We start from the raw sequence: 57,671 nt of genomic DNA, 5'->3' as shown, positions 1-57,671 counted from the left end.
CGGGGGAATCAGGCAGGCTCATGCCGCAGCTCACGCGGACCTACCCCCGCGCCGTCGGATTCGTGGAGCAGGCAGCCCGCGAGGGCGAGGCAGGGCGGACAGTAACCACGCGGTTGGGCCGGAGCAGCCCGCCGCCGTCCGCCGGTTGGTTGCGGAGCCAGCAATCCACCACCGCCGAAGAACAGCGCCGCGCCGACAACCTGGCCAGGTCCCGTGGCCGGTTCACCCGCAACTTCGTAGTCCAGGGCTCGGCTGCTGAATGGGCAGCCTGCTGGCTGGCAGAATTACGACGACGGCTGCGGGCTTCGCGCGCCGAAGGCTCACCTATTGGTGAACTGGTCTTCTTCCTGCACGACGAAGTGATGGTCCACGCCCCGGACGACGCGGTTGATGCCTGTATCCAAGCCATCGAAGAGGCGGCCGCCGCGGCCAAGGAGCTCATGTTCGGGCGCATCCCGGTCGAATTTCCGGTGACCGTCGCCGTCGTCGAGTCCTACGACAAAGCGAAGTAGCCGCACAGTACCCACAACCTCGTGGACTATCCAGTCATATGCCGCCATATGAGCCGGAATGACCGGTACCGCCAAGTAACTTTTGTTCTCCCCCGGTTCTGGCTACTTTCACTATGTGGATACGTTGCTGGTCCACATATGTGTGCGAGGAAGCATCAAGGGGGAGCATCAATGGCTGGCAGGTTTGAAATTCTTCAGGACAACGACGAAATGTACCGGTTCCGCCTGACCGCGGCCGACGGAACCGTCGTGGCCGAATCACCGACGTTCAGACACCTGGAGGGTGTCATTGCAGGCATCAACGCCGTCCGAGAAAACGCTGCCACCGGACTGGTAGTGGATCGTTCGACGGCGGCGCGCAAGGCCGCCTGACAGCGAACCAGCGCTGCTGTCATTTTCAAAGTCGGCCGCGTTCGCTCCCTCGGAGGCTGCCATTGCTTCGCGACATGGTTGCAGTAATTCCCGTCACCGTGCACGTCATCGTGCGGGTTCTTACGTACATGGCCTTGGCCAGCAAGCGCGCGGAACATGACGGCGGGATTCCCAGACACGGAGATCGACCGGCTTACGGGCAGCCATTCTAGGGCGTGTAATAGCCACGCTCGCCTGCGCTCCCGGTAGGGTGAGTTCATTTATGGGGGCCTGTGCTGTGCGCGCACTGATGCATCCAGGACACACTCCATTGGAGGAAAAACTGTGCATCGACGGGAAGAACCGGACACCTTGATCAACTCGGAATCCCAAGGTTCAGGGAGCCACTGGGTACAGATAACTGAGCAGAGACGCCTTCAAGCCTCTCCCCTGCCCGACCGCGAACAGCCAGTCTGGGAAGGCAGTCGACTTCGCAGAAGGCTTTTGATAAAGCGCTCCGCAGCCATACTGGTCATCGGAACCGTCACCGCATTGCTAGGTTGGAGCGTAATTGCTGGCATCAATCATGCAACGGCCACCTACACCACCATCGAGGGAACCGTTACGGCACAAACGGAAAGTCCGCGTAGCCGCACGGCCTCCTGCCAACTCGACATGAGCTACACCGTAGATGGGCAAGAGCTGCACAGCGTCGCCCAAAACTAATGCTTACTGCAACACCCTGCCACCGGTTGGATCGAACGCCAGGATCAACGTCGCCTAATCTGATCCTCACGATATCTGGCTCGACGGTATCGATGATGCGGGCCATCCAAACCCCATACTCTTTGCGGTGTTTCTTGTGGTGGCACCGCTCGCCATCGCTTTCGCGCTCTGGACGGAACTCACCGATTTTGGTGCAGCCCGCCGTCTCGTCGCCTCAGGTGTTCAATGGCGGAAAATTAGAGCCACGGTTGTAAGTAAGTCCGGTGGCCAAGCTGGCGTTATTCTCTGGCTAAAGGCAGACAGCGTCTCAGGAGAACCCAGCACCTTTGGTATTTTCTACCGATTCTTTAGCCCCGTTGGACCCGTACGCAAAGGGGACATCGTGGAGTTGAGCATAATCGCCGATGGACAAAGGCATGCACTCCTTTGGAGACCAGAAATCCAAGACGTCGACCTTATACATACAAACCAACCACCTGCGTTTGTGGCCTAGCGGACTCTTCCACTCGCGCTGGCACCTCCATAGTTGCTTCGACGCAGTTGCTTCGACGCTACTGTCCGGAAGAGGATCGGCTTACGGGCGCTCAATCGGCAGCCGAGAGATTTTCGATCCAAGAGCTGTGCGACAGGGATATCCAAAAGTTGGCTGCTGCACCTCGCCCCGTTGCGCAATATGCAGAACTTGTCTCGATACTAGGCAGGTTCGGGCTGCGGCTCTGGGTAAACTCGCAGTCAACGGAAGGAGCCTCGCATGACAAAGCGGAAAATTCACGGCGTCTGGGTGTTGTACCTAATGCCGATCTTCCTGCTCTTCGGCTTGGTCATGTGGCTCATGAAAGATGTCCTGAATTGGTTCTGAGAGTCCGATAACGGATCGGAACCACAGCGGACACCTGCTGCTAGAGGTCGATGTCCCGCAGTTTGTCCGTGTCCCAGGGAACGGTCCAGCCCAGTTCATCAAAGAGCCCGCTGAGGACCATCCCCGTGAAGCCCCACACCAGCACGCCATTGACCGTGAACCCGGGACTGGTATACGTGCGGCCGAAGCGGGTGATGGTGGCGGTGACGCGGTTGGCAGGATCCAGGAGATCGCGCACCGGCACCCTGAAGACCTGCGCGGATTCGGCGTAGTCCACCACGCGGACGGGCGATGGCGCATCCCACCAGCCCAGCACAGGTGTCACCCGGAAGTTGCTGCGGATCAATCCGAGCTCGGGGATGACGCCGAGGACGCGAACGCCGCTGGCGTCCAGTCCGGTTTCCTCTACGGCTTCGCGCAATGCGGCGGCCACTACCGATTCATCCTCCGGGTCCACCATTCCACCAGGGAAAGCTACCTGGCCGGGGTGGTCGTCGAGGGTGTGTGCGCGCTCCAACAGCAGGACGTCAAGGTCTGCAGGAGCTATGGGCCGCCCGGACTCAGCCGGTACGTCATCCAGCACGCCGAACAGCATCAGGACAGCGGCCGGCCGGTTGGTCTCCGGTATGACGGGCAACTTCTCCCAGAGAGCCGAATGCTGTTGCTGACCTTCTTCAAAGCGGGTGACCAGCGCGGACAGTTCCTCAAGCGCGGTCACCCGGGCCTCCTTTGTGATTCCATGCGGATCTCCGCGGCCCTGTGTGTCTCGGCCAGCAGCTTCTCCAGCAAAGCTTCGTTGCCTGGCGCGAGCTCGTACTTCAGCAGCTTGGCTGCCTTGACGGGATCCGTTTCGCCCTCGCCGTAGCTCGGGCAGAGACTCGCGACTGGGCAGGCACCACAGGCCGGCTTCCTGGAATGGCAAACCCTGCGTCCGTGAAACACCACCCGGTGGGAGAGCATGGTCCAGTCGCGGGGTTCGAACAATTCAGCGACGTCGAACTCGGTCTTCACGGGATCGTCCGACGCCGTCCATCCAAAGCGGCGGGCCAGCCTGCCGAAGTGAGTATCCACCGTGATCCCGGGAATCCCGAACGCATTGCCCAAAACCACGTTCGCGGTCTTTCGCCCAACACCCGGGAGCGTCACCAAATCTTCGAGGCGTCCCGGGACCACGCCGTCGTACTCATCCACAAGCCGGGTGCTAAGCGCCAGTACGTTCCGCGCTTTTGCCCGGAAGAAGCCCGTGGGCTGAAGGATGGTCTCAAGCTCCAAGGGATCCGCTTCAGCCATGGCACGGGCATCCGGATAGCGCGCAAACAGGACTTTAGTGACCTGGTTGACCGCCACGTCAGTGGTTTGGGCGGAGAGGACCGTGGCCACCACCAGCTCAAAGGGGTTCCTGAAATCCAACTCCGCATGGGCGTAGGGGTACTTTTCAGCGAGAACCCTGTTGATCTTGCGTGCCCGGCGCTTGAGCGCGAGCAGCGAACCAGCTTCAGCGATGGCCACGACGTCCCTGCCTAGCCGCGTTCGATGTTGCTGAGCTCCCGGAGAACCCCAACCTTGCCGTCGGTGTCCTGCACCAGGAACTCATGGCCGCGGTCCTCCAGTGCCAGCACCCACCCGCCGGGCTCGATGGTGAAGGCCGGAGCGCCAGTGTGTTCGTCGTACGCAGTCCTGGGCTGGGCCACCGCGAACCAGAAAGCCTCGTACTGCGGGGAATCGGAGTCCTCCGGACGGCTGGCCGGGTCCACGGTTGCACCAATCGACTCACTCACTCGCCGGGTGTCGCCGGAGACAATGGGGGTGGCCATCGTGGCGGCCCATGGCTGCTGGGCGGCCGGCTGCTGGGCTGCAGGCTGCTGGGCTGCAGGCTGTGTTGCGTGCTGGGTCGTGGCAGGCTCAGAAGCAGCGGGCTCAGCGGCCGCCGGGGTCTTACCGGCTTCCGTCCCTGCCTCAGCACCCTTTGCAACCTCCTGCGCCGGAGTGGGCGCTGAAGTACCAGCGCTTGCCCCGGCTGATGTCTGGCCTGCCGGAGCGCTGGCGGCCGGAGTGCTGCCCGTTGAGGTCACGTCTGCTGAATGCACGACGGCGGGAGCCTCCGTTGCGGCCGGCGCTGCAGCTCCGTGGCTGGCTGGCGGAGCGAACGGACTGGCACCAGCACCAGCACCAGCGGCGGAAGCACCAGCGGAAGCGCCGGCCCCTGAAGTAGCCGCGCCGGTCGCTCCGGTAGAGGCCGCAGCAGCCGCCGCCCCGGGAACGGCAGCGCCCGGAGCCTGGTATCCGGACGTCGATCCTTGGAACCCGTGCCCCGGAGCAGCCGTGGCCGTTCCTGCGGTCGGCTTGGAAGCTGTGGGTTCCTTCGGTGTTTTGGGAGCAGCAGGCTTGCGGCTTGGTACTGCGGCTTCGCGGGCAATCACGTGGGCCGGTGTTTCGGCGCGGCCCTTGAAGTCAGCGGACAACCACGGGAGATGCGGGGCCAGGACGGTTGCAGCCAGGAGGCCCACTGAACCGATCAAACCCAGCAGCACGCCGCCATTGAACGAGTTGGCGATGGTCAGGAAGAAGAGTGGAAACGCGAAGGACGCCGTGACGGACGCGAACTGGTCAACGGACAGCGAACCAACCCGGACGATGGTTCCAGGCTGCAATCTGCGGGCTACGAAGAGGGCCACCACCACCAAAGGCAGGATGATGCCCAGCAGGAGGAAGAAAAGGTTGCCGAGGTTCCATAGGTTGTAGCGCTCCCCGAACATCGGCAGCAAGGACGCAACAAACATCAACAGCGTGGAGCCGAATACAGTGAGGTCCCGGATGGTGAAGGGCCCCGCGACGGCGTCGTACTTGCTGGTATCTTTCCCGGCAGCGTCAGAAGTTCCAGCGGCGTTGCCACGTGGTGCGGTGGCCGTTCCAGCCGTGGTCTCCGGTCCCGTTCGTGGTGAGTCGTGCGGGCCTGGGCTCAGCTGGTTCATCTATTTCTCCTTCGTACGGCGGCGTCTTGGGCAGTCCGGACAGGTGACCCCCGCAGGATTCCGCGGAAAACCGGTCACGCTCAAGGTGAGTCCCAAGACTTCTTCAGCCTATGCCACCCCACTGACAGGGTTCTAGCTGAAAACGGCCATCCGGCTTCGCCCACAGCAAACTCCAAGGTCCCTTACAGATAGTGACCGGCTTCGGCAGCGCATACTACGGCGGGAGGGCGCCGCCGTCGTGCGTCATGTAAACGGTTCCCGGACGCCGGTGATGCCATTCGTCGCTAAATCAGCGCCGCTCGCTGGCGCGTTTGTGACCACGCACACGTAGGACCTTCCAAAGCGATAGTGTTGATGGCGGACAGCACTCTGCGGACCTTTGAGGGACGCGCTCGACGCCGACGACGGCCCGGGCGGGTACCTCATGGCAGGATCCGCGCAGCAAAGATCGATGAATGATGAGGTTCACCATGTCCCAGGACACCACCGGATCCACGGCCACCGCTGCAGCTTCAACTGCTCAGAACGGTCCGGCCGCACACGTGGAGGCGCTTGAAAACCTTCTCCACGAGAACCGTAAATTCGCGCCATCGGCAGAGTTCGCCGCGAACGCCGTGACAAGTGCTGACGCCTACGCAGCGGCTGAAGCTGATCGTCCTGCTTTTTGGGCCAAGCAGGCCCGCGAGCTGTTGACGTGGGACAAGGACTTCACCGAGGCCCTCGATTGGTCCAACCCGCCGTTCGCCAAATGGTTCGTCGGCGGCGAGGTCAACGCTGCGTACAACGCGCTGGACCGCCATGTTGAAAATGGCTTGGGCGACCGCGTTGCCATCTACTTCGAAGGCGAACCCGGGGACACCCGCACCTACACGTACGCTGAACTGACCGAAGAGGTCAAGAAGGCAGCGAACGCTTTCGAGTCCCTCGGCGTGGCCAAGGGCGACCGCGTGGCCGTCTACCTGCCCATGATCCCCGAGGCCGTCATCACGCTCCTTGCCTGCGCCAGAATCGGTGCCGTGCACTCGGTAGTGTTCGGTGGCTTCTCCGCCGATGCCCTGCGTTCCCGGATCGAGGATGCCGAAGCCAAGCTGGTGGTCACCGCCGATGGCACCTACCGCCGCGGCAAGCCGAGCGCCCTGAAGCCGGCAGTGGACGAAGCCCTCTCCAAAGAGGGTCATACTGTCCAGAACGTCGTGGTGGTCAAGCGCAACGGCGAGGACGTCAACTGGGTTGAAGGCCGCGACCTCTGGTGGTCCGACACCGTGGATAAGGCATCAACCGAACACACCGCCGTCGGCCATGACTCCGAGCACCCGCTGTTCATCCTCTACACCTCGGGCACCACCGGTAAGCCCAAGGGCATCCTGCACACCACCGGCGGCTACCTCACCCAGGGCGCCTACACGCACAAAGCCGTGTTTGACCTCCACCCCGAAACGGACGTGTACTGGTGCACGGCCGACGTCGGATGGGTCACCGGCCACTCGTACGTCACCTACGCCCCGCTCATCAACGGCGCTACGCAGGTCATGTATGAAGGCACCCCGGACTCCCCGCATCAGGGCCGCTGGTGGGAAATCGTGGAGAAGTACAAGGTTTCCATCCTGTACACCGCACCCACGGCGATCCGGACGTTCATGAAGTGGGGCCGGGACATCCCGGACAAGTACGATCTCTCCTCCATCCGCGTCCTGGGTTCGGTGGGCGAATCCATCAACCCGGAAGCATGGATGTGGTACCGCGACGTCATTGGTGCCAACGCCGGCAAGAACGGTGAGAAGAAGGAAAACCCCGCGCCGATCGTGGACACCTGGTGGCAGACCGAAACCGGCGCCCAGATGATCGCGCCGCTGCCCGGCGTCACGGCCACCAAGCCCGGCTCGGCGCAGGTTCCGCTGCCCGGAATCGCCGTGGACGTCGTGGACGAAGCCGGCCAGCCCGTGGCCAACGGTGAAGGCGGCTACCTGGTGGTCCGCGAACCGTGGCCGTCCATGCTGCGCGGCATCTGGGGCGACCCCGACCGTTTCAAGGACACGTACTGGTCCCGGTTCGAGGCCATGTACTTCGCCGGCGACGGTGCGAAGAAGGACGAGGACGGCGACGTCTGGCTCCTGGGCCGCGTGGACGATGTCATGAACGTCTCCGGCCACCGCCTCTCCACCACGGAAATCGAATCGGCACTGGTCTCTCACCCCTCCGTTGCCGAAGCAGCCGTTGTGGGCGCGGCGGACGACACCACCGGCCAGGCCGTCGTCGCGTTCGTCATCCTTCGCGGTGACGCCGTGAACAACGGCGACGAAACCGTCCTGGAACTGCGCAACCATGTGGGCAAGGAAATCGGCCCGATTGCCAAGCCCAAGCAGCTGCTGATCGTTCCGGAACTGCCCAAGACACGATCCGGCAAGATCGTCCGGCGCCTCCTGAAGGACATCGCGGAAGGTCGCGATACCGGTGACGCCACCACCCTGGCAGACCCCGGCATCATGCAGCAGATTGCTGATTCGCTCCGCAAGTAGATAACGCACGACGGCGCCGCTCACCTCCCGGGGTGGGCGGCGCCGTCGTGCTTTAAGCAGTGGTATGACGGCCGGGTGACGACGCCGCGATCCAATGAGCCGCCGGGCGGAGGGCCCCCGCCCTAGACTGGAGCCAGACTCAGCCCCATGTTTGACGAGGTTCCCCAGAAAGGCCCCGATGCTTCAGGCAGCACGCCACACCGCCATCATCGACGCCGTCCAGCGCGAGCGCGTCGTCCGGGTCTCGGACCTCGCACAATTGCTGGGGGTCTCCCCCATGACCGTCCGGCGGGACATCGAAGCCCTTGAGGAAGCGGGCCGGGTAGAGCGCATCCACGGCGGAGCCAAGCTTCCCGGCGATGCGAGCACCCACGAACCTGGCTTTGAGCTCAAGTCCACGCAGCTCACCGCGGAGAAGCACGCCATCGCCGTCGAGGCCGCCTCGATGGTCCAGGAAGGCATGGCGATCGGTCTCAGCGCTGGAACCACCACCTGGGCCCTGGCCCAGGAACTGGTTCACGGCCCCCGCATCACTGTGGTCACCAACTCCGTGCGGATCGCTGACCTCTTCCATCACGGATCGTCATCGGGACCCGCCCGGTTCGGATCTACCGTGATCCTGATTGGCGGCGAGCGCACACCGTCCGATGCTTTGGTGGGGCCGATTGCCACTTCTTCCCTCAAGCAACTCCACCTCGATGTCCTGTTCCTGGGGGTGCACGGCATGGATGCACAGGCCGGTTTCACTACGCCCAACCTGCTGGAAGCCGAAACCGACCGCGCGTTCATGACGTCAGCGCGAAGCACCGTGGTGCTGGCTGATCACAGCAAATGGGGCGTGGTGGGCATCGCGTCGATCGCCCAGTTGGAGGAGGCCGACGAACTGATCACCGATTCGATGCTCGGCGAAGATGCCCGCCGTGTCCTGGCCGAGAATGTGGCCAAGCTGAGGATCGCAGGCGCCTAAAAGGCTAGGCGGCCGCACCCACGCGGGACGAGATAGCCGAACCCAACAGCAGTACCCGGAAGGTGCGCTCCGTAGCTTCCTGCAACAAGGTGGCTCCTTCGGCAACGGCCCTGTCCAGGTCCATGGGAATCGGGATGATCCCGGCAATGGCGTCGATGCCGGCGGCGTGGACGTCCGCTGCGTCCTTGCCAATGGAACCTGCGAAAGCCAGCACGGGGACTCCTGCCCGTTGTGCGCGCCGCGCAACTTCCGCCGGGACCTTGCCCCGCGGCGTTTGGAAATCGATAGCGCCCTCAGCCGTGACCACCAGGTCGGCGTTGGCAATGTGGGCGTCGAGGTCTATCCCGGCCAGCCCTGAATCCAGCAAGAGTTCGAATCGTGGAACCAACCGGCCACCTACCGCAGCGAGTCCGGCGCCAAGCCCGCCCGAGGCTCCTGTTCCCGGGCCGGTCCTGAGGAATTCCTCCGGGGTGCCGGTGGCTTCGGCCAACAGGGCAGCCCAATGATCCAGGCCTTGGGACAGTTGTTCCACCTGATCCGGCGTGGCACCCTTCTGCGGGCCGAACACCCGGGCCACGCCTTGCGGACCACAGAGGACATTGAACGGGTTCAGCGCCAACTCCAGTTGGCACGCGGCCAGCCGGGGATCCAGCCCCGAGAAGTCCACACTCCCGGCATCTGCCAAGGCAGCACCGCCCTCCGGCAGGTCTTTGCCGTTCGCGTCCAGGATCCTGACGCCCAAGGCGCGCAAGGCGCCCGCACCGCCGTCGGACGTTCCTGAATCCCCGCAGCCCACCACGATGCGTTCCACGCCTTGGTCCAAGGCCGCCAGGATCAACTCCCCCACCCCTCGGGTAGTGGTCAGCCCGGGGTTGCGCATGGTGCCCGGGACCAGGCGCAGGCCGGCCGCGGCAGCCATCTCCACCACCGCTGTTGGCCGGTCCACCGTGCCGAGGACCGCAAAGTGGGAATCAACCGGCAGGCCTACCGGACCGGTGACCCGGGTGCGGATGATCTTGCCGCCGGTGGCGCTGGCAAGCGCTGCCGCCGTGCCTTCGCCGCCGTCGGCCATGGGGACGGAGTTGATGCTGACGCCCGGAATGACCCGGCGGATTCCGGCAGAAATCGCGGCGGCGACTTCAACGGCGTCGAGGCTTTCCTTGAAACCGGAGGGCGCAACCAGAATGCGTTGCGGAATGGACATGACCATGAGGACACCTTTTTCTTGTGGGTTATGGCGAGGTGATGAGCGGCAGGCCCAACAGGGGCCACACCGTGAAAGCGAACAGCAGAACGACGACGACGCTCAGGGGTGCCAGCCAGGCAGAGAGCCGGAGGAGATCCGCCGGCTGGTAGTTGGCCTTGCCGTCTGTTTCGGCAAAGATGGCCACCGGTTTAGCGGAACTGGTGAGCGTATGGCAGAAGCCTGCTGCGGCGGTGGAGGCAAAAGCTGCTGCCATGGGTTCCACTCCCATGGGCGCTGCCGAAGCCACCACGATGGGGATGAGGACTGCAGAACGGGCTGATCGTGACTGGATGACCAGGTGCGCGGCAGTGGACACCACCACAACAACCACCACAAAGATGTAAGGCTTCGCCACGCCGAACACAGCCACAGGTCCCAACAGGGAATGTGCCAGCCATGCAGCCGCTCCCGTCGTCACCAGGCTCGATCCCAGCGCCAGGGTGGCAGCCATGAAGATCAGCATGGACCAGGGCACCTTCTTCAGCGCGGAGCCCAGCGTGACGGATCCGTAGGACGGCAGTGAAACCACCAGGGCTCCCATGAGGGCCACCAGGGCGGGATCGAGCCCGTGGATCGGTTCGGTGCACCACAGTGTCACCACCGCGCCGAGCAGCAACAGCGACCGTTGCTCGTCCAGGTCCAGTGGTCCCGAGATCCGTTGGGGGCTGTCCTTCTGCAGCTCGGCCATGTTGATCCCGAGGGGTTTGGTCCTGTCCGGGGCTGCCGTGAACAGCCTGACCACCAGTTCTGTGGCCATGAAGGAGGTGGCCAGACCCAACGGCAGGCCCAGCAACAGCCAGGAGGCAAAGTCGAAGCCCGGAAACCCCGCGGATTGCAGGATCTGGCTGGTAATCAGGTGAGCTCCGGCACCGAGGAAGGAGCTGACCGCGGACAGCAGAATCACCGTAGGAAACAGCACCGCCAACATCTTCACCACGGCAGGACGGTCCTGAAGGACTTTCCGCAACGTCAGGAAAATGGGCAGGACCAGCGCTGCCCTGCCGGACGTCGCAGGGATGGCGAAAGCCGTCACTACCAAGCCAAGGCAGGACAAGTGCGCCAATTGCCGGACAGAACGCGCACCGGAAATGATGAAGGCTGCACCCCTCGCCGCCAGGCCAGTGGAAGCCACCGCACTGGCAATGACGAATGCCGCCATCAGCAACCAGATGGTGTCCTCACCCAAGGCGGCAAAGAGACTCTGCGTGGGAAGGGTCCCGCTGATCACCAGTGCGACGGCGGCACCCAAGGCTACATAGGTGTCCTCCACCGGGGAGAAGATCCAGAACCAGATGGCTGCAACAAAGATGCAAAGGGTCACCGCTGCGTGACCGTCCAGGCCCCACCCGTTCACCGAGTTCACGGCAAACGCCGTCATCAGGGCCAGTGCCGCCACCATGGCGATCGCTGCTGCGGGACGGAGGACTCCAAGGATTTTCCTGCCGCCATCACCCTCCGCCGGCTGCGTCACCGGGGTGGGCGCTGAGCTGTAATAGACCTCTCTCATGTCAACCGGTACCCCGCGCCACGGACGGTCTCCAGCCGTTCCGCCCCGATCTTTGCCCGGAGCGCGCGGACATAGACATCCACCACGTTCGACGCAGGATCGAAATCCATGTTCCAGGCGTGGGAGATCAACTGTTCCCGGGTGAGCACCTGGCCGGGGTGGCGCAGGAAGACCTCCAGGAGCGAGAACTCGCGGGCCGTAAGATCAGCTCCGGAGTCCCCCACCCGGACCCTCCGGCTCCGAAGGTCCAGGACCATGTCGCCGTGGGTGAGGTTCAGCACCGGCGAGCTGTCAGCGTCATCGTTGAGCCGCAACCGGATCCGGGCCAGCAACTCCGCGAACTGGAACGGCTTTGTCATGTAATCGTTGGCTCCGCTTTCCAGCCCATACACGGTGTCAGCCACGGAGTCGCTGGCCGTCAACACGATCACCGGGGTCTTGGAGCCTTCGCTGCGCAGGCGTTCCAGGACTTCGAAGCCGCTGAGCATAGGCAGTCCGATGTCCAGGATGATCATGCCGAACTCGCCCGAACGTGCCAGCAACAAGGCGCTGGCACCGTCGTCCACCACCAAGCACGTATAGCCGGCGGCCCTCAGGCCTTTTTCGATGAAGTCGGCGATCCGACGGTCATCCTCTGCGATCAGGATCCTGCTCACTTGTGGTGCTCCTTCACTTCATCCAGGCGTTCGGTGACGTCGCCGCCCGAGCCGGGATCGCCGTCGTCGTAAATCGGTGATGGCACGGTAATGCCGAACGTTGCGCCGTTGCCGTGCGTGCTCCGAACCCAGGCAGAACCCTGGTGCGCCTCGGCGATGCTGCGGACAATGGCCAGCCCCAGTCCAGCGCCCGGCCTGGCGCGCTCGGTGTCCTGAGCCGCTTGGCCACGGTGGAAGCGGCCAAAGATGCGCGCCGCTTCTTCTTCCTCCACACCGCGTCCCTGGTCCGAGACCCAGATGGTGAACCGGCGGGCGCCGCCTTCCCCTTCAAAACGTGACCCGAGGCTGACGGTGCTGTCCTCCGGCGAGTACTGGCAGGCGTTCGTGGCCAACTGCAGCACGGCCTGCGTCATCCGCTGGGTGTCCACGCTGATGCTTCCCTCGGCGATCTCCAGGATGGGCCAACCCCGCGGTCCCAGTACTTGCGCCTTCGCCTCAATATCCAGCAGGAGCGTTGCGGCGTCCGTGCGACGGGGCTGCGCGAAACCTGGACGGTCCACTTTGGCCAGCAGCAGCAGATCCGAGACGATCCTGCCCATCCTGGCGAGCTCATCATCCACCAAGGCAAGGGTGCGTGCCCTGTCCGCCTCGTCGTCTTCCATGAGTTCAAGGTGCCCGCGGATCACGGTGATGGGCGTGCGCAGCTCGTGCGACGCGTCATCCACGAAGGCCCGCTGAGTCCGGTATGCCGATTCAATGCGGTCCAGCATGGTGTTGAACGTGACCGCGAGCGCCGAAATGTCATCGCTGCCCCGAACCGGCACGCGGGCGGTCAGGTCGCTCTCGGAAATATCCTCGGCGACGCGGCGGACCTCGCGTACCGGCGACAGGATCTGACCTGCCACCAGCCAGGCGATGCCAGCTGTCACTGCCAGCCCGCCCAGGGACACGAAGAAGATGGTGAGCACCGTTCCTGCTACCTGCGCTTCACGCGGGGCCATGTAAATGCCCACGATCAGGTGGCCTGTCTCCTGGCCGGAAACCACCGGCAGGCGGACCCAGTGCATCTCGCCCTCACTGGTATGCGCGATTCCCGACGAAGCGTCGCCGGTGCGGATCGAGTCCATCAATGCCTGGTCCCGCGGAAGGTCGTGGCCGTTGGCCTGCGAGCTGAGCGCTCCCGTGGGGGTGTAAAGGATGCGTTGGCCTACGGTCCCCACAATCACCTCGCCTTGGGCTGCGGACTGGCGGCTCAGGAAAATCTCCAGCATCTTCTCAATGGACGTGAACGGCTTGGCCGTGGTGGGATCAACACCCTCCGCGGCGAAAGCACGGAACTCCTGGAGCTCTTGGGCAATATCCTGATGAGCCTGCGTTTGCGCACCGTTCAGCAGCAGGGAACGCATGGTCAACATGACCGCCAGCAACGTCAGTGCCGTGGTGAGCAGGATCCAGCCCGCGATCCTCCAACGGGCAGGAACCTTGGAGCCGGACCGGGCCCGCGGGCTGCCGTTGCGTGGATGCCGTTCCGGCGCTGCAGGCAAGGTTGCGGTGGCTGTGGTGGTGTCCGTCATGGTCATCAGTCCTCCACCTCTCCAGCATCGTCGTCATCATCAATCACTACCGGCGGCACCACCGGAACAGGGACAACCGGCTCAGGCGATGGTGCAGGGGGCGCAGGCGCGGGCGGCGGGGCCACCGGCGGAGGCGTTGGTGCCGGGGGCGTCGGTGTCGGGGACGGTGACGGGGTCTGCGTTGGTTCCAGGCCGGGGGCCGGCTTGCCGTCCGGCCCGGGTCCCAACTCGATCGGATTCGCATCCACCGCCGGCGGTCCCGAAGGAGCCGCCAGCAAGGTCCCGGCAACTGCAAGAAGCACCGGAATGACCAGCAGCGCCCCCAGCAGGAGGACTCGTCGCATTGTTTGCATGCGTTCATCGTTGCAGGCCACTATGAGGGGTTGATGAAACGGGAATGAAGAAGTCTTCATCCGGGGCCCCACCCATGTAGGTAGCACTTGAGTCTCATACCCCGGGTGGAGGCGCGTCCGCAGAGTTCAGCCGCGGGACTGACGCGGCAGGACGGGGCCGGCGGGGATGCTGGATGTATGAACGCCATCCTCCACGCCCAGCAACTCACCAAGCATTACCCCGGCAGCATTGCCCTGGACCACGTCGACTTCACCGCGAATGCGGGCGAGTCCATTGCGATCATCGGACCGTCCGGTTCGGGGAAGACCACCCTGCTGCATTGCCTCGCCGGGATTTTGAGGCCCGACGCCGGTTCGATCACCTTGAGTACGCAATCGGCCCCCTTGCGCCTGGATACTTTGGGCGACGCCGCGTTGTCCCGCCTGCGCAGGGAAGAATTCGGCTTCGTGTTCCAGCAAGGCATGCTCCTGCCGGAACTGACTGCCGTGGAGAACGTTGCCATGGCACTGATGCTCAACGGCACCGACCGTGCAACGTCCGAATCAAGGGCCGCGGAGTGGCTCGGCGCGTTGGGCCTTGCCGGCATGGAGCAACGCCGCTTGGGCGAGCTGTCCGGTGGGCAGGTCCAACGCGTGGCCATCGCCCGGGCCCAGGTCACGGGCGCGCGGGTTGTTTTCGCGGACGAGCCCACCGGCGCCCTGGACTCAGCCACGTCAACGGAAGTCTTGGACGTTCTGCTGCGCTCCGTGGCAGCCAATGGGCGGACGTTGCTGGTGGTCACCCACGATCCCAACGTGGCAGCCCGATGCCAGCGCGTGGTGGAGCTGCGCGACGGCAGGATCGTGGCGGACAGCGCCGGACCGGTTTCCCCAGCCGTCCCGGGGACCCCGGCCACCAGCTTCAAAGGTGCCTTCAATGTCTAGTCTCGCCATGGCCCTTCGGCTCACCCCTTACCTGGCACGAAGCAACGGCAGCAGCCTCCGCGAGACTGGTTTGCGCGACGCCGGGCTGCCGGTCCTCGCGTTCGGCACCGTCACCGCACTGCTCCTGACCGTGGCCGGCGGCTCGCAGGTCTTCTGGTCCTGGTCGGACGACATCGCAGGCACTTACCAAGCGCTCGCCGTCGTCGCCATGGTCTTGCTCATCATCCCGCTCCTGACGCTGGGCGCCTCGGCCGCCAGACTCGCCGCGCGTCGTCGTGATGACCGCTTGGCATCCTTGCGTTTGTTGGGCGCCGACAGCGCAACCGTGGTCTGGATGACCGTGATCGAATCCACGGTGCTCGCTGCGGTGGGTGCGCTGGCGGGTGCGGGTCTGTACGCCTGTGCGGCACCGTTCCTGGGGCTGATCCAGTTCCGAGGCCAGGCCATTGCCGGCCACGCCTGGCTGTCCGTACCCTCCATCCTGGGCTGCATCCTGGCCATCTGCGTGCTGGCTGCGGCGAGTGCTGCCTTGGGACTTCGCAAGGTGGTGGTTACGCCGTTGGGTGTCCGGACCAGGCAGACGGCCGACGGCGTCCATTGGGTTCGCGGTCTCATCGCGGCTCTGGTGGTGGTTGTGGGAGTGGTGGCGATGGGCATGCTCAGCAGCTTTGGCGCGTTCGTTGTGATCGTCGCAGTGATGGGAGGGTGCTTTGGCCTGGCGTTGTTGGCGTTGAACCTGATGGGTCCTTGGATCCTGCGCCTGCGGGCGTCCTCGCAGCTCAAGCGGGCCAAGCGTCCCGAGCAGCTGCTGGCCGCGCGGACGGTGCTGGAGAGCCCCAAGGAATCGTGGCGGCAAGTTGGGGGCGTCGCGATGACCAGCTTTGTGGGCGTTTTTGTGGGTGTCGGCATGGCCGTGGCGGACACCATGGGTGGAAGCGCCGGGGATGAGACGGCCCTGTTGGTCCGCGACATCAACACCGGGGTGATGATTACCCTGTTGGGTTCGTTCCTGATGGTGGCTTGTTCAGCGGGTGTGAACCAGGCAGCCGCGGTGCTTGACCGGGCATCCATGCTGGTTGCCTTGGACCGTGTGGGCATGCCGCGCAAGCTGATGGTGGCCTCGCGGGTCAAGGCCGTGATGTCGCCGCTGTTCCTGGTGGCCGGCATTTCCGCGGCTGCCGCGTCCGCGCTGGTCCTGCCGCTGACGGGCATGGTGCTGCTGACCCGGCCCGTGGTGTTCCTGACCATCGGTGGAGTGTTCGCGGCCGGTTTCCTTTTGGTCCGGCTGGCCGTCGCGGCGGGTACGGCCCAGATCGGCCAGGTGCTGGCCCGGCCGGAGCGCTACGCGAGCATGGACTCCTGACTCGGCCATCCGCCGTCGTAACCTCCCGCGGGCTATTTGCAGCCGCAGGACTGCCGGATGATCAGCTCGGTGGGCAGGATGTGATGCTGCAGCTCTTCGCCGCGGCTCTTGCCGACCAGTGCCTGCACGGCCGCTTGGGCCATCGCTTCAACGGGCTGGGCAACAGTAGTGAGCGCAGGCCAGCTGTATTCGGAGTCCAGGGAGCCGTCGAAGGAGACCAACGCCAGGTCCTCGGGCACCCGCACGCCGGCCTCATGAAGGGCCCGGAGGATGCCGATTGCTTGCATGTCATTGCTGGCGAAGATCGCGGTGGGGCGGTTGGCCATGGAGAGGAAGCGCTTGCCAACTTCATATCCGCCCGGTCGGCTGAAGGGACCGTGCAGCATGGGCCCGTCCGGCAACCCGGCGTCCCGCAAGGTGGCCAGCCAGCCAACCTCGCGGCCATCCATCTGGTTGCCGGTATTGGTGCCGATCGCCAAGCCGATGTTCGTGTGCCCATGGCCGATCAGGTGTTCCACGGCAGCCCGCGCTCCAGCCTGGAGATCAACACCCACGCTGTTGAATTCCGGCGGCGAGCCTGCATTGTTCAGGAGCACTGCGGGGATTTCCGAGGCTTCCAGTTCCGAGACATCGGGATCGAACACGCAACTGGCCAGGAACACACCGTCCACCTGACGGGCGGCCAGGGTGCGGATATTCTTGCGCTCGCGCGTCAGGCTGCCGTCCGAGTTGGTGAGCACCATGCCGAAGCCAAGTTCCGCTGCGGCGTCTTCCACGGCGTGGGCCAGATGCGTGAAAAACGGGTTGGTGTTGTCCGGAACCACCACGCCGATCGTCTCACTTGACCCCAGCTTCAACGCCCGGGCAGCTGCGTTGGGTCGGTATCCGAGGACACGGATGGCATCGCGCACTTTGGCTTCCGTCGCCGGGGCCACATTCTTGGGTCCACCGTTCACTACATAACTCACGACGGCGGTACTCACCCCGGCGTACCGGGCCACGTCTTTGCGTGTAACCGGGCCGCGCGAGGTTTGTACCGCCGAAGTTGTCATGAGGTAAATGCTAGCTACTCCACGGGAGCATCACCGAAGTCGCGGATGGGAAGACGCTCCCCGCCACGCAGCGCGGACTCGTGGGCGACGATGCCCGGCAACGTAAACCGGGCAGCCACCCAGGCGTTGACGGGAGGAAGGCTGCGGTTGTTCACGGCCGTCACAAAGTCATCTACCAGGAACTGGTGGCTTCCCTCATGGCCGTTGGGTGCTCCCAGGAACTCCTGCGGGAGCCTGGACTGATCATGCACCGGGGCCAGTCCGGAAATGAAGGCATCCCGCAATTCGGGCGCAACATCTGCCAGTGAGGGATCGTCCAGGGACATGGTGGGCTTGGTTTCCACCTGATCGGAGACGTCTTCAACCGTGGTTTTGTCCTGCCACACGGTAGTGGTGGCAAGTTGCTCGAAGCTGGCGTCGGTGCCGAAGAAACGGAAGCGGGATTCGCGGATGTGTGAGGGGTACCCGACCCGGCGCATCTCATTGGTGCGCATCGCACCGCCGTCGTTCATTTCAAACAGTGCCGTGGCGTTGGAGAAGTCGTTGGCGAACATGCTCACGTCCTTGTCGAAGACGCCGTCACCGCGCTGGTCCTTCACACCGATGCAGCTGACGCTGACCGCGTGGCCGGGGACGGCGCCCAGGACTCCGCCGATGGCGTGGGTGGGGTAGAGCATGGGAGGGTAGCTGGCGGTTTCCTTCCATCGTTCTCCGCCGCTGTACTGATACGCCTCATAGAACCCAAGGTCCATGTCATGGACGTAATCGCCCTCGGTGTAGAAGATGCGGCCGAACTTACCGGCAGCGTGTTGCTGCCGGGCGAAGACGGTGGCGGGGTTGTAATAGCTGGTCTCCCCCATGGCGTAGACCAGTTTCGTCTCGCGCACGGCCTCGATGATCCGTTCAATTTCCTCTTCGGAAATGGCCATGGGCACGGCTGAGTAGACGTGCTTTCCGGCCCTGAGGGCGCGCTCGACCAAGGGGCCGTGAGTCCACCGCTGCGTGAAGATGGCGACAGCATCGACGTCGGACTCCAACAGTTCCTCGAAGCTGCCCATCACTCCATCCAGCCCCCAACGCTCCTGCGCTGCAGCTGCCCGCTCAGGGAGTTCGTCGATTGCGTAGACCGCGCTGACACCCGGGTGGATCTTGAACAAGTGGGCGAATTGGCTGCCGAACTGTCCGGCACCCACAACACCGATCGAAAACGTCATTGTTTACCTTTCCTGGGGCCGTCGAAGCAGCCTCCGCTGTGTACTCACTGATTTCCCGTCGAGTCTTGCACCGCGATCTACTCGAGTCAACAGAAACAACATATGTGAACATTTTTCACCAAAACTTTGCGGCTGCTCTTGCTATGCTCTGATCTACTCGTGTAGATTCTGGTCCAGTTGTTACGCATATCACAGTCAGGAAAGGGTCGACGATGACCACGATAACCAAACAACCAGATCCCGGGCTCGCCGCCGGGGCGCCGCGGAAATCACGGAAGCGGGGAAAACCATCCGACGGGTTCCGCGGCATCGGGGACCTGAAGGTCGCACTCTTCTTCATCGCTCCGGCAATGGTCGGACTGATCCTCTTCTACCTCGTCCCGACCATCCGGGGCATCTACCTCAGCTTCACCGAGTACAGCATCCTCGGCGACCCCGAATGGATCGGCACGCGGAACTACGAACGCATAGCCAAGGACCCGCTGTTTTGGAACGCCCTGGGCGTCACCACGGAATACGTGATCATCAACATCGTCCTTCAAACGGCGTTGGCCCTGGGCCTTGCCATCCTGATGCACCGCGTCGCCAAGTCGACCCTCATCCGCGGCGCGCTCCTGATGCCGTATCTGATGGCAAACGTCATCGCGGCCCTGCTCTGGTTTTGGATGCTTGACTACCAGATCGGCATCATCAACCAGATCATCGAATGGACCGGACTGCCACGGGTGGCCTTCTTCGGCAGTGAGCAATGGGCCATCCCCACCCAGGCGCTGATCAACACCTGGCGGCACATGGGTTACACGGCGCTCCTGATCTTCGCCGGCCTCCAAGCCATCCCGAACAGCGTCTACGAGGCCGCCAGTATCGACGGTTCCAAGGCAGCGAGCACTTTTTGGCGGATCACTTTGCCGTTGCTGCGACCGGTCCTGGTATTGGTCCTGGTAGTGACCGTCATCGGTTCCTTCCAGGTCTTTGACACCGTCGCCGTCACCACGGCCGGCGGCCCGGTCAACGCAACCCGCGTGCTGCAGTTCTACATCTACCAGCGCGCCTTCAATGAGCAGGATTTCGGCTATGGATCCGCCCTGGCCGTCATCCTCTTCCTCATCCTCGCAATCGTCGCTTTCATCCAGATGAAATTCCTCCGCGGCAACCAGTCGGACCTGGACTAAGGACACGCCATGACCACCCTTGCATCCACAAAGAACGGCAGCCGCCGCGGGCCGCTCCGCCGGCCCTTCAACTGGCGCCGCGCCATCGCCCTGACCCTGCTCACCCTGGCCGTTGCCGTGAGCATCCTGCCCTTCTATTGGGTTTTGCGTACGGCGCTGTCCTCCAACGGCTCCCTCGCCGCGAACTCCGCCAACCTGCTGCCGGCAGACTTCAACCTAGGCGCGTTCAAGCGTGTCTTCGGCCTCCAGAGTGCCTCCGAAGCCATCGCCGAAGGCGGCTCGGGCGCTTCGATCAACTTCTGGCAGTACCTTTGGAACTCGCTGCTCTTCTCCGGCATCACCACAGCCTGCGCCGTGTTCTTCAGCTCAATGGCCGCCTATGCCTTCTCCCGGCTGAGGTGGAAAGGCCGCGACGCGGTCTTCTCCCTGTTCCTCGCCACCATGCTCGTCCCGCCGATCTTCACCGCGCTGCCCAACTTCCTGCTCATCAAGAACCTGGGCTTGCTCAATTCCATGCTCGGGCTCGTGCTGCCCTACCTGTTCATGACCCCGTTCGCGATCTTCTTCATGCGGCAGTTCTTCCTGAACATGTCCAGGGAAGTTGAAGAAGCCGCCATGCTGGACGGCGCCAAGCACTGGCGGATCTTCTTCCAGATCATCATGCCCAACGCCGCTGCCCCGATCGCGACCCTGGCGCTGCTGACCTTCATGGGTCAGTGGAACGAGTACTTTTGGCCCCTGCTGGTGGGCACTTCGGAGGAATCCCGGGTACTCACCGTGGGTCTGGGAGTCTTCAAATCCCAGTCCCCGCAAGGCGCGCCGGACTGGTCCGGGCTCATGGCCGCAACACTCGTCTCCGCCACGCCCGTGCTGATCCTCTTCGCCATCTTCGGCAAACGAATCGTCAACTCCATCGGCTTCAACGGCACCAAATAACCTCCTCCCTCCCGCAGAAACCGGCATGTACCGGCACGCACCCCACCCCGTCCTGAAAGGACCAACCATGATGAACAAGAAGGCATTAGGCGCCGTCGCCGCAGCCGCTATCCTCTCACTGTCCGCCTGCTCGGGCGGAGCCTCCGGAGCAGAGGCTGCCAAGGGCGAGATCAGCTACTGGCTCTGGGACGCCAACCAGCTCCCGGCCTACCAGCAGTGCGCCACGGATTTCACCAAGGCCAACCCTGACATCACCGTCAAGATCACCCAGACCGGTTGGGACGACTACTGGTCCAAGCTCACCAACGGCATGGCCGCCGGCACTGCACCGGATGTCTTTACGGACCACCTGTCCAAGTACCCGGACTTCCTCAAGACCAAGCAGTTGGTGGCCCTTGACGAGCAGATCGCGCAGGACAAGGTAGACCTGTCCCAGTACAACGAAGGCCTTGCGGACCTCTGGGTGGGCCAGGATGGCAAGCGCTACGGGCTGCCCAAAGACTGGGACACCATTGCCCTGTTCTACAACCAGAAGATGGCCACAGACGCCGGCATCACTCCGGAACAGATGGGTTCCCTGACCTGGAACCCGCAGGACGGTGGAACGTACGAGAAAGCAATCGCCCGCCTCACCGTGGACAAGAACGGCAAACGCGGCGACGAAGCGGGCTTCGACAAGAACAACGTTGCCGTCTACGGGTTGGGCCTGCCGGGCTCCGATGCCGAGAACGCCGGCCAGACCCAATGGAGCTACCTTTCCGCCACCACTGGCTGGACCACCACAGACAAGAACCCCTGGGGCACCCGCTTCAACTACGACGACAAGAAGCTCCAGGACACCATCGACTGGTGGGCCTCGCTCGCCGCGAAGGGCTACATGCCCAAGCTTGAAACCACCGTTGGCGCCAATGCCGCCGATAACTTCGGTGCAGGGAAGGCCGCCATAAACAGCAATGGCTCCTGGATGATCGGCCAGTACACCGGCTACAAGGGCATCGACGTCGGGATCGCCCCCACACCCCAGGGCCCCGAAGGTAAGCGTGCCTCCATGTTCAACGGCTTGGCCGACTCCGTATGGGCCGGCACCAAAAAGAAGGACGCCGCCATCAAGTGGGTCGAATACCTGGGCTCGGCAGCCTGCCAGGATGTCGTGGCTTCCAAAGCCGTGGTGTTCCCGGCCATCAGCACCTCCTCCGATAAAGCCGCAGAAGCCTTCAAGGCCAAGAACGTGGACGTCAGCGCCTTCACCCAGCACGTGAAGGACAAGACCACCTTCATGCTCCCGATCACGGACAACGCCTCCAAGGTTTCAGGAATCATGAAGCCGGCAATGGACGCTGTGATCGCCGGCAAGTCCCCGGCCAGTTCGCTGACGGCCGCCAACGAACAGGTCAACGCCCTCTTCGCGAAGTAACACCCCCACCCGTTGTGGGGCCCGCTTTGCGCGCTATTTTCATTGCGAAGCGCGCAGAGCGGGCCCCACAACACCTCCCTACCGGTTCACAGCCCACCCGATTGAAAGTGACTTCATACATGCACCCGCTCCATCTCCGTTCCGCAGGTACCAGCCTGGTGATCAGCACCCACCGTGGCGAGGCTGAGATAACCCACTGGGGAGCCGACCTGGGCGAGACCCTGCCTGACCTGGCCATTCTCAACGAGCCAATTCCGCCTTCCGCCATCGACGCCAACGTCCCCGCAGGGCTCCTGCCGCAGGCTTCCTCGAGTTGGCAAGGACGGCCCGGACTGCGTGGCCACCGCATTACCGACAGCGTACCCGGCTTCGATTTCTCCCTGCGCCTTCGCGTGGTGAGCGCGACGGCGGACGGTGCTGCCGCCGTCGTGGTTCAGTCCGATCCCGACGCCGGCATCACCGTGACCAGCAACCTCACCTTGCACCCGGGCGGGCTTCTCGAACTGCGGCACACGGCTACCAACGACGGCACCTCGCCTTTCCAGATTGATGAGCTGGCGACGATGCTCCCGGTGGCGCCTGACGCCGTCGAACTTTTGGACCTGACAGGTCGCTGGTGCCGTGAACGGCACCCGCAGCGCCGGGCCATCCAGCAGGGAACCTGGGTACGGACCGGACGCCACGGACGCACCGGGCACGATTCCTCGTTGCTGCTGGCTGCGGGGACCGCCGGATTCGGCAACCGCCACGGCAAGGTCTGGGCCACGCACCTGGCCTGGAGCGGCAACCACGAGCAATTTGCGGACAGCGTCGCCGATGGCCGGACCATGGTGGGTGGCTCCGAGTTTCTGGGGCCGGCCGAAGTAGTCCTGCAGCCCGGCGGGAGTTACACCACGCCCGCACTGTTTGCGGCGTACTCGGACCGTGGTTTGGATGGGATCTCGGAAGCGTTCTACTCCTGGTTCCGCTCACGACCGCACCACGTGGGTGCAGCTTCCGGAAAAGCCCGCCCGGTAGTCCTCAACACCTGGGAAGCGGTGTACTTCGACCACAACCTGGACACCCTGATCGAGCTCGCGGAGTCCGCTGCCGACCTTGGGGTTGAGCGTTTTGTGCTCGACGACGGCTGGTTCCGCGGGCGCCGCGGCGACCACGCCGGCCTGGGCGACTGGTATGTGGACGAAACCCTCTGGCCTGATGGGCTGACGCCTTTGATTGATGCCGTGACCAGCCGCGGTATGGAGTTCGGGCTGTGGGTTGAGCCGGAAATGGTCAACCTGGACTCGGACATCGCCAGGGCGCATCCCGAATGGCTCGTGGGTCCGTCCGCGCTTTCCCACAAAGACGGCGGGCGACTCCCGCTGGGGTGGCGGCAGCAGCACGTGATCGATCTGGTGAACCCGGACGCATGGCAGTACATTTACGACCGCATCGACGCGCTGCTGAGCGAGAACACCATCAGCTACCTCAAGTGGGACCAGAACCGCGACCTCCTGGAACACGGGCATGCCGGCCGGGCTTCGGTGCACGAGCAAACGTTGGCGGCCTACCGGCTCTTTGATGCACTGCGTACAGCCCATCCCGGGGTCGAGATTGAAAGCTGCTCCTCCGGTGGCGCCCGTGTGGACCTTGGGATCCTGGAACGGACCGACCGTATCTGGGCCTCGGACTGCAACGACGCCTTGGAACGGCAGACCATTCAACGATGGACCGGGTTGGTGCTTCCGCCCGAGCTGGTGGGCGGCCACATTGGACCCACCACATCGCACACCACTGGCCGCACCCACGACCTCTCCTTCCGCGCCATCACGGCGTTGTTCGGACACTTCGGCATGGAGTGGGATGTCCGCTCCGTCACCGGCGCCGAACGCGAGGAGCTCAAGCGCTTCATTGGCCTGTACAAGGAACACCGCGGCCTGATCCACAGCGGCCGGATGGTGCGGGCCGATGTGCCGGACGAGTCACTGATGGTGCACGGCGTTGTTGCGGACACTGAAACGTCCGACGCCGGCACCCCGGCCGGCTTCACTGCGGCACTTTTCGCTGTGGTGAAGACGCGTACAGGTTTTGCCGAACTGCCCGGACGGGTGGCGATTCCGGGGCTGGACCCGTTACGTACATACCGGGTGGAGGCTATCTTCCCTGCCCCCGGCGATGCCGACTACGGGCACACGTTCACTGAGGCCAGGCCGGCACCGTGGGTGGCTTCGGGAGCGGAGGCCAGCGGGCGCTTCCTGGGCGAGGTAGGTCTGCCCATGCCGGTCCTGAACCCGGAGCACGCCATCCTGCTGCGGTTCACGGCCCTCTGACGCTCTCCCACATCCTGAACTGGTCCCCGATTGTTGGACTGGCTATTGGGATTTTAGGCTGCGAGGGTCTGGGCCCGGTATTGGATCGGGCTCTGGCCTTCGAGTTTGGTGGAGATCCTTTCGTTGTTGTACCAGCGGATGTACTCGTGCAGTGCTGTTGCCAGGGCGTCGGTGCTGAGAAACCGGACGTGGTGGAAGAGTTCTTCCTTGAGATGTCCGAAGAAGTTCTCCATGACCGCGTTGTCGTAGCAGTTGCCCTTGCGGGACATTGACTGGGTGGCGCCGGCTTCGCTGAGCAGTTGCCGCCAGAACACGTGCTGGTATTGGAAACCTTGGTCCGAGTGCACCAACGGTTTTTGACCCGGTTCCAGGCAGGTGATGGCCTGACGCAGCGAGGTGTTGGCCAGTTCCAGGTTCGGGGAGTTACCGATGGAATAGGAGATGATTTGCCGGTCGAAAAGGTCCATGACGGGTGAAAGGTAGAGCTTCCGGTCCCCGACGCGGAACTCGGTGACGTCGGTGACCCACTTCTGGTTCGGAGCATCGGCGTCGAATTCCCGGTTCAGCAGGTTCGGTGCAATCACGCCCTGTTCGCCTTGGTAGGAGTTATAGCGTTTCCGCTGCCGAACCTTGCAGCGCAGGGCCAGGGCGCGCATCAGTTTCAGCACGGTCTTCTTCGCCACCGTCCAGCCGTGCTTCACCAGCTCGGTGTGGATGCGGCGATGTCCGTAACGGCCGTGGTTGGTCGTGAAGATCGTTGTGATGGCGCTCTTGAGAGCTTCCTTCGGGTCCGGGGACAGGAGCCGGGCCTGATGGTAGAAGAACGTCGAGCGGGCCAGCCCCGCGACCCGCAGCAGAACCGGGAGCGGGTAATCAGCCTTGAGAGCAACGAGGGCTTGAACCTTCACCGTCGTTCCTGAGCCCTCAAGGCCCGCAATTTTCCCAAGTAGGCCACCTCAGCCCGCAACAGTTCGTTCTCCCGACGCAGTTGCTCAAGCTCCGAAACCTCCGCAGACCGCGGAGCTGCCCCGGACTTCACGGACGGCACGGCACCAGGCTTCCGCGAGGGCACGGCCCCGGGTTCCCGAGAAGGTGCGACCTTCGGCTTCGCTGGCGTGCCGTTGCGTTTTGGCCGCAACCCATCCTCACCCGCCAATCGATAAGCCCTGACCCATTTCTGCAGCAGTTGACGTGAAGACAGGCCCGCTTCAACAGCCAAGTCCGGCCCGGTTTCGCCCGCCAGGAACCGCTGCACCAGCGCCAGCTTGACCTCGAAAGAGTATGACTTCGGCGCCTTGGTCACCAACACTCCTCGCCCATGAATCCTCCATAACCCATACAGTCCCCTGACCGGCACAGGCGGCGCATCCAAGTACCGGGCCGCCGCCCGATACCCCAGACCCCTTTCAAAACACGCTACAGCCGAGACCCGCTGCACCACAGACAAAGAACTACGCGAACACATAAAAACTGCTCCCCTCAAATCGGAACTGAAATTCTCAGTCCAACTTCAGGGGAGCAGTTCATCCCAAGGGCTTCCCGGGAACCCTCTCCCACGTCCCGGCTGGTTAGACCACGTCTGCCAGGTAATCGATGGCCAGCTTGTAGCCAAGGACACCGGCGCCCACGATAATCGCGGTGCAAACACCAGACAGGTATGAGTGGTGCCGGAACTCTTCGCGCTGGTGGACGTTGGTGATGTGGACCTCGACGGCGGGCAGCTGCACAGCCGCCAGGGCGTCACGAAGTGCCACGGACGTATGCGTGTAGGCGCCGGCGTTGATCACAATTCCGACGGCGGTGCCTCGCGCTGCGTGGATGGCGTCCAGAAGATCGCCTTCATGGTTCGATTGCACGCAGTCCACAGTGAAGCCATGGGCTGCAGCCGCGGAGATAGCGAGTTGCTCGACGTCGGCCAGTGTTGACGTGCCGTATTTCTCCGGCTCGCGGGTGCCCAAAAGGTTGAGGTTGGGTCCATTGATCACAAGGATGGTGCCGCGACCGGCTTCGGTGGCGGGAGTGGCTTCAGTCATGGCTCCCAATCTATAGCGGCGCGGGAAGGCAGGGGAACCGTGCCCGCTCCGTGAGAGGTGAGAGCCCTAAAACACCCACCATGTGGGAGAAGTCCTACTTACGGGTGCATTGACCGGGCGACACCGGGTTGCTGAGCCCCGAAGCCTGCGCCGCTACTGGCTCCAGGTCCGCCATGGTGAGGGCGAAGCCCAAGGCGGCATCGGTGGTTGTTTTGGCGAAGATGAGCCCGGCCACTTCGCCCTGCATGGTGAGCAGCGGACCGCCGGAGTTGCCCGGCTGAACGTCACCGGCCAGCTTATAGACCAGCTCCGGAGAAGGATTGCTCCCGTAGATGTCCGGGACAATGATGGTCGAAATCCCTTGGACGGTGGCCGGCTTTGATTGGAAAGGACCGCCGTGCGGGTACCCGGCAAAGGCCGCGGGGCTGCCTTCGGGCAGGTCGGCACTCATCGGCAGCGGACTGGACTGCAGTCCATCCACGGCCAGGACTGCGATGTCACGCTGGGGGTCGAAGTACACCACCCGACCCGGCAACGCGCCGCCGTCGGGCACTTCCACCACCGGCTGCGACACGCCCGCCACAACGTGCGCATTGGTCACGACGCGCCCGGGCGAGACGACAAATCCGGATCCGGTCTGGTTCTGGCCGCATTCAAAGGCTGTGCCCGCGATCTTGAGGACTGACTCGGCAGCCTGGTTGAGGGCCGGGGTGTCCGTGGAGGCGTTGGGGACGGGCACCGGAGTCACGGGCCCGATGCCCTCGATGAGTTTGGGGATGCCGTCGCCGATCACAGTGGACCGCAGCTGTGCCATGGTGCTCTTGACCGGCGTTGGAGTGATGTTGTCGATGTAGCGGATCACACGGGAACCGGCCAGCTGCTGGGAAACAAAAGGCACGCCCAGCGAACTGATGCTGAACGCCAACATGGACATGACCAGCGCAGCCACCACCACACTCACCACGCCACCGATCAACCGGTCAGCGGCATGCAGCGGCTTGATCCGCACGGCATGGCGGATTCTGCGCCCGATCATGGTCCCCAGCCCGTGGCCCAAAGCTATAAGCACGACGGCGGCACCCACCGTAGCGGTCAGCCTCCAACCACTGTCCGTCACCCAGCCACTCACAAGCGGCACCGCGATGAACGCAGCAACGGCACCCACCACGAATCCGGCAATTCCACCGAGTGTGACCATAAAGCCGTTGCGCAGGCCATAGATCAGGTAGGACAGCAGCATCAAGATCAATGCCAAATCCAATATCGTCAAGCCAAACACCAATGCTCCTCATAGCCGGGTAGCTCCAATTCTAGGTGTGGACCCTGACAACCAACCGTTAGTCGCATCACCACGGCGCCCCGTGAATGCTGCTCTTAGCCTGTTCCGAGGCCCCCATTTAGGGCGTTCCATGGCTGAAACCCGCGTCGTTTCAGCGTTTCGCGTGCCAAGTACGTCACAGAAGCTTGAAAATTCTGAAACAATGGCCTGAGCGCCACGACCGAAACTTATATTCAGGAGATTTCATGGACATCGAGGTATTGCGCCGCGCACCCCTCTTCGCCACCCTTGACGACGACGCATTCCGCTTGCTGACGGACGAACTCACCGAGGTGGACCTTTCACGCGGAGCCTCCGTGTTCCGCGAAGGCGACCAGGGTGACCAGCTCTACTTCATCGTTTCCGGCAAGGTAAAGCTCGGCCGCACCTCCCCCGATGGCCGCGAGTCCCTGCTGGCCATCCTTGGCCCGGGCGAACTCTTCGGCGAAATGGCGTTGTTCGACCCCAGCCCGCGTACCGCCACGGCCACCGCCGTTTCAGAGACCCGCCTGGCCGGCCTCAAGAACGAGAGCCTCAACGCATTGCTCCGCACGCGCCCCGAGGTTTCCGCGCAGCTTCTGCAGGCTCTGGCCCGCCGTCTCCGCCGCACCAACGACTCACTGTCCGACCTCGTCTTCTCCGACGTTCCGGGCCGCGTTGCCAAGGCCCTGCTGGACCTGGCCGACCGCTTCGGCCGTCCTGCCACCGACGGCGTCCTGGTGGCTCACGAGCTCACGCAGGAAGAACTGGCCCAGCTGGTTGGCGCTTCCCGCGAAACCGTCAACAAGGCATTGGCCGAGTTCGTTCAGCGCGGTTGGCTCCGTCTGGAAGCCCGCGCCGTAGTGATCCTGGACATGCAGCGTCTGCGCCAGCGTTCGCGCTAAGCATCACAGCAGAAAAGCCGCCCCGGTTCTCACCGGGGCGGCTTTTCTATTGGCACTGCGAGAGCGTGCGGCTCGAGCCCGCGGGACGTGAAAGAGCGTGCGGCTCAAACCCGCGGGACGTGAAAGAGCGTGCGGCTAACGCTCGCGCTGGGGTTCTCCGGCGATCGTACGGGCAGCTTCGACCTCGAGCATCAGGATTCCGCCTTCGTCCACGAGTTTGGCCTGGTACACATGCGCTTTGCGTTTGTAGCTCAGGTAGGCGATGCAACCGTTGGAGGCCGCCATTTTCTCGAGCATGATCTCGGAGCCGGGGACCAGGAGCTGGCCGAGGGTGAGGCCCACAGTATTCGACTGGCCAATCTCGTCACCGAGCGCCGGGGTGTCGCGGAGTGCGATCGCTTCGGCCGCAGTCACCCAGCGACCCCACACGCCCTTGCTCTCCAGGATGCTGGGCTGCTGGTTCACGGGAACTGTTGCGGCAAAGTACCTCGTGTTGAACCGGGCATGCGCGAAGTCCGGGCTCAGCCAGTTCACCAGGGGTTTGAGCAGATCAGTGCGGAGCGAGAGCCCACGCTTGGAGAGCATCTCCGTGAAGGACTTTTCCTGTGCGGCCACGGCTTCCCGGGCCCTCATCCAGTCCAGCGTTGATGTGGCCTCAACGGTGGAGGAAGCATCCGGTCCGGCGAGCAGCACGCCTGTTTCTTCGAAGAGTTCGCGGATGGCTCCCACCACATGGCGGCGGGCGAGTCCGACGTCGTCCGTTCCCATGTGCTCAGCCCACTGCTGGGGCGTGGGGCCTACCCACCCGACGGGATCGTCGTCAGATGCGTCCAGGGAACCGCCCGGGAACGCGACAACGCCCAACGGCGAGGATCCTGGCCTGTAACCAAGCCAGGTCTCCAAACCGGTGGGCGAGTCGCGCAAGAGCACAACGGACGATGCGTAGCGGGCGGCCCTGGGGGTCCGCTCGCCGAGCTCAAGCCAGTTTCGGGCTGCCCCTTCGAGTTCGGGAGGCAGTACAAACAGGCGGCGGGCAAGCTGCGGCAATTGGGTGAACCGGTTCCTTAGCTGAATTCAGCAATGAGCTCGACTTCAACAGGAGAGTCGAGCGGCAAGACAGAAACGCCGACGGCGGAGCGTGCGTGCTTGCCGGCGTCGCCGAAGACCTGGCCCAGAAGTTCGGAGGCACCATTGATGACGCCGGGCTGCCCGGTGAAGGTGGACTCGGAAGCTACGAAGCCAACCACCTTGACGATGCGGGTGACGCGGTCAAGATCGCCGATGACGCTCTTGACGGCGGCAAGTGCGTTGATGGCGCAGATCGCGGCGTAGCGCTTGGCGTCGTCGGGATCCACGGTGGGCTCGTCGGACGTGCCCAACTCTCCGAGGGATACCTTGCCCTTAGCTTCGAGTTTGCCGTTAATAAAGGGCAGCTGCCCGGACGTGTAAACGTAGTTGCCGGAGATGATGGCCGGCACGTAGTCGGCAACGGGCGCGGCGACCTCAGGGAGGGTCAATCCGAGCTCGGCAAGACGCTGCTCAACAGCAGACGTGGGGGCGCCGGATTCCGCGGGAGACGTGGTTTCTGCGGGGGTGGTCATGGTTACTGCTTCTCCCTCTTCAGGTATGCAACAAGGCCTTTGCCATCGGGGCCACCGACAACCTGGACAAGCTCCCAGCCGTCCTCGCCCCACTGGTCCAGGATCTGCTTCGTAGCGTGGATAATGAGCGGAATCGTGGCGTACTCCCATTTGGTCATGACAGAAAGCCTAGCCCTTGCCGGTAAAGTGGAAAACATGGTGACTCGCAAGAACCCACTATTCGACACTGCCACCACCCTCGGAAAGATTCTAGGTTTCCTCGGTGTGAGCGCTATTTGTGGCGTCCTGGTGGCGGGCCTTTTGGTCCCCGCAGCCGCCGTTTCGGGCAGTGCCGCCAGTGGTTCAATTCAGTTCTTTGACACTCTGCCGGCGGAGCTCCAAGTGGATCCGCCCAGCCAGAACACCACGATCCTGGCGAAGGACGGTACGCCGATCGCCTCGATCTATGCGGAGAACAGGACCAAGGTTCCGCTGGATTCGATGAGCCCGTTCATCAAGGACGCTGTCATCGCGATTGAAGACAGCCGTTTCTATGAGCACGGCGGCATCGACACCACGGGCATCATGCGAGCCATCGTCAGCACCGCCCGCGGCAACAAGCAGGGCGCGTCCACCATCACGCAGCAGTACGTGAACAACGTCATCAATGAGTCCCTGGTGGCGTCCGACCGTGAAGAAGACGTCAAGCTCAACGGTGGCGGCAAGGGCGTGGGCGACAAACTGCGCGAAATGAAGCTCGCCATCGCGTTGGAGAAGAAGTTCTCCAAAGAGCAGATCCTTGAGGGCTACCTCAACATCGTCTTCTTCAACCGTGACGCCTACGGCATTGAAGCCGCCTCCAAGTTCTTCTTCAGCACCTCCGCGAAGGACCTGACGCTTCCGCAGGCCGCCCTGCTGGCCGGCCTCGTGAACAGCCCCTCGGCCTTCGATCCCATCGCGAACCCGGACAACGCCCAGAAGCGCCGCGACCTCGTACTCGCCGCCATGGTGAACCAGGGCAAGATCACGCAGGCCGAGTACGACGAAGCCGTTGCTACCCCGGTCACCACCAAGGTCACCCCGGCCCGCCAGGGTTGCGCGTACGCCACCATGGCGCCGTATTTCTGCGACTACGTGCTTCACCTGCTCTTCAACAACCCGGCGTATGGCGACACCACCGAAGAGCGCGTCAAGCGCGTCCAGCGTGGTGGCCTCACCATCCAGACCACCCTCGATCCGACAGCCCAGAGCGTGGCCCAGCAGCAGGTTGATGCCACGGCCGGCGCCAACCCGGATAAGTGGGGCGCGTCCATCACCTCTGTACAGCCGGGTACGGGCCAGATCGTCAGCATGGCCCAGAACACTGTCTGGCTGCCTCAAGAGGGCAAGTTCGATCAGACACAGAACTTCAACGTTGACGTCCTGGACGCCAACGGCAATGACCTCAACGGCATCGGTGGCTTCCAGCCTGGCTCGACCATGAAACCCTTCACGTTCGCCCAGTGGCTGAACGAGGGCAAGTCGATGAACCAGAACGTCAACGCTTCGCGACGAACGTATCAACAAAACTTCCCTTGGCGGAACACGTGTCCCACACCGGTGAACGGTTTCTATGACAAGAGCGTCCCGGGCAGTTTTGACCTCCAGAACTCGGACGAGGGTTACTACCGCAACATGACCGTCCTTTACGGCCTCATGAACTCCATCAACACCGCGACGTTTGCTTCGGCAGCTCAGGTGGACCTCTGCGGGATTCAAGGCATTGTTGATGCCACGGGCATCCATGGGGGGCTCCCGACCCGTGATGAAACGGGTAAGGTTACCGATCCGAACCCCAAGGTCACGATGACTACCTTGTCCAACCTGATCGGCGCCACACAGACTGCACCCCTGACCATGGCGGCTGCATTTGCGACCTTCGCTGCTGACGGAAAGTACTGTGAGCCGATTGCCATCACATCTGTCAAGGACCAGTCGGGCGCTGAATTGCCTGCCCAGTCATCCAACTGCAAAAACGCCGTTGAGCCCGCCGTCGCCCGGGGCGTTGCGTACGCCATGCAGGAAGTGCTCAACGCAGGATCTGGTTCGCTGATCCGCCCGTCACTTTCCACGAAGGGCAATTTCCCGGTGGCCGCCAAGACTGGCACCAACGACTCCAATGGCTCCACCTGGGTTGTTGGTTACACCACCGGCCTGGCCACGGCTTCCTGGTTCGGCGACCCGCTGGACAATCAGCTCCGCCCCGGACGCAATCTGACCGTCAACGGTAAGTTCTACGAGGCCATTGACGGTTACATGATTGCCGGTCCGCAGTTCACCAACTACATGTTGTCGGTGGCTCCTGCCTACGGCACCAACCCCTTCCCAGCGCCGCCGTCCAACCTGCTGGGCACGGCGGCCCCGCAGCGCAACACCACGCCTGCGCCGTCCAATCCGAACCCCGCCCCGCCCTCCAACAACGGAAACGGCGGCAACGGAAACAATGGCAATAACGGCAACGGCAACAACGATAAGGACTAATCGTGTCCTTCCGTGATTCACTGGCAAACCGCGTCCGCACCGTCGGGCGCGGTTTCGCCGTCACTACAGCCCTCGGTGCAACAGCCGGCGCGGCAGCAGCTGCCTACGGCTGGTGGGAGAAGGACCAGTTCGAGGTCCGCCAGGAAACTTTGCCGATCCTTCCAGAGGGTGCGGCGCCGTTCCGGATCCTGCACCTCAGTGACATCCACTTCGTCCCGGGCCAGGACAAGAAGGCCCAGTGGCTTGAGTCCCTGGCTGAGCTGAAGCCCGACCTCGTGGTCAATACAGGCGACAACCTGAGCCATGCGAAGGCCATAGATCCCCTGATCCGGGCTCTACGTCCGCTCTTGGAGTTCCCCGGGGTGTTCGTTCCCGGGTCCAACGACTACTACGCGCCAAGGATCAAGAATCCTGCCGGCTACTTCCGCGGACCCTCGAGGCACAAGAAAGACCCCGTCAAGCTCGATTGGCCGAGGCTTCGCTCCGCGTTCGGAATGGGTGGTTGGATCGATCTGACCAACCGTGCCCAGTCGGTGGTCCTGAACGGACTCCGCTTTGATTTCTCGGGAGTGGACGATCCCCATCTCAAACGCGAACGGTACGCAGGCTGGCCCCGCGGCACCGTCAACCAGGATGCGCGCCCCCACCTGAAGGTGGGCGTCATCCACGCTCCGTACCAGCGCGTGCTGGACCACTTCACCGAGGCCGGAGCTGACCTGATCCTTGCCGGCCACACGCATGGCGGTCAGATCTGCATCCCCGGCTACGGCGCTTTGGTCTCCAACTGCGACCTCCCTACGTGGCGCGCCAAGGGCCTCCACGACTGGGAAAGCAATGAATTCACGACGCCGGTGAACGTCTCCGGCGGCATCGGAACCTCGCGCTTCGCCCCGGTCCGCATCGCCTGCCGCCCGGAGGCAGTCCTGCTCACCCTCACGGCACGCAGCTAAACGTAGAGGGATCATTACGATCCTCAATAACTGGGTCAAACATTTCACCGACGTTGCGTTCTCCTGTGAAACGAATCACGCCATGGCATAGGGTAGTTGCTACGGGAAACTACCTCCGCACCATCTGAAGATCCAGCTGTTGAGAAGCGGGCATGTCCAAGCAAACGTCATTTTTCACCTCCGTCGGCCGCCTGTACCCCTATGTGCGGCCCATCCTCCCCCGCCTTTTCATGGGCCTGATCTGCGCCTTGCTCGCGAGCATTGTTGCGTTGACGATTCCGCAGGTCCTGCGCGTCCTCGTCAACAACTCCTTGCAGCCCGGCGGTTCCACGGACGCAGTCTGGATTGCCGCCATCGTGATTCTTGCGTTGGGTGTTGCTGAAGCGGGACTGGTGGCTTTGCGCCGGCAGTTCGTCATCAACCCGGCCACGACGGTTGAGACCAGGATGCGGGTGACCCTGTACGGTCACCTGCAAGAGCTCACCGTGGCGTTCCACGATCGCTGGGGCTCGGGCCAACTGCTCTCCCGGGCCATGACGGACCTGAGCTTCCTGCGCCGTTGGATGGCGTTCGGCGCGATCATGCTGGTGGTCACCACACTGACGGTGATCATCGGCGTCGGCGTGATGTTCTCCATGAGCTGGCAGCTGGCGCTGATCTTCCTGGGCGCGGCAGTGCCGATCATGATCAATTCCTTCCGCTTCCGCCGCCGCTTCAGCCTGGTCACCCGCCTCAGCCAGGACCAAGCTGGCGACCTCGCCACCACCGTTGAGGAATCCGTCCACGGCATCCGCGTCCTGAAGGCCTTTGGCCGGAGTCGCGAGGCGCTGGAGAACTTCAATGGGCAGGCCGAGGAACTTCGCCAGACGGAGATCGCGAAAGCCAAGCAGCAAGCCGGTTTCACGCTGGTGGTCACGCTGCTTCCGGAGCTGGCTCTGGGCGTTGGGCTGGTGGTGGGAATCATGCTGGCCGCCAGTGGAGAACTCAGCATCGGCGCGTTGGTGGCATTCTTCGCCACGGCTGCAGTAGTGGCCACACCGGTGGAATTTTCGGGCATGCTCCTTGCCATGGCCCTGACCGCGAAGACCGCCCTGGACCGCCACTTCGAGGTCATGGACACGGAGAACACCATCACTTCGCCGGACCAGGCCGCGGTACCGGAGACAGTAAAGGGCGCCTTGCGCTTTGAGCACGCGGGGTTCGGGTTCGACGACGGCGGCTCGCTTTTGCACGACCTCACCCTGGATATCCGTCCCGGCGAGACCATGGCCCTGGTGGGCATCACCGGCAGCGGCAAGAGCGCCATGCTCCAACTGGTCCCCCGCCTGTATGACGTCACCGAAGGTGCAGTGACGATCGACGGCGTTGATGTCCGTGATTACGACGTTGAGGAACTTCGCAGGATAGTGGCCGTAGCTTTCGAGGACACCACGCTGTTCTCCAGCTCCGTGCGGGACAACGTGCTCCTCGGCGCTCCCGATCCCAGCGACGCTGCCTTGGACGAAGCCTTGGACGTGGCACAGGCCCAGTTTGCCTACTCATTGCCCGATGGCGTGGACACGCTGATCGGCGAAGAGGGGTTGAGCCTCTCCGGCGGCCAGCGCCAGCGCATTGCACTGGCCCGGGCCATCGCGGCCAAGCCAAAGGTCCTGGTGCTGGATGATCCGTTGTCGGCCTTGGATGTGAACACCGAGGAACGGGTTGAGGCCCGGCTGCGCCAGGTACTCCGCGACACCACCACGTTGATCGTCGCGCACCGCCCTTCCACGGTGGCACTGGCCGATCGGGTGGCCTTGCTCGAAAACGGAACCATCACCGCCGTCGGGACCCATACGGAACTGTTGGCCGAAAACGATCACTACCGCTACGTCATTGCCAGCCTGGACGCCGGTCCCAAGGACCTGGACACCGAACTGGACGAGCTCGAAGAAGCTGAGGAGGCCCGCCGGTGACTGCCGCAACGTTTGGAACCGCCAACGAGGACAACACGCTCCTCACCAAAGCAGACAGCAAAGCCGTACGACGCCGGTCGCTCACCTTGCTTGCCTCGCTCATCCGCCCGGTACGGTTGCGTTTCTGGCTGACGATCGTGATGGTGGTGGTCTCGCAGCTCACCCGGGTTGCCGGACCTGCGCTCATCGCGTTCGGGATCGACAACGCCCTCCCTGCACTGCAGACGGGTGACAACGGTCCCTTGGTACTTGCTGGTTCCCTCTATCTGGCAGCTGCGATTGCCACAGCTGGAATGACGGCGCTGTACGTGACGTCGACTGCCCGGTTGAGCCAAGCCATGCTGCTGGATCTTCGACTAAGGGTTTTCCGGCACACACAACGGTTGAGCCTTGAGTTCCACGAGAAATACACGTCCGGGCGCATCATTGCCCGTCAGACCTCGGATCTCGAAGCTCTCCGGGAACTCTTGGACTCAGGCGTCAGTTCGTTGGCCTCGGGCATGCTGTTCATGGTGTTCACCGCCTTCACCATCTTTGCCCTTGACTGGCGCAGTGGACTGATCGTCCTCGCGGCCGGCGTGCCCATGTTCTTCCTGGCCCGCTGGTACCAGAAGCACTCGCAAATCGCGTTCCGTGAATCCCGGGTGGTCTCAGCCCGCTTGATCGTCCACTTCGTGGAGACCATGACCGGCATCCGCGCGGTGAAGGCTTTCCGCAAAGAGCGCGAGAATGCCTCCCGTTACGGGGAACTGGCTGAGGATTACCGCAAGAACACGGTCCGCTCCATCAACCTGAACGGCATCTTCCAGCCTGGCCTGGTGCTAATCGGCAACGTCTGCGTGGCCGTGGTCCTGCTGTTGGGTGGTTTCCGGGTGCTCAGTGGTGACTTGGCTGTCGGCGTGCTGCTGGCACTGATCCTGTCCACCAAACGCTTCTTCCAACCCGTGGACCAGATGGCCATGTTCTACAACTCCTTCCAGAGCGCACAGGCCGCGCTGGAAAAGGTGTCCGGACTCCTTGAGGAAGTTCCTACCGTCCGCCCGCCCAAAAACCCCGTGGCGCTGAAGAGCTCCCGCGGCGAAATCGACTTCAAGGCCGTGGAGTTTGGCTACAACGATGGCAAGGTTGTTGTTCCTCAGCTGGACCTGCACATACCGGCAGGGCAAACCGTTGCTCTGGTGGGCCAAACGGGTGCGGGGAAGTCAACGTTGGCTAAGCTCGTGGCCCGCTTCTACGACGTCACCTCCGGCGCAATCACGCTGGACGGCGTGGACCTCAGGGACCTGTCCACCACCGACCTCCGCCGCGCCGTGGTGATGGTGACGCAGGAAGCATTCCTGTTCAGCGGCTCCGTGGCGGACAACATCGCACTGGGCCGGCCGGAAGCGTCGCGGGCTGAGATTGAAGCGGCCGCTGCAGCGGTGGGAGCCCACGAGTTCATCATGAGCCTCCCCGAGGGCTATGACACGGACGTCAACAAGAGGGGTGGCCGGGTGTCCTCCGGGCAACGGCAGCTCATCGGTTTCGCCCGCGCCTTCCTTGCCGCACCGGCCGTGCTGATCCTTGATGAGGCAACCTCCTCCCTGGACATTCCTTCCGAGCGCATGGTCCAGCAAGGACTGTCCAACCTGCTGGAAGGAGTGGCCGGTGGCAGAGGGGCCAGGACAGCAATCATCATCGCCCACCGGCTCTCCACTGTAGAGACGGCCGACAGGGTTCTGGTGGTCCATGACGGCCGCATTGTGGAAGACGGAACACCCGCCGAGCTGATCAGTGGAGGCGGGCGGTTTGCCCAACTGCATGGGGCGTGGCGGGACTCGCTGGTGTAGCCTCCGCTGCCTCGTGGCTGTGACAAGGGGCACCGGCTCCTCGATTTCGCATCACGGGACGTTTCGGCTATTCTTGAACAGTTGCTTTCGCAGCGGATCGGGATGTAGCGCAGCTTGGTAGCGCGCTTCGTTCGGGACGAAGAGGTCGCAGGTTCAAATCCTGTCATCCCGACCAAAAAAAGAGGGTCTTCCATTGGAAGGCCCTCTTTTGTGTTCCCTTGACCTTGCAAATGAGCAAAAAGAAACCCCGGGGCATCGCTCGTCACGCCCCGGGGTTTCTTTAACTACAATTGCTTTACATAGGGTCGGGCCAGTTGCCAATGGACATCGGCGTGTACGTGGTGTCCGTTGACTTGGTCGGCGCTGCCACGCGCATCGGGTCCGGCCAGTTACCAATGGCACTTACTGTGCTGGAATCTGCTGCGGGAGCAGCAGAGACTACACCGGGAGCCGCAACCGCGAACGTCAGTGCGCCCGCCACGGCCACTGAAGCGATGATTTTCTTGAACATGATGTTGTACCCCAATGCGAGTCGGATTCGTTACGGAAATTGCACGGTCCCTGTTGACATACATTGTAAAATGTTTTCCACAGAGACTGTCAAGGTTTAGGTCAAAAGACGCCTGTAGGAGGGACCCGTGGGAAACGGATTCGGCGAGAAGCTACGTGCCGAACGGCTCGAACGTGGGTTGACGCAGGCCGAGCTCGGCAAAAACCTGTATTCGCCCAGCTACATTTCGCTGCTGGAGACCGGCCGCCGCGAGCCAACGGCCGAGGTTATCGAAGAGCTGGCCCGTAGGCTGGAACTCGCGCCAAAGGCCTTGGAAGCGTGGAGCCAACCCGTTTCCGTAAGCGACGCTGAGTACGTCCTGGCCGGCCTGTATGCCCGGCAGGCCTGGGATCTGCGCGACTACCAACTCGCCGCCAGCCACGCCGCCACCGCTGCGCAGATCGCCCTCGAGGCCAAGAACAACAGCGCTTGGTGGAACATGACGTACATGCAGGCTGAGTGCGTCATGAAACAAGGACAGCTGAAGGAGTGCCAGCAAATTGTTGAGCACCTTCTGGAGCACCCCATGGCCACGGAATCCGCCGGCCTTGGAGTCCGCGCCTGGCAGATGCTTGCCGCAGTGTGTCACGGACAAGGTCAGCTGGCCACCGCCGTCGAGCATGCCAAGCGAGCCGTCAAGCTCAGCGAGCAGCTTCCCAAAGGATCCACGCTCATCATCGGTGCGCACCGCGCGCTGATCGGCGCGTTGGCCGAGAGCGGCAAGCTGGATGAGGCCTGGGAGTACTGCCTTGCCATGATCGAGCACATGGACGAGCACTCCATGTCCCAGCTCGCAGGCGAGGTTGCCTGGGTGGTGGGCAACGTCGCCTTCATGCGCCACGACTACGTGGAGGGCATCAAGCACCACGAGCGCGCAGCCAAGCTCCTCTCCCCCGCCAATGACATTGAGCTGTGGGCCAGGTTCAACAAGGCATCGGCGGCGGTCCGGCTTTCCTCCGGCATCGTGGAACCGGAAACCCTCTCCGCCATTGAACGTGCCGAACTCGCGTTGTCCATTGTGGGCGGAAACACGACGGATCAGTTGGAGGTCGCCTTCATCCGCGCACGCTGGCTGTACCTGACCGGTGACATTCCGGCCGCCGTCGGGAAGCTCCGCGAAATCCACGCAGACCGCAAGGTCCTGGCCAGGCACACTGCCGGTGAAGTCTCCCTGTTGTTGGGCAAGTCGCTGAAAGCAGCCGGCGAAGCCTCGGAAGCACTCCAGTTCCTCGAGGAGGCCCAGCATGACTTCAGCGCCGCAGGGGCCTCTGATCGGGTGCAGCAAGCCATGGACGCAGTGCTGGAGATCCGCCTCGCCGAGCGTCGCGCGGCGAAAGAACACTCGCAAGCCTGATTAACCAGGTAAGTCGCAGTTAAGCGCGTTTTGAGGGGTCAAAACGCCCTTAACTGCGACTCAGTTGGGTGCTTCTAGGCGAAGGTGCGGCCCGTCAGTTTCTCGTATGCCTCGACGTAGCGGGCACGGGTGCGCTCCACTACCTCAGCGGGCAGTGCCGGTGGCGGAGTGTCAGAGGACTTGTCCCAGCCGGACTCGGCGGACGTCAGCCAGTCGCGGACATACTGCTTGTCATAGGACGGCTGCGACTTGCCCGGCGCGTACGTGGACGCGTCCCAGAAGCGTGAAGAATCCGGGGTGAGGACTTCGTCGCCCAGGGTGATGATGCCTGTTGCTGCGTCGATGCCGAACTCCACCTTGGTGTCGGCCAGGATGATGCCGCGTTCACGGGCGATCTCCTCAGCGCGGGTGTAGATCCTCAGCGTTAGCTCGCTCAGGCGGGCAGCAATATCGTCGCCCACCATGGCTACGACGTCGTCGTAGGTGATGTTGACGTCATGCTCGCCCACCTCGGCCTTGGCCGACGGCGTGAACAAGGCCTTGTCCAGGCGGGAACCGTCCACCAGGCCCTCGGGGAGCGGGATCTCGCAGACCGTGCCGTGTTCCTTGTACTCCACCAGGCCGGAGCCAGTGAGGTACCCGCGGGCAATGCACTCCACCGGGAACATATCCAGCTTCTTGCAGATCATGGCCCGGCCCTCGACGGCAGCAGGTACGCCACCCTCCACCGTGGAGGCCAGCACGTGGTGCTCAACCTCCAGCTGGTCGAACCACCACAGGCTCAGCTGCGTCAGGACACGGCCCTTGTCCGGGATCTCGCTGCTCAGCACGTGATCGTAGGCGCTGATGCGGTCGCTGGCCACAACCAGCACGCACTCCTGGCCGATCTTCTCCGTGATGGCCTCGTCTGCCGGAACGTAGAGGTCGCGGACCTTGCCGGAATAGACGTGGGTCCAGCCCGGAAGATCCAGGGTCTCGGTCTCGAAACCGCCGGTGGGAAGAGAATCAGTCATGCTCAGGCCTGCACTTTCGGAATGGTGCCGGTAGCGGTGTACGGCACGCGGATTTCGCCGCGGGCGGCCTTGCCTCCGATGTCCGTGCGGAACTGTGAGCCTTCAAGCTGAACCAGCTCCACGCCGTCGTACGCCTTTTCGCGGGCCTCCACCAGATCGGAACCGAGAGCCACAACCGCCAGGACGCGTCCGCCGGCGGAGACCACCTTGCCTTCATCGTCCAGCTTGGTGCCGGCGTGGACCACGTGGACACCGTCCAGCTCGTCCACCTTCTTCAGGCCGCGGATGCGATCGCCGGTGCGGGGAGCGTCCGGGTAGTTTTCGGCGGCGACGACGACGGCGACTGCCGTGTCCTTGGACCAGCGCAGCTCTTCTGCGGTGTCCAGTTCTCCCTTGGCAGCTGCCAGCAGCAGCGCACCGAGCGGGGTCTTGAGGCGGGCCAGGACGGCCTGGGTCTCGGGGTCGCCGAAGCGGACGTTGAACTCGATGACGCGGGTGCCGCGGGACGTTAGGGCGAGGCCGCAGTACAGCACGCCCACGAAGGGAGTGCCGCGGCGGGCCATCTCATCCACTGTGGGCTGGGCGACGCGGTCGATGACTTCCTGGACCAGGCCCTCGGGGGCCCATTCAAGCGGGGTGTAAGCGCCCATGCCACCGGTGTTGGGGCCTTCGTCGTTGTCGAAGATGCGCTTGAAATCCTGTGCCGGTGAAAGCGGAACAGTGGTGCGGCCGTCGCAGAGGACGAACAGGGAAACCTCGGGGCCGTCAAGGAATTCCTCGATCACCACGGTTCCACCGGCGTCGAAGCACGCCTGGGCATGGGCCAGGGCCTCCGCGCGGTCCTTGGTGACCACCACGCCCTTGCCGGCTGCCAGGCCGTCATCCTTGACCACGTGCGGGGCACCGAAAGTGTCCAGGGCGTCGGCGGCTTCCTCGGCGTTGGTGGCAACGCGGGCCATGGCCGTGGGCACGTTGGCTTCGGCCATGATCTGCTTGGCGAAGGCCTTGGAAGCCTCCAGCTGGGCAGCTTCCTTGCTGGGACCGAAGACCGGAATGCCGGCTTCACGGACGGCGTCGGACACACCGGCAGCCAGCGGCGCCTCGGGTCCTACAACAACCAGGTCCACTGCCAGCTTGGTGGCGAGGGCGGACACGGCTTCCGGGTCGTTCCCGTCAATCGCATGGGTGGGAACGAGTTTGCTGATGCCCGCGTTGCCCGGGGCCGCGTGGACCTCGGAAACGTTGGGATCTTCAAGCAGAGAGCGGACAATGGCGTGTTCGCGGCCGCCTGGGCCAATGACGAGTACCTTCACAGTCCTCAAGGGTACTTTGTGAAGGGCGCGCGGCCTAAGCTGTGTCACTCCTCGGACCCAGCTGCGCCCTAGACTTGGCATATGCCCATGAGTTCGCATGAAACGTTCAACGTTGAGTCTGCGGTGGAACTGGCAGTGATCGAACGAAGTGGCTTTATTGAGTCCCGGCACATCGGCGCGGCCGTTGTTCTTGCCGGTGACGGCTCGGTGGTCACCCGTCTTGGTGACATCGATGCCCCCATCCTGGCCCGTTCCACCCTTAAGCCCTTCCAGGCCCTGGCCTCCATGCAGTCGGGCGTGCCCTTGCGCGGCGCCCAGGTTGCCGTTGCCTGTGGCAGCCACACCGGTTCCCTTGACCACATGGACGTGGTGGAGGGAATGCTCAAAGCGGCGGGCGTGAAGGAAGAGAACCTCCAATGCCCCACAGCGTGGCCGCAGGATGAGACCGCCCGCAACTGGCTGGTCCGCTCGGAGCGTGGCGAGTCCAAGCTGGCTTTCAATTGCTCCGGCAAGCACGCTGCGTTCCTGTGGGCGTGTACGGAAAACAGCTGGGACCTCCGCAGCTACCTTGAGCCGAACCACCCGCTTCAGCAGCGGGTCCGTTCTGTCGTTGAGGAATACACCGGCGAAACCATTTCCCACTTGGGGATCGATGGCTGCGGCGCACCCGTTGCCGCCGTGTCACTGACCGGCCTGGCCCGTGCGTACTCCCGCTTGGCCAAGTCTCCGGGGGACAAAACGTCCAACGCCCGTGCCGCCACCATCGCCACGTCCATGCTCGACTACCCCTGGGCCGTGCAAGGCAAGGGTGAGTCCAACACGATCGTCATGGAAGAGCTTGAGGTCCTGGCAAAGATCGGTGCCGAAGGCGTCCTGGTCCTGGCCACCCCCACGGGCGCCACGGTGGCCGTAAAGATGCTGGACGGGAACCTCCGCGCCACCACCCTGGTAGGTCTGACGCTCCTGGCAGTGAGTGGCGCTGTGGACATCCCCGCGGTCTCGAACGTCCTTGAACGCGTAGTTGAGCCCATCCTCGGAGGCGGACGCACGGTGGGCAAGATCAGGTTGGGCCACGCTGTCTCGGCCCTGCTCGACTAGTACTTCGGAGGAGAAACACCCATGGCAGTTGCACGACGCCGCGTCAACATCGACGAGGGCCGCGCCGCGCTGGCAGCCTGGCAAGCCGCCGTCGAGCCTTCCGGCAGTAACGGTGAGCCGGGCAGCGTTCCCGGGGCGCCGCCGTCGCGCACTCTCATTGCGACGGCGGTCCGCTACTCCCTGGAGGAAGTCACCGCCCGCGCGCCCGGCAATTCAGTGGAAGTGCGGGTGCCGCCGTTCGGCGTCACCCAGTGCGTGGAGGGGCCGCGCCACACGCGCGGTACTCCGCCGAACGTGATCGAGTGCGACGCCGACACGTGGCTTTCGCTGGTCACCGGCCGCCTCTCCTGGGCTGACGCGGTTTCGAACCACAGGCTCGCCGCCTCCGGTCTGCGTGCGGACCTCTCGGAACTGCTCCCCCTCTAAGGAGTTTTTGTACAGCTAATGCCCCTAAGACCGTGTCTTAAGGGCATCAGCTGTACAAAAAGTATCCGGTTTAGTCCGGGCAGACCGGGGTGGTTGATTGCCCCTTCTTGCTCATTTCGAACTGCGGGATGTCCTCTGCAGCCGGGCCGCCGCGGAACTTCGGCGAGGGCTCCTGGCCACCGCTGATGCGTTCGAGCTCCTGCTCCTCGAAGACTTCTTCCTTGCCGAGCATGATGGCGGAATCGTGGTTGGTGATCTCGCCGTTGAAGGCCCGGAGCATGACGCTACGGTCAAACTGGCCTTCCCACTTGGCTACCACGAACGTTGCTACGCAGTTGCCTAGGAGGTTCACCACCACGCGCATGGAGTCCATCAGGCGGTCGGCTCCGAGGAGGAGCGCGACGCCGGCTACGGGGAAGATGCCGAGCGCGGCGGCTGTGGCGGAGAGCGCCAGGAAGGACGAACCCGGCACTCCGGCCATGCCCTTGGAGGTCAGGAGCAGCACGCCCAAGGCAGCCAGCTGCTGGCCAAGGTCAAGGTTGTGGCCGAAGGCCTGCGCCAGGAACAACAGTGAGATGGACAGGTAAATCGCGGCGCCGTCCAGGTTGAAGGAGTAACCCGTGGGAACCACCAGGCCCGTGGTTGCACGGGAGCAGCCGGCGTTGGTCAGCTTGGTCATGATGCGCGGCATCACAGCTTCCGTGGAAGCAGTTCCGAGGGCCAGCAGGAATTCCTCGCGGGTGTACTTCAGGAACGCCCACAGCGGAACCCGGGCAAAGCCCCAAGCCACCAGGAACAGCAGGCCGATGAAGATGATCGCGGCTCCGTAGCAGGCGGCTATCAGGAGGGCATAAGTGCTCAGCGTGCCCAGTCCGTACTGGCCGATGATGAAGGCCATGGCACCGAACGCACCGATGGGAGCCACTTTCATGATCCAGGACATGATCTTGAAGATCAGCTCCAGGACGGTCTCCATGAGGCTGATGACGGGGAGGCACCGTTCGCGGCCGATGACCACAATGGCTGCGCCGAAGAAGACGGAGAAGAACAGCACCTGGAGCAGGCTGTTGTTGGCAAAAGCACCGATCACGCTGACGGGAATGACGTCCAGGATGAACGCTGCGGCGTCCTTGGGAGGCGCGTTGCCTGTCTTGGCGTTGAGTGCATCCTGGGAGAGCGTAGCGGGGTCGATATTAAGGCCAGCACCAGGCTGAACGATGTTTCCTACGATGAGCCCGAAGACGAGGGCGAAAAGAGTGGCGCCGGTGAAGTACAGGAGCGCTTTGACCCCGACCCTTCCGACCGCTTTGACGTCGCCCACTGCCGAAATGCCCGTGACGATCACAAGGAAAATCAGCGGGGCAATGATCATTTTGATGAGTTGGATGAATCCATCGCCCAGTGGCCGAAGGGCGGACCCAATGGTCGGCCAGAAATGACCGATGAGCACACCTGCGACGACGGCGATCAGGATTTGAAAAAAGAGCGACTGATACAGCCGCTTTTTCTTCTGCGGGGCCGAACTCGCCTTCAGCGCCGCGGAGTCTGGGATCTTCATTGTTCTGAACCAATCAGTTGTGAACAGCCTCACATTTTGTGGGGTTTTTCAAATGTAGGCCCGCACGGGCCATTCCGCAAGGGGAAAATTGGTTTCCATATTGTGGAAGTCACATTCGGTTTGGAGGAGCTCTCGCCGCGCCTCCACCACCTTCTTTGGCGCAGAAATGCCCGCGACACACCGCCTTAGGGGCGTGTCACGGGCATTCCGGAATCACAGTGAGTGGTGGCGGTACAGGCCACCGGTGTTGAGGGCGTTATGTGTACAAAAACTCGCTAGCCGCGGCCGACGAAAGGCATGCCGGCGGCGGTCACCACCAAGGAACCAACACTGGCGGACGCCGGCATGTTGGCCATCATCAGCACGGCACGGGCAGCGTCGTCCACGGGGAACATGGGCTCCACTTTGCGGCTGCCATCGGCCTGGAGCGCCCCGGAACCCACGCCTATGGTGTCCATGATCTCGGTACGGGTATTGCCGATGTCGATCTGCCCGCACGTGATGCCGAATTCCCTTCCGTCGAGCTCAATACTCTTGGTCAGGCCGGTCATTGCGTGCTTGGTGACCGTATAGGCCACGGACCTGGGCCTGGGCGAATGCGCTGAGATGGAGCCATTGTTGATGATCCGGCCACCCTGCGGCTCTTGGGCTTTCATGGTCCGCACCGCCTCCGCCGCACACAACATGGAGCCGGTCACATTGACCCGTAGCGTCGCTTCCCACTCCCCCACGCTGATCTCACCGACGTCGCCGGCCGGCCCAAAGATGCCGGCATTGTTGAACAGCACATCAACCCGGCCCCAGCGTTGGCGGACGTCCGCGAAAAGGCGCGCGACGTCGTCGGGCGCTGTCACGTCGCACGGAACCGCCAACGCGTCCGGGTGGTCCCCCGCAGTTTCCAGCAGTTGCGCCTCACGGCGACCAGCCAACGCAACACGGTAACCCTCCGCGAGCATGAGCTTGGCGACCGCGCGGCCAATACCCGAACCTGCCCCGGTGACGACGGCGACCCTCGGGCCTGTGGGCGGGTGTGAGTCAGTCATGTGGTTGCCTTTCGGGGAAGTGCTGGTGCCTGCGTCAGAGTACGACGTCGGCCGGCTCGGTTGCGGTAGCCTGATCGGCTGCGGCTGACGGCGGGGCGGTGGTTATCGGCCAGCCTATGACAGTCTTCGGGCGCGGCGTGGCGTAAGTCCTGACCTTGGACGTGGACAGCCCAAGGCGGACCAGGGACTCAGCGATGGTCACCGCCGCCGCCACACCGTCCACTACCGGGACGCCTGTGCGCCGGCGGATCTGCTCGTCCAGTTCCGCCATGCCGCCGCAGCCCAGGACAATGACCTCGGCCTTGTCCTGGTTGACCGCTTGCTCCGCCTGGCCCACGATCGCCTCAACAGCACGCTCCGGATATTCCTCAAGTTCCAGCACAGCCATGCCACTGGCCCTGACCGAAGCACAGCGTGCGTCCAGGCCGGCCAGCTTGAGGCGGTCCTCGATGAGCGGAACGGCGCGGTCCAGCGTGGTGACCACGGAATACTTGTGGCCCAGGAACATCGCAGTGCTGGCTGCGGCCTCAGTGATATCAACCACCGGGACATCCAGGAGTTCCTGGAGGCCTTCGCGGCCGTGCTCGCCATAACCGGCCTGGATGACGGCGTCGAAGGGTTCGGGATAGTTCACCACGGCGTCCATGACGGCGATCGCGGCGAGGTAGCTTTCGAAATTTCCCTCACAGGAGTCGGCGCCGAAGCGCGGAGTGATGCCGATGATCTCGGTCCCTGGTGCAGCTGCGGCGCGGGCCTGGGCTGCGATGGAGTCAGTCATGGACTGGGTGGTGTTCACGTTGGCGACAAGGATGCGCATGGGTTTCCTCTCAACGGCAATGCCCGTCCCCTGCCGGCTTGCCTGGATCCGCTTGCAGGAATCCGGGTGGCTGGGAGGACGGGCGATCGCCTTGATGTTTGATGAGTCAGTGGGTGCTGGCGACGGCGATCGGCTCGCCGGAGACGTCCTCGTGGACCTGCTTCTTGTCCGCGACAGCGAAGTAGGTCAAGGCTGCGACGCCGGCTCCGATGAACCAGGCGAACGGGGCGGCTGCTGCCAGTGCGGGAATGAACGCGATGGCAATGGCCAGGCCTGCTGCGGGGAGCATGGCGATGATGGCCTTCGGGTTCACGCCGCGCTTGTAGAAGTAGGCGCCCTGGGGATCCTCGGTGTAGAGCTCGGGGACATTGACCTTGCCTCGCCGGACCAGCCAGTAGTCGGCCATGACCACACCGAACAGGGGACCGAGCAAGGCGCCGAGGCCGCCCAGGAAGTACACGATCACAATCGGGTTGTTGTACAGATTCCACGGCAGGATGACCAGGCCGATGGTACCGCTGACCCAGGCCGCCTTGCGGAAGTTCAGGTGGCGCGGGAAGAGGTTGGTCAGGGCGTAGACCGGAGCCACGAAGTTGGCCATCAGGTTCACTGCGATGGTCAGGATCAGCAGGGCCAGGCATGCAAGGACCAACAGCAGGGTATTAGGGATGCTCTCCACAATGTCCGAGGGGCTCTCGATGACCGTGCCGTTGATCTTGTACTGCCCGCCCGCCATAACCACGACGATCGCGCCGAAGACGAGCATGTTGATGGGGATGCCCCAGAAGTTGCCCTTGACGATCGACTTCTTGGAGGCCGAAGAACGGGTGAAGTCACAGAAGTTCAGGACGAACGTTCCGTAAATGGAAACCCAGAGGGCGCCGCCGGCAAAGATGGTGAGCCACATTTCGGTACCTTCGAGGCCCTTGATGCCGCTCCACTGGATAGCACCACCGGCTTCGATGAAGACCCACACGGCGATCGCAGCCATGGTGACCAGGATGATGGGACCGGCAAAGGCTTCATACTTACGGATCATTTCCATGCCGAAGCTCACGATGACCAGCTGGACAATCCAGAGCGCAACAAAGGAAAGCCAGCCAAGCGTTGAGAGGCCAAGGATGGAGTTGCTGTCCAAGTCCTTGAGTCCGGGAGCCATGGCCACGAGCATCACGCGCAGGACCACGGAGGCCAGATACGTCTGGATTCCAAACCAGGCAACGGCAACGGCGCCGCGCACAAGGCTGGCGATCTGGGCTCCCCTGATGCCGAAGCTGATACGGCTCATGACAGGGAAAGGAACCCCGGTCTTTTCACCCATGAACCCGGAGAAATTCAAGAGGGCGAACAGGAGGATGGCACCAATCCCCAGGGCTACCAGGATTTGCCAGCCGCCCAGGCCGAGGGAGAACAGGCCAATGGCGAACGCATAGTTACCCAGGCTGTGGACGTCATTGGCCCAGAGGGTAAAGATGCTGTAGCTGGTCCATTTGCGGCCCTTGGCCTTGGTGGGTGCGAGGTCGATGTTGTAAAGACTGGGGCTGATGGTACGGCCTGCTGCTTCGGAAGCAATGGCGCAGAGATCGGTGTTGCCCACCACCGGGTGGTTGGGGCCACCTGCGTTTTTGTCTCCCGGAGTCTCAGTGACGCCGACTGATGAAGTCGTCTGCATCGTGGATCTCCACTTCGTACTGATTCCACAATGCGGAATCTAGTTATTGAATAGTGAAAGCACTCTATGACCCGGGTCACGTAACGTCAAGGGTCCATGGTGTATGCAGGGTCACATTCGGTTGCTTGGGCAGCGGTTTCCCAGTTGACTGTTGCGGTTACGCAATCCGTGTTGACGCTGCCCACCAGCGGACGTAATCTCGAATTGCAGAATTTTATTCTCACAATACGAAATTCCTTGAGCGCCCCCACAGAGCAAGCGCCCAGACATTCAATGAAGAGAGGTTGGACGTGGCTGCAGGAGAAGAGACCTCACACATCCTCAGCGGGTTGACTGCCCAGCTGCCTGATCGTGATCCGGAAGAGACCGCGGAGTGGATTGAGTCCCTTGATGCGTTGATCGCGGAGCAGGGTACCGAGCGTGCCCAGTACATTATGCGGAGTTTGTTGCAGCGTGCCGGCGCGAGGTCGGTGGGTGTGCCGATGGTGACGACCACTGATTATGTGAACACGATCCCGGTGGACCAGGAAGCAGAGTTCCCGGGGAACGAGGAGTTCGAGCGCCGGTACCGGGCGTATATGCGGTGGAACGCCGCGGTCATGGTCCACCGTGCGCAGCGGTCCGATATTGGTGTTGGCGGGCATATTTCCACCTATGCCGGTGCCGCGACCCTGTACGAGGTGGGCTTCAACCACTTCTTCCGCGGCAAGGACCACCCCGGCGGCGGGGACCAGGTGTTTTTCCAGGGCCACGCTTCCCCTGGCATGTACGCCCGCGCGTTCATGGAAGGCCGGTTGACTGAGGAGGATTTGGACGGGTTCCGTCAGGAAAAGTCCAAGGCCGGCCATGCCCTGTCCTCGTACCCGCACCCGCGGTTGATGCCTGATTTCTGGGAGTTCCCGACCGTGTCGATGGGTATCGGCCCGATGAACGCGATCTACCAGGCCCAGTCCAACCGGTACCTGCAGAACCGTGGCATCAAAGACACCTCGGACCAGCAGGTCTGGGCGTTCCTCGGTGACGGGGAAATGGACGAGCCCGAGTCCCGTGGTTTGTTGCAGCTCGCCGCGAACGAGAACCTGGACAACCTGAACTTCGTGATCAACTGCAACCTCCAGCGCCTGGACGGACCGGTCCGCGGCAACGGCAAGATCATGCAGGAACTCGAAGCGTTCTTCCGCGGCGCGGGCTGGAACGTCATCAAGGTCGTCTGGGGCCGCGAATGGGATTCACTCCTGGAAAACGACCGGGACGGGGCGTTGGTGAAAATCATGAACGAAACCCCCGATGGTGACTACCAGACCTACAAGGCCGAGTCCGGCGGGTTCGTCCGTGAACACTTCTTCGGCAAGTCCCCGCAGACCAAGGACATGGTCGCGGACCTGGACGACGAACAGATCTGGGGCCTCAAACGCGGCGGCCACGATTACCGCAAGGTCTACGCCGCGTACAAGGCAGCAACCGAGTTCAAGGGCAAACCCACGGTCATCCTGGCCAAAACAGTCAAGGGCTACGGCCTGGGCCCGCACTTCGAAGGCCGCAACGCCACGCACCAGATGAAGAAACTGACCATGGAAGACCTCAAAGCCTTCCGTGACCACCTCCGCATCCCCATCAGCGATGAACAACTCGACGCTGACCTCTACCGGCCCCCGTACTACCACCCCGGCATGGACGCCCCCGAAATCCGATACCTGATGGAACGCCGGGCAGAGCTCGGCGGGTTCGTCCCCGAACGCCGCCGCAAACACACCGAAGTCACCCTGCCCGAGGCCAAGTCCTACGACGTAGCCAAACGCGGATCCGGGAAACAACAAGCCGCCACCACCATGGCCTTCGTCCGGCTCCTGAAGGACCTGATGCGGGATAAGAACTTCGGCGCACGCTTCGTGCCCGTCGTCCCGGACGAATCCCGGACCTTCGGCATGGACGCGTTCTTCCCGACCGCGAAAATCTACAACCCCAAAGGCCAGAACTACCTCTCCGTGGACCGCGACCTCGTCCTGGCCTACAAAGAATCCCCCGCCGGCCAACTGATCCACCCCGGCATCAACGAAGCCGGCGCCGTAGCAGCCTTCACCGCCGCCGGCACCGCGTACGCCACCCACGGCGAACCCCTGGTCCCGATCTACGTGTTCTACTCCATGTTCGGCTTCCAACGCACCGGCGATTCCTTCTGGGCCGCAGCAGACCAAATGACCCGCGGCTTCATCATCGGCGCCACCGCAGGACGGACCACCCTCACCGGCGAAGGACTCCAACACGCCGACGGACACTCCCCCATCCTGGCCTCCACCAACCCCGCCGTGAAAACCTACGACCCCGCCTACGGCTACGAAATCGGCCACATCATCCGCCACGGCCTCGAAGAAATGTACGGCCCCGACACTGACGGCACCGGTGAAGACCGGAACGTGATGTACTACCTCACCGTCTACAACGAACCCATCACCCAACCCGCGGAACCGGAAAACCTGGACATCAACGGGCTCCTCAAAGGCATCTACCGCCTCGCCGAAGCCCCCACCGGAGACGGGAACCGCCCCACCGCGAACATCCTCGCCTCCGGCGTCTCCGTACCCTGGGCCCTGGAAGCCGCCCGGATCCTCGCCGAAGACTGGGGAGTCGCCGCCGAAGTCTGGTCCGTGACCTCCTGGAACGAACTGAGACGCGACGGACTCGCCGCCGAAGAACACGCCTTCCTGAACCCCGGCCAACCCGCCCGCACCCCATTCATCACCGAACAACTCGCAAACACCACCGGACCAGTCATCGCAGTCTCGGACTACATGAAAGCCGTCCCCGACCAAATCCGCCAATTCATCCCCAACGACTTCGCCTCCCTCGGAGCAGACGGCTTCGGCTTCTCCGACACCCGCCAAGCCGCACGCCGCTACTTCAAAAACGACACCCACTCCATCGTCGCCAAAACCCTCCAGTTGCTGGCGGCGAGGGGCGAAGTTGAGGAGGGCGCGCCGTCGTACGCTATTGACCGCTACAAGCTGTTGGATGTGAACGCCGGCACCACCGGCGGCGCAGGCGGCGACGCCTAACCAACCGCATTACCAAGATGGCGGCAGTGTTCGTGAAGAACACTGCCGCCATCTTGGTGTTTCGCTGGTTTGTTTGACCGGGCTCAGGTGCCCAGGTTCCTCCGGTCCACCACGAAGCCGGTCGCCGCATTTTCGCGGACCGCGTTGATGCCGTCCACCACGGCTTTAAGGTTAGGAAATTGTGGCGACACTGCCACAACCGTGCCGTCCTCGGCGGTGAGCCTGAACCGGAATGAGTTGGATCCTGCTTTGAGAATTTCGAAATTGCCAGCCATTTTCCCCTGTACTTTCACGCATCGTTGCGTTTTCGAGCTGACTTCATAACTCCCTCATAGACGATATCGGCCATTTCAGACGTCCAAAAGCCCTACTGATCGGTAATTTACAACCGATATAGGTAGATCAATTCGAAAGTCCCCGAGGAGCTAGAGACCGCATGCACCCCCGCGCGTATCGTGAGGATATGACTGACACCGGCACGGCCCCCACCACGGGTGTGCTCCTCGCTGCAGGCGCCGGCACCCGTTTGGGCCGCGGACCCAAGGCGCTGCTGCCATTCCGCGGCCGGACCCTGGTGGAGGTTCTCGCCGATACCCTGTTCGACGGCGGTTGCCGCGAAGTTGTTGTGGTGCTCGGTGCTGAGGCCGACGAGGTCCGTCGGAAGACCGATCTGGGCACCTATACGGTGGCGGAAAACCAGAACTGGGCCAAGGGCATGGCCGGATCCTTCCGCGCCGGAATCGACGCCGCCACCCCCGGCAACAGCATCATGGTGGCGCTGGTGGACCAACCCGGTTTAACCCCGACGGCGGTGAGCCGGCTGCTGGGCAGCCACCGTCCCGGCCGGGTCACCGCAGCCGCCTACCCTGACGAGTCGGGTCACCTGAAGCGCAGGCACCCGGTGATTTTCGACGTCGCGCTCCGTGCCGATGCCGCAGCAGCGGCTCATGGCGACACCGGCGCGCGCTCCTTCCTCAAAGCGCATCCCGGCCTGGTGGACCTGGTGGATTGCAGTGACCTGTGCTCGGGCGAGGACCTGGACACCAAGGATCAGCTGCATCTTCTGGAAGGGTAGCCGGCGGGTAAATTAGGGGCATGATCAGCATCGAACCCGACGATCCCGCGCGCCCCGACGTCCACCAGCTTCTCAGCGAGCACTTGGCTGACATGTTCGCGACGTCGCCTGCAGAGAGTGTTCACGCGTTGGATCACTCGGCGTTGTCCCACGAGGCCATCACGTTCTGGACAGCCCGCGAGGACGGCACCTTGCTGGGGTGTGGTGCGCTGAAGAAACTCTCCGCCGGGCAGGCAGAGATCAAATCCATGCGCACCACATCCGCCGCACGCGGACGTGGTTTGGCCACCCGGATGCTGGAGCACATTGTGGCCGAGGCTGCCCGGCTGGGATACGAACGCGTGAGCTTGGAGACGGGAACAGAGGACTACTTCGCTCCGGCACGCAGGCTGTATGCCCGGCACGGTTTCACGGAGTGCCCGCCTTTTGGGGATTACACCCTGGACCCGAACAGTGTGTTCATGGAGCTCACCGTCTCCCCCAAGTAGGTAGCAGCAAACGTCGCAATGAGGGCTCATAGCGACTGTGGAGTCTCATGACTTAATAGACAGTTCTGTCTCATGACTTCGTAGACACTCTGTCTCAGGACATCGTGGACAGTTCGTGGGCGGGTTTGCTGCTGTTCATGAGTAAATCCCAGCCGGACATCAGGATCCGGCATGCTGTGGCAACGTGGTCCGAGGATTCGCCCAGGGGCGCGGTCTCAGCGTTCTGCAGGAAGCACAACGTTTCCCGGGCCTGGTTCTACCGGGTCCGGGCGGCGGCAGCTGAGGTGGGGCCGGTGAAGGCGTTGGAGAAGAAGTCCACGCTTCCGAGGACGACGCCGACCAGCACGGCACCGGCCATGATCGAGCTACTGCTGGGCACCAGGGAGGAACTACACGAGAGCGGGCTCGATCACGGCCCACTCTCGGTTATCGCGAAGCTCTCCAGACAGGGCTTCAAACCGCCCTCCCGCGCCACCGTGGCCAGGATATTTGTTCGGGCGGGGGTGGTAGTGCCCGAACCTCGGAAGAAACCACGAAGCGCTTACAAAAGGTTCGTCTATCCCCAGCCGAACGCGTGCTGGCAGATCGATTCGACCCAATGGCAACTCGCTGACGGGAAGACGGTGGTGATCTTTCAGCTCATCGATGACCATTCACGTCTTGCGCTGGCGTCCTTGGTCGCTACCGGGGAGACCAGCGCCGCCGCGGTTGCGGTGGTCACACAGGCCATCGAACGCCACGGGGCACCGCAGAAATTCCTCTCCGACAACGGCTTGGCACTGAATCCCACCCGCCGCGGCCGCACGGGGGCGCTCGTGGAGTTCCTCAAGGCCAGGGGCGTGGAGCCGATCACGGGCAAACCCTACAAACCAACCACTCAGGGCAAGAACGAACGCTTCCATCAGACACTGCACCGATACCTGCACCGGCAACCACCTGCATCCTCAATGGCCGCCCTGCAACTCCAGGTTGACGCGTTCGATCTCTACTACAACAGCGAACGGGAACACCAGGCACTCTCACCGGCAATGACACCCCAGGAAGCATGGAACGCGACCCCCAAGACACCCCCGCCAGCGACCCCACGAGAGCCCACACCCGGACCTGAACGGCGAACCACGCAACGAACAGTGAACCGAAACGGATGCGCGACGATCCTGGGAACCCATTTCAAACTGGGCAAAGAACACATCGGCGCCACCGTGCACATCCTCCACGACGAAAGCACCATCGTCTTCTTCGACGCCCGCGGCACCGAGATCATCACGCACTCACTGCCGCCCCGAGGCACACCCTACGTCGGCAACGGCAAACCCACAGGAGTCGAAGCCGACCCACGAGGCACCCGCAAGAAACGGACGAACTACCCACCCCTCAAAAACCGACAAACAAAGCCCCAAGCCGAAGTGTCCACACAGTCATGAGACACCAACTGTCTACGAAGTCATGAGACATGAAGTGTCTACAAGGTCATGAGACATGACAAGGGCTCATAGCGACGTTTGCTGTTACCTAGTTGGGCTGGCACGGGGACGGGGGTCAGTTGGGGATGAGGGTGCGGTCGCGGAGGGCCAGATAGATCTTGTCCCGCGCGATGGGCAGCTCACCGAAGCGAATGCCCGTGGCGTTGCGGATGGCGTTGGCCAGCGCGGGAGCCACGGGGTTGAACGGGCTCTCACTCATGGACTTCGCTCCCAGCGGGCCGGTGGAGTCGTTGGTGGTGGCGAAGTACACCTCGCTCCGGGGCACGTCCGCGAACGACGGTATGTGGTACTGCCGCAGGATGTCCGTGGTGACGCGGCCGGCGTCGTCCACTTTTACTTCCTCGTACAGCACCGCGCCGAGCGCCTGCGCAATACCGCCCTCGATCTGCCCACGGCACTGCCGCGGGTTGACCACCACACCGGCGTCCGCGGCTTGGACACTCTGCAGGATGCGCAGCTCACCTGTTCCCGTGTTGACGGCAACCCTGAAGCCATGGACGTTGAATGCCACAGACCGTGGCGTCCCTCCCCAGTTGCCGTCGGTGGCGAGCCGGACGCCTTGCAGCCGGGCGGCGTCGACGATTTCCGTCAGCGGCACGGTCCGGTCACCGCACTCGACGGCGCCGTCCACCAAGCGGCAATCCGTCAAGGCGGCTCCCGTCAGCGACGCGGCAACAGTCTGGATCCGGGTGGCCAGTTCCAGCGCCGCACCGAGTGTCGCCTTGCCGGCCACCACAGTTCCGGCAGAACCGAACGCGCCGGTATCGTGCTCAAGGAGGTCGGTATCGGACTGCCGCACGGTCACCTTGGACGCCGTAGTAGCCAGGGCCGTGGCAGCCAGCTGCGCGTGGACAGTGGTGGTGCCGTTCCCGAATTCAGCAGTACCGACGTCGACGGCGAACCTTCCGTTCGCTTCCAGGCTCACCCGGGTGTGGGCGAAGTGGCCGCGGGGCGGGACGGTGTCGATCATGGACAGGGCTGAGCCCTCCCCCACCACCCAATCGGGACCGAGATCATCCAAGCCGGCAGCCCGGTAGCGTTCCTTGCCGCGGTCCAAAGCGTCCCGGACCAAGGAAACACACTGGTCCAGGCCGTAGCTTCCGTAGTGGACGTCTTCCTCAGGCTCAGGAGTTGTGGAGAGCATGTGATCTCCGGGCCGGACCATGTTCTTGAGCCGGAACTCGAGCGGATCCATGCCGATCCCTATGGCCAGCTCGTCAATGGCCGACTCGATGGCGAAGATCATCTGGCTCAGCCCATAGCCACGGAAAGCACCTGCCGGGACGGTGTTGGTGTAAACGGCGTGGGCATCCACTTTCTTGTTCACGCACTTGTACACGGCCAGGGACTCCCCGCAGCCGTGGAACATCACACCGGGAGCGTGGTTTCCATAAGCACCGGTGTTGGTGAGGACGTTCAACTGCAGCGCAGTGAGGGAACCATCACGGCTGGCACCGGCCTTCAAGTGAATGGTGAAGGGGTGCCGGGTGGTGGTGGCCGTGAACTGCTCGGTGCGGGTGAACTCCAGCTGCACGGGCCTGCCGAGTGCCAAGGCGGCGAGAGCCACCAGGTCCTCGGTGAGGACTTCCTGCTTGCCACCGAATCCGCCACCAACCCGGCCGGCCACTACACGGATGGTCTCCGGGGCCAGGTTGAACACCCGGCTCAGCGTCCGCTTCACCAGGAAGGGAACCTGCGTGGAGGAACGGATCATCAAGCGGCCGTCCGCGTCCACCCAGGCAATGGATGCGTGGGTTTCCATCGCAACATGCTGCACGCGCTGGGTTTGGTACGTGTGCTCGTGGATGAAGTCGGCCGCTGCAAAGCCGTCGGCCACGCTGCCCAGTTCGGCGTGCACCTCGGCCACGACATTCTGGAGCGGACGGGAAATGCGCGAGAAGACACCGTCCTTTTCCCCATGGATCGCCGGGGCTCCTGGGAGGATGGCCTCTTGCGGAGTGAACACCGGCTCCAGGAGTTCGTACCGCACGTCCAGCGCGCGGGCACCTGCCTCGGCGGCACCCACCGACTCGGCCACCACCGCGGCAACCCGCTGCCCGATGAACCGCACCACGTTATCCAGCACACGGGTATCGTCGGGGTCGTCGGTGTAGTTCTCGTGCTGGGCCGTGGAAAACAACAGCTGCGGGGCGTCTTCATGGGTGAAGACCGCAACGACGCCAGGAACAGCCAGGGCGGGTGCTTTGTCGATGGACACGATCCGGGCATGCGGGTGCGGCGAACGCAGGAGCTTCATGTGCAGCAGGCCCGGAAGATCCTCGGCCGGAACATCCAGACTGTAGCGGGCGGTTCCGGTGACCACGGCATGGCCGGCCGGAGCGGGAACGTTGTCGCCGAGTTGGCCCGGCGTGGCAGGCACGGCGGCTGGAGCTTGAGCGCTCTGCACCGGCTGCGCCCCCGAAACGTCAGCAGCGTGCTGGTGGTCCCCTTGGTCGCTACCGTGAGCATCACGGTGAGCATCGCCGTGACCGCAGACCGCGTCCGCAATGGAACGGTAGCCTGTGCAGCGGCACAGGTTTCCCTTGAGGTTGCGGGGCAGGTTGGCGCGTTGCTCGTCGTCGAACGTTGCCGCGGTCATCATCATCCCGGCGGTGCAGAAACCGCACTGGAAACCCTGGGCCTCGAGGAACTGTTCCTGCACAGGGTGCAGACCTTCTGCAGATGCCAGGCCCTCGATCGTGGTGACTGCTTTGCCCTCGGCCCGGACTGCCGGGTAAATGCAGCTGTGGACCGGCGTTCCGTCGACGTGCACGGTGCAGGCACCGCAATCGCCGCCGTCGCAGCCCTTCTTGACTCCGAAGTTTCCTTCCTCGCGGAGGAACGTGCGGAGGCATTGTCCAGGGCGGGGTGTGGCCTGCGAGGCAGAACCGTTGATTTCAATTGCCATTGCGGGCCTCCTTCTGCTGGGTGCTTGATGCGGTTGGCTGGGTGGACGGCTGGGGCGAGGTGTTGTGCGGCGGCCAGAAATCGCCGGACACGGTCATCGACTCGCCCAGCAGCTCGGCCCGGATCTCCTC

General features: G+C 63.2%; 49 protein-coding genes and 1 tRNA gene (2 of these 50 running past the window's edge). 23 read left to right on the top strand and 27 right to left on the bottom strand.

Annotated elements, in window-relative coordinates:
* Nucleotides 1-512, top strand: partial view of a bifunctional 3'-5' exonuclease/DNA polymerase gene (locus M1D51_RS04345; protein ID WP_458109543.1) — the end only. It extends 1,180 nt beyond the left edge of the window; only the last 512 of its 1,692 coding nucleotides appear in the window; its start codon lies off the left edge, out of view; its stop codon occupies nucleotides 510-512.
* 171 nt (nucleotides 513-683) lie between these two features.
* A complete protein-coding gene (locus M1D51_RS04340; RefSeq protein WP_172323916.1) occupies nucleotides 684-884 on the top strand; it encodes a YegP family protein in 201 nt (66 codons plus the stop codon).
* A 1,604-nt stretch (nucleotides 885-2,488) separates the two neighbouring features.
* Here M1D51_RS04340 and M1D51_RS04335 read toward each other — a convergent pair.
* Genes M1D51_RS04335 through M1D51_RS04325 form a run of 3 tightly spaced genes read right to left on the bottom strand, consistent with a single transcriptional unit; the run spans nucleotide 2,489 to nucleotide 5,420 of the window.
* Nucleotides 2,489-3,166 carry an NUDIX hydrolase gene (locus M1D51_RS04335; RefSeq protein ID WP_458108672.1) on the bottom strand — a complete coding sequence of 226 codons (678 nt, stop codon included), beginning with the start codon at nucleotides 3,164-3,166 and terminating at the stop codon, nucleotides 2,489-2,491.
* Nucleotides 3,163-3,957: an endonuclease III gene (gene nth / locus M1D51_RS04330; RefSeq protein ID WP_458108671.1), complete on the bottom strand. Its 795-nt coding sequence runs from the start codon at nucleotides 3,955-3,957 to the stop codon at nucleotides 3,163-3,165. The genes M1D51_RS04335 and nth overlap by 4 nt, the downstream gene beginning before the upstream one ends.
* An 11-nt stretch (nucleotides 3,958-3,968) precedes the next feature.
* Complete coding sequence (locus M1D51_RS04325; protein ID WP_458108670.1) at nucleotides 3,969-5,420, bottom strand: hypothetical protein; 1,452 nt, start codon at nucleotides 5,418-5,420, stop codon at nucleotides 3,969-3,971.
* Nucleotides 5,421-5,890: 470 nt separating this feature from the next.
* On the opposite strand from M1D51_RS04325, the gene acs reads away from it, so the two are divergent.
* Both acs and M1D51_RS04315 read left to right on the top strand, forming a co-directional pair.
* Nucleotides 5,891-7,936 (top strand): acetate--CoA ligase, encoded by a 2,046-nt coding sequence (gene acs, locus M1D51_RS04320; protein WP_458109542.1) that lies wholly within the window; start codon nucleotides 5,891-5,893, stop codon nucleotides 7,934-7,936.
* Nucleotides 7,937-8,114: 178 nt separating this feature from the next.
* On the top strand, nucleotides 8,115-8,903 hold the full coding sequence (locus M1D51_RS04315) for a DeoR/GlpR family DNA-binding transcription regulator (protein ID WP_458108669.1): 789 nt from the start codon (nucleotides 8,115-8,117) through the stop codon (nucleotides 8,901-8,903).
* Nucleotides 8,904-8,907: 4 nt separating this feature from the next.
* Here M1D51_RS04315 and M1D51_RS04310 read toward each other — a convergent pair whose 3' ends face one another.
* The 5 genes from M1D51_RS04310 to M1D51_RS04290 are packed head-to-tail and all read right to left on the bottom strand — an operon-like array spanning nucleotide 8,908 to nucleotide 14,239.
* Complete coding sequence (locus tag M1D51_RS04310; RefSeq protein WP_458108668.1) at nucleotides 8,908-10,107, bottom strand: glycerate kinase family protein; 1,200 nt, start codon at nucleotides 10,105-10,107, stop codon at nucleotides 8,908-8,910.
* A gap of 28 nt (nucleotides 10,108-10,135) precedes the next feature.
* Nucleotides 10,136-11,656 carry an SLC13 family permease gene (locus tag M1D51_RS04305; RefSeq protein WP_458108667.1) on the bottom strand — a complete coding sequence of 507 codons (1,521 nt, stop codon included), beginning with the start codon at nucleotides 11,654-11,656 and terminating at the stop codon, nucleotides 10,136-10,138.
* Complete coding sequence (locus M1D51_RS04300; protein ID WP_172323930.1) at nucleotides 11,653-12,312, bottom strand: response regulator transcription factor; 660 nt, start codon at nucleotides 12,310-12,312, stop codon at nucleotides 11,653-11,655. Before M1D51_RS04300 ends, M1D51_RS04305 begins: the two co-directional genes overlap by 4 nt.
* The gene (locus M1D51_RS04295; protein WP_458108666.1) at nucleotides 12,309-13,892 is read right to left on the bottom strand and encodes an ATP-binding protein; all 1,584 of its coding nucleotides are present in this window, start codon (nucleotides 13,890-13,892) and stop codon (nucleotides 12,309-12,311) included. The genes M1D51_RS04300 and M1D51_RS04295 overlap by 4 nt, the downstream gene beginning before the upstream one ends.
* Nucleotides 13,892-14,239 carry a hypothetical protein gene (locus tag M1D51_RS04290; RefSeq protein WP_458108665.1) on the bottom strand — a complete coding sequence of 116 codons (348 nt, stop codon included), beginning with the start codon at nucleotides 14,237-14,239 and terminating at the stop codon, nucleotides 13,892-13,894. Before M1D51_RS04290 ends, M1D51_RS04295 begins: the two co-directional genes overlap by 1 nt.
* 177 nt (nucleotides 14,240-14,416) lie before the next feature.
* Here M1D51_RS04290 and M1D51_RS04285 point away from each other — a divergent pair, with 177 nt between their 5' ends.
* Both M1D51_RS04285 and M1D51_RS04280 read left to right on the top strand, forming a co-directional pair.
* Nucleotides 14,417-15,163 carry an ABC transporter ATP-binding protein gene (locus tag M1D51_RS04285; RefSeq protein ID WP_458108664.1) on the top strand — a complete coding sequence of 249 codons (747 nt, stop codon included), beginning with the start codon at nucleotides 14,417-14,419 and terminating at the stop codon, nucleotides 15,161-15,163.
* Nucleotides 15,156-16,526, top strand: coding sequence for an FtsX-like permease family protein (locus M1D51_RS04280; protein WP_458108663.1), 1,371 nt, complete (start codon nucleotides 15,156-15,158; stop codon nucleotides 16,524-16,526). Before M1D51_RS04285 ends, M1D51_RS04280 begins: the two co-directional genes overlap by 8 nt.
* A gap of 32 nt (nucleotides 16,527-16,558) precedes the next feature.
* Here the strand turns inward: M1D51_RS04280 and M1D51_RS04275 are convergent, their stop codons facing one another.
* Together M1D51_RS04275 and M1D51_RS04270 are read right to left on the bottom strand one after the other, a co-directional pair.
* Nucleotides 16,559-17,578: a LacI family DNA-binding transcriptional regulator gene (locus tag M1D51_RS04275; protein WP_172323933.1), complete on the bottom strand. Its 1,020-nt coding sequence runs from the start codon at nucleotides 17,576-17,578 to the stop codon at nucleotides 16,559-16,561.
* 14 nt (nucleotides 17,579-17,592) lie between these two features.
* Complete coding sequence (locus M1D51_RS04270) at nucleotides 17,593-18,792, bottom strand: Gfo/Idh/MocA family protein (RefSeq protein WP_172323934.1); 1,200 nt, start codon at nucleotides 18,790-18,792, stop codon at nucleotides 17,593-17,595.
* Between the two features lie 212 nt (nucleotides 18,793-19,004).
* Between M1D51_RS04270 and M1D51_RS04265 the strand changes: the two genes are divergently transcribed.
* The 4 genes from M1D51_RS04265 to M1D51_RS04250 all read left to right on the top strand — a co-directional run bounded on the left by M1D51_RS04265 (nucleotide 19,005) and on the right by M1D51_RS04250 (nucleotide 24,623).
* Complete coding sequence (locus tag M1D51_RS04265) at nucleotides 19,005-19,964, top strand: carbohydrate ABC transporter permease (RefSeq protein WP_458108662.1); 960 nt, start codon at nucleotides 19,005-19,007, stop codon at nucleotides 19,962-19,964.
* A gap of 9 nt (nucleotides 19,965-19,973) precedes the next feature.
* Entirely contained in the window at nucleotides 19,974-20,900 is a 927-nt protein-coding gene (locus M1D51_RS04260; RefSeq protein WP_458108661.1) for a carbohydrate ABC transporter permease, read from the top strand.
* 67 nt (nucleotides 20,901-20,967) lie between these two features.
* On the top strand, nucleotides 20,968-22,314 hold the full coding sequence (locus M1D51_RS04255; RefSeq protein ID WP_458108660.1) for an ABC transporter substrate-binding protein: 1,347 nt from the start codon (nucleotides 20,968-20,970) through the stop codon (nucleotides 22,312-22,314).
* Nucleotides 22,315-22,433: 119 nt separating this feature from the next.
* Entirely contained in the window at nucleotides 22,434-24,623 is a 2,190-nt protein-coding gene (locus M1D51_RS04250; protein ID WP_458108659.1) for an alpha-galactosidase, read from the top strand.
* A gap of 53 nt (nucleotides 24,624-24,676) precedes the next feature.
* Here M1D51_RS04250 and M1D51_RS04245 read toward each other — a convergent pair whose 3' ends face one another.
* The 4 genes from M1D51_RS04245 to M1D51_RS04230 all read right to left on the bottom strand — a co-directional run bounded on the left by M1D51_RS04245 (nucleotide 24,677) and on the right by M1D51_RS04230 (nucleotide 27,935).
* Nucleotides 24,677-25,531 (bottom strand): IS3 family transposase, encoded by an 855-nt coding sequence (locus M1D51_RS04245; protein WP_458108658.1) that lies wholly within the window; start codon nucleotides 25,529-25,531, stop codon nucleotides 24,677-24,679.
* Nucleotides 25,528-25,926, bottom strand: coding sequence for a helix-turn-helix domain-containing protein (locus M1D51_RS04240; protein WP_458107041.1), 399 nt, complete (start codon nucleotides 25,924-25,926; stop codon nucleotides 25,528-25,530). Before M1D51_RS04240 ends, M1D51_RS04245 begins: the two co-directional genes overlap by 4 nt.
* 265 nt (nucleotides 25,927-26,191) lie before the next feature.
* Entirely contained in the window at nucleotides 26,192-26,656 is a 465-nt protein-coding gene (gene aroQ / locus M1D51_RS04235) for a type II 3-dehydroquinate dehydratase (RefSeq protein ID WP_458108657.1), read from the bottom strand.
* A gap of 94 nt (nucleotides 26,657-26,750) precedes the next feature.
* Complete coding sequence (locus M1D51_RS04230) at nucleotides 26,751-27,935, bottom strand: MarP family serine protease (protein ID WP_458108656.1); 1,185 nt, start codon at nucleotides 27,933-27,935, stop codon at nucleotides 26,751-26,753.
* Nucleotides 27,936-28,180: 245 nt separating this feature from the next.
* On the opposite strand from M1D51_RS04230, the gene M1D51_RS04225 reads away from it, so the two are divergent.
* Complete coding sequence (locus M1D51_RS04225; RefSeq protein WP_011775987.1) at nucleotides 28,181-28,858, top strand: Crp/Fnr family transcriptional regulator; 678 nt, start codon at nucleotides 28,181-28,183, stop codon at nucleotides 28,856-28,858.
* Nucleotides 28,859-28,993: 135 nt separating this feature from the next.
* Here the strand turns inward: M1D51_RS04225 and M1D51_RS04220 are convergent, their stop codons facing one another.
* From M1D51_RS04220 to M1D51_RS04210, 3 genes are read right to left on the bottom strand one after another with little or no spacing between them, the layout of a single operon-like run.
* The gene (locus M1D51_RS04220; protein WP_458108655.1) at nucleotides 28,994-29,905 is read right to left on the bottom strand and encodes an NUDIX hydrolase; all 912 of its coding nucleotides are present in this window, start codon (nucleotides 29,903-29,905) and stop codon (nucleotides 28,994-28,996) included.
* 17 nt (nucleotides 29,906-29,922) lie between these two features.
* The gene (locus M1D51_RS04215; protein WP_458108654.1) at nucleotides 29,923-30,459 is read right to left on the bottom strand and encodes a RidA family protein; all 537 of its coding nucleotides are present in this window, start codon (nucleotides 30,457-30,459) and stop codon (nucleotides 29,923-29,925) included.
* Between the two features lie 2 nt (nucleotides 30,460-30,461).
* Entirely contained in the window at nucleotides 30,462-30,617 is a 156-nt protein-coding gene (locus M1D51_RS04210; RefSeq protein ID WP_011775990.1) for a DUF4177 domain-containing protein, read from the bottom strand.
* Between M1D51_RS04210 and M1D51_RS04205 the strand changes: the two genes are divergently transcribed.
* The 5 genes from M1D51_RS04205 to M1D51_RS04185 all read left to right on the top strand — a co-directional run bounded on the left by M1D51_RS04205 (nucleotide 30,616) and on the right by M1D51_RS04185 (nucleotide 37,864).
* Complete coding sequence (locus tag M1D51_RS04205) at nucleotides 30,616-32,958, top strand: transglycosylase domain-containing protein (RefSeq protein ID WP_458108653.1); 2,343 nt, start codon at nucleotides 30,616-30,618, stop codon at nucleotides 32,956-32,958. The two genes, M1D51_RS04210 and M1D51_RS04205, sit on opposite strands and share 2 nt — an antisense overlap.
* 2 nt (nucleotides 32,959-32,960) lie before the next feature.
* Nucleotides 32,961-33,908, top strand: coding sequence for a metallophosphoesterase (locus tag M1D51_RS04200; RefSeq protein ID WP_458108652.1), 948 nt, complete (start codon nucleotides 32,961-32,963; stop codon nucleotides 33,906-33,908).
* A gap of 152 nt (nucleotides 33,909-34,060) precedes the next feature.
* On the top strand, nucleotides 34,061-35,860 hold the full coding sequence (locus M1D51_RS04195; protein ID WP_458108651.1) for an ABC transporter ATP-binding protein: 1,800 nt from the start codon (nucleotides 34,061-34,063) through the stop codon (nucleotides 35,858-35,860).
* Entirely contained in the window at nucleotides 35,857-37,689 is a 1,833-nt protein-coding gene (locus tag M1D51_RS04190) for an ABC transporter ATP-binding protein (RefSeq protein WP_458108650.1), read from the top strand. The genes M1D51_RS04195 and M1D51_RS04190 overlap by 4 nt, the downstream gene beginning before the upstream one ends.
* A gap of 98 nt (nucleotides 37,690-37,787) precedes the next feature.
* Nucleotides 37,788-37,864 (top strand) — tRNA-Pro (locus tag M1D51_RS04185).
* Between the two features lie 120 nt (nucleotides 37,865-37,984).
* On the opposite strand, the gene M1D51_RS04180 is transcribed toward M1D51_RS04185, so the two are convergent.
* Nucleotides 37,985-38,200: a hypothetical protein gene (locus M1D51_RS04180; RefSeq protein ID WP_026546560.1), complete on the bottom strand. Its 216-nt coding sequence runs from the start codon at nucleotides 38,198-38,200 to the stop codon at nucleotides 37,985-37,987.
* Between the two features lie 127 nt (nucleotides 38,201-38,327).
* On the opposite strand from M1D51_RS04180, the gene M1D51_RS04175 reads away from it, so the two are divergent.
* Entirely contained in the window at nucleotides 38,328-39,593 is a 1,266-nt protein-coding gene (locus tag M1D51_RS04175) for a helix-turn-helix domain-containing protein (protein WP_172323544.1), read from the top strand.
* 74 nt (nucleotides 39,594-39,667) lie between these two features.
* On the opposite strand, the gene M1D51_RS04170 is transcribed toward M1D51_RS04175, so the two are convergent.
* Complete coding sequence (locus M1D51_RS04170) at nucleotides 39,668-40,606, bottom strand: phosphoribosylaminoimidazolesuccinocarboxamide synthase (protein ID WP_458108649.1); 939 nt, start codon at nucleotides 40,604-40,606, stop codon at nucleotides 39,668-39,670.
* Between the two features lie 2 nt (nucleotides 40,607-40,608).
* Nucleotides 40,609-41,919 (bottom strand): phosphoribosylamine--glycine ligase, encoded by a 1,311-nt coding sequence (purD, locus tag M1D51_RS04165; RefSeq protein WP_458109541.1) that lies wholly within the window; start codon nucleotides 41,917-41,919, stop codon nucleotides 40,609-40,611.
* Between the two features lie 81 nt (nucleotides 41,920-42,000).
* On the opposite strand from purD, the gene M1D51_RS04160 reads away from it, so the two are divergent.
* Entirely contained in the window at nucleotides 42,001-43,017 is a 1,017-nt protein-coding gene (locus M1D51_RS04160; RefSeq protein ID WP_458108648.1) for an asparaginase, read from the top strand.
* A gap of 21 nt (nucleotides 43,018-43,038) precedes the next feature.
* Nucleotides 43,039-43,443, top strand: coding sequence for a sterol carrier family protein (locus M1D51_RS04155; protein WP_172323549.1), 405 nt, complete (start codon nucleotides 43,039-43,041; stop codon nucleotides 43,441-43,443).
* A 70-nt stretch (nucleotides 43,444-43,513) separates the two neighbouring features.
* On the opposite strand, the gene M1D51_RS04150 is transcribed toward M1D51_RS04155, so the two are convergent.
* The 4 genes from M1D51_RS04150 to M1D51_RS04135 form a co-directional block, all read right to left on the bottom strand.
* The gene (locus M1D51_RS04150; RefSeq protein ID WP_458108647.1) at nucleotides 43,514-45,001 is read right to left on the bottom strand and encodes a cation:dicarboxylate symporter family transporter; all 1,488 of its coding nucleotides are present in this window, start codon (nucleotides 44,999-45,001) and stop codon (nucleotides 43,514-43,516) included.
* Nucleotides 45,002-45,276: 275 nt separating this feature from the next.
* Nucleotides 45,277-46,044 (bottom strand): SDR family oxidoreductase, encoded by a 768-nt coding sequence (locus tag M1D51_RS04145; protein WP_458108646.1) that lies wholly within the window; start codon nucleotides 46,042-46,044, stop codon nucleotides 45,277-45,279.
* 34 nt (nucleotides 46,045-46,078) lie between these two features.
* On the bottom strand, nucleotides 46,079-46,861 hold the full coding sequence (locus tag M1D51_RS04140) for an aspartate/glutamate racemase family protein (RefSeq protein ID WP_458108645.1): 783 nt from the start codon (nucleotides 46,859-46,861) through the stop codon (nucleotides 46,079-46,081).
* Nucleotides 46,862-46,967: 106 nt separating this feature from the next.
* Nucleotides 46,968-48,533 carry an NCS1 family nucleobase:cation symporter-1 gene (locus M1D51_RS04135; RefSeq protein ID WP_458108644.1) on the bottom strand — a complete coding sequence of 522 codons (1,566 nt, stop codon included), beginning with the start codon at nucleotides 48,531-48,533 and terminating at the stop codon, nucleotides 46,968-46,970.
* A gap of 290 nt (nucleotides 48,534-48,823) precedes the next feature.
* Here M1D51_RS04135 and aceE point away from each other — a divergent pair, with 290 nt between their 5' ends.
* Nucleotides 48,824-51,586: a pyruvate dehydrogenase (acetyl-transferring), homodimeric type gene (gene aceE / locus M1D51_RS04130; RefSeq protein WP_458108643.1), complete on the top strand. Its 2,763-nt coding sequence runs from the start codon at nucleotides 48,824-48,826 to the stop codon at nucleotides 51,584-51,586.
* 83 nt (nucleotides 51,587-51,669) lie between these two features.
* On the opposite strand, the gene M1D51_RS04125 is transcribed toward aceE, so the two are convergent.
* Entirely contained in the window at nucleotides 51,670-51,861 is a 192-nt protein-coding gene (locus M1D51_RS04125; RefSeq protein ID WP_172326096.1) for a YegP family protein, read from the bottom strand.
* A gap of 161 nt (nucleotides 51,862-52,022) precedes the next feature.
* Here M1D51_RS04125 and nboR point away from each other — a divergent pair, with 161 nt between their 5' ends.
* From nboR to M1D51_RS04110, 3 genes are all read left to right on the top strand, one after another.
* Nucleotides 52,023-52,661: a nicotine blue oxidoreductase gene (gene nboR, locus M1D51_RS04120; protein WP_458108642.1), complete on the top strand. Its 639-nt coding sequence runs from the start codon at nucleotides 52,023-52,025 to the stop codon at nucleotides 52,659-52,661.
* A 20-nt stretch (nucleotides 52,662-52,681) separates the two neighbouring features.
* Entirely contained in the window at nucleotides 52,682-53,149 is a 468-nt protein-coding gene (locus M1D51_RS04115; protein WP_458108641.1) for a GNAT family N-acetyltransferase, read from the top strand.
* 137 nt (nucleotides 53,150-53,286) lie between these two features.
* Complete coding sequence (locus M1D51_RS04110; RefSeq protein ID WP_458108640.1) at nucleotides 53,287-54,573, top strand: DDE-type integrase/transposase/recombinase; 1,287 nt, start codon at nucleotides 53,287-53,289, stop codon at nucleotides 54,571-54,573.
* A 115-nt stretch (nucleotides 54,574-54,688) separates the two neighbouring features.
* On the opposite strand, the gene M1D51_RS04105 is transcribed toward M1D51_RS04110, so the two are convergent.
* Entirely contained in the window at nucleotides 54,689-57,541 is a 2,853-nt protein-coding gene (locus M1D51_RS04105) for a molybdopterin-dependent oxidoreductase (protein WP_458108639.1), read from the bottom strand.
* On the bottom strand, nucleotides 57,531-57,671 hold the 3' end of the coding sequence (locus M1D51_RS04100) for an FAD binding domain-containing protein (RefSeq protein WP_458108638.1). 798 nt of this gene lie beyond the right edge of the window; the window shows 141 of its 939 coding nt (coding positions 799-939); the start codon falls outside the window, past its right edge; the stop codon is at nucleotides 57,531-57,533. Before M1D51_RS04100 ends, M1D51_RS04105 begins: the two co-directional genes overlap by 11 nt.

The organism is Arthrobacter sp. R3-55, from assembly GCF_054161505.1.
Note: the sequence above shows the minus strand (reverse complement) of the source record. Positions and strands in the feature narration are given on the sequence as shown.

Bases quoted from the DNA above. Each gene is read 5' to 3' on its own strand.
- M1D51_RS04225 (WP_011775987.1), top strand. From the start codon at position 28,181: ATGGACATCGAGGTATTGCGCCGCGCACCCCTCTTCGCCACCCTTGAC.
- acs (WP_458109542.1), top strand. From the start codon at position 5,891: ATGTCCCAGGACACCACCGGATCCACGGCCACCGCTGCAGCTTCAACT.
- M1D51_RS04250 (WP_458108659.1), top strand. From the start codon at position 22,434: ATGCACCCGCTCCATCTCCGTTCCGCAGGTACCAGCCTGGTGATCAGC.
- M1D51_RS04280 (WP_458108663.1), top strand. From the start codon at position 15,156: ATGTCTAGTCTCGCCATGGCCCTTCGGCTCACCCCTTACCTGGCACGA.
- M1D51_RS04275 (WP_172323933.1), bottom strand. From the start codon at position 17,578: ATGACAACTTCGGCGGTACAAACCTCGCGCGGCCCGGTTACACGCAAA.
- M1D51_RS04105 (WP_458108639.1), bottom strand. From the start codon at position 57,541: ATGGCAATTGAAATCAACGGTTCTGCCTCGCAGGCCACACCCCGCCCT.
- nboR (WP_458108642.1), top strand. From the start codon at position 52,023: ATGCACCCCCGCGCGTATCGTGAGGATATGACTGACACCGGCACGGCC.
- M1D51_RS04160 (WP_458108648.1), top strand. From the start codon at position 42,001: ATGCCCATGAGTTCGCATGAAACGTTCAACGTTGAGTCTGCGGTGGAA.
- M1D51_RS04270 (WP_172323934.1), bottom strand. From the start codon at position 18,792: ATGACGTTTTCGATCGGTGTTGTGGGTGCCGGACAGTTCGGCAGCCAA.
- M1D51_RS04215 (WP_458108654.1), bottom strand. From the start codon at position 30,459: ATGACCACCCCCGCAGAAACCACGTCTCCCGCGGAATCCGGCGCCCCC.
- M1D51_RS04290 (WP_458108665.1), bottom strand. From the start codon at position 14,239: ATGCAAACAATGCGACGAGTCCTCCTGCTGGGGGCGCTGCTGGTCATT.
- M1D51_RS04180 (WP_026546560.1), bottom strand. From the start codon at position 38,200: ATGTTCAAGAAAATCATCGCTTCAGTGGCCGTGGCGGGCGCACTGACG.
- M1D51_RS04115 (WP_458108641.1), top strand. From the start codon at position 52,682: ATGATCAGCATCGAACCCGACGATCCCGCGCGCCCCGACGTCCACCAG.
- M1D51_RS04295 (WP_458108666.1), bottom strand. From the start codon at position 13,892: ATGACCATGACGGACACCACCACAGCCACCGCAACCTTGCCTGCAGCG.
- M1D51_RS04210 (WP_011775990.1), bottom strand. From the start codon at position 30,617: ATGACCAAATGGGAGTACGCCACGATTCCGCTCATTATCCACGCTACG.
- M1D51_RS04125 (WP_172326096.1), bottom strand. From the start codon at position 51,861: ATGGCTGGCAATTTCGAAATTCTCAAAGCAGGATCCAACTCATTCCGG.
- M1D51_RS04195 (WP_458108651.1), top strand. From the start codon at position 34,061: ATGTCCAAGCAAACGTCATTTTTCACCTCCGTCGGCCGCCTGTACCCC.
- M1D51_RS04340 (WP_172323916.1), top strand. From the start codon at position 684: ATGGCTGGCAGGTTTGAAATTCTTCAGGACAACGACGAAATGTACCGG.
- M1D51_RS04315 (WP_458108669.1), top strand. From the start codon at position 8,115: ATGCTTCAGGCAGCACGCCACACCGCCATCATCGACGCCGTCCAGCGC.
- M1D51_RS04135 (WP_458108644.1), bottom strand. From the start codon at position 48,533: ATGCAGACGACTTCATCAGTCGGCGTCACTGAGACTCCGGGAGACAAA.
- M1D51_RS04145 (WP_458108646.1), bottom strand. From the start codon at position 46,044: ATGACTGACTCACACCCGCCCACAGGCCCGAGGGTCGCCGTCGTCACC.
- M1D51_RS04110 (WP_458108640.1), top strand. From the start codon at position 53,287: ATGAGTAAATCCCAGCCGGACATCAGGATCCGGCATGCTGTGGCAACG.
- M1D51_RS04170 (WP_458108649.1), bottom strand. From the start codon at position 40,606: ATGACTGATTCTCTTCCCACCGGCGGTTTCGAGACCGAGACCCTGGAT.
- M1D51_RS04325 (WP_458108670.1), bottom strand. From the start codon at position 5,420: ATGAACCAGCTGAGCCCAGGCCCGCACGACTCACCACGAACGGGACCG.
- aroQ (WP_458108657.1), bottom strand. From the start codon at position 26,656: ATGACTGAAGCCACTCCCGCCACCGAAGCCGGTCGCGGCACCATCCTT.
- M1D51_RS04285 (WP_458108664.1), top strand. From the start codon at position 14,417: ATGAACGCCATCCTCCACGCCCAGCAACTCACCAAGCATTACCCCGGC.
- M1D51_RS04155 (WP_172323549.1), top strand. From the start codon at position 43,039: ATGGCAGTTGCACGACGCCGCGTCAACATCGACGAGGGCCGCGCCGCG.
- M1D51_RS04260 (WP_458108661.1), top strand. From the start codon at position 19,974: ATGACCACCCTTGCATCCACAAAGAACGGCAGCCGCCGCGGGCCGCTC.
- M1D51_RS04255 (WP_458108660.1), top strand. From the start codon at position 20,968: ATGATGAACAAGAAGGCATTAGGCGCCGTCGCCGCAGCCGCTATCCTC.
- M1D51_RS04265 (WP_458108662.1), top strand. From the start codon at position 19,005: ATGACCACGATAACCAAACAACCAGATCCCGGGCTCGCCGCCGGGGCG.
- M1D51_RS04310 (WP_458108668.1), bottom strand. From the start codon at position 10,107: ATGTCCATTCCGCAACGCATTCTGGTTGCGCCCTCCGGTTTCAAGGAA.
- M1D51_RS04305 (WP_458108667.1), bottom strand. From the start codon at position 11,656: ATGAGAGAGGTCTATTACAGCTCAGCGCCCACCCCGGTGACGCAGCCG.
- M1D51_RS04140 (WP_458108645.1), bottom strand. From the start codon at position 46,861: ATGCGCATCCTTGTCGCCAACGTGAACACCACCCAGTCCATGACTGAC.
- M1D51_RS04205 (WP_458108653.1), top strand. From the start codon at position 30,616: ATGACAGAAAGCCTAGCCCTTGCCGGTAAAGTGGAAAACATGGTGACT.
- M1D51_RS04150 (WP_458108647.1), bottom strand. From the start codon at position 45,001: ATGAAGATCCCAGACTCCGCGGCGCTGAAGGCGAGTTCGGCCCCGCAG.